The organism is Niastella populi, from assembly GCF_002078015.1.
Lineage (GTDB): Bacteria > Bacteroidota > Bacteroidia > Chitinophagales > Chitinophagaceae > Niastella > Niastella populi.
Window position 1 is genome coordinate 346,029 of record NZ_LWBP01000199.1, and the last position, 57,671, is coordinate 403,699.

The window sequence follows — 57,671 nt, forward strand, 5'->3', positions numbered from 1 at the left end:
GCGACACACTGATGAAGAAAATTGAACCGGGCGATGCGCGCCGTTTATGGATCAGGACGGTGACCGTCGGCGGAAACCAATACAACTCACCCTATAAATATAAATTGAACACCAGTGTTCCGCGGGAGGAATACAACATAGTGCTGCGCCTGGCAGAACTATATTGTATTCGCGCGGAGGCGCTGACGATGCTCGATCAATTGACTGATGCGCTCAGCGACCTGAATAAGATCAGGAAAAGAGCGGGGTTGCCAGACCTGACCACTATCACTACACAAAGCCAGGCGCTTGCTGCCATTGAACAGGAGCGGCGCGTGGAATTCTTTGCAGAATGGGGTCATCGCTGGTTCGATCTTAAACGTTTACCGGCTCACACTGCTACTCACCCTGGCGAAAAAAGGATCGATGAGGTAATGAGCTACTGCCGGCCACTGACCTGGACACCTGCAGCAGCTTTATGGCCCGTTCCCAGGGATGAGATAATCCGTAACCCGGCTTTGACCCAAAACGACGGTTACAACTAACGCTTACCATGTTAATATAAATCACTGTATATCGTTGCAAAATAAAGCGGTGCACTGAAGCCAAACTCAAATTCATTCAATCCTACATATGGAATATGTGAAAATGAATAACCGGGATATGAACTTCGTAACCTTGCCATTTCATCCCAAATGCTGCAATAAGATCCGGCCGGGTCGGTGAGGTCAATGTCGGTAAACCAGAGATAGTAGTTAGAAAGTGCATACGACTGATCAAAGGGTTGAACGAACGCAGTAGTTTTTGCAGTAAAGTTCGCATTGGCAATAGTAAACGTACATGCGAAAACGAAAAGTGCGATCATCTTTTTCATAACTGACTCGGTTTTTATGTTGTAAAAAAATAAAAAAGACATAGTTATCCCAAACGGCATTGCATCAACGCAGCATGGACAATTTTGTTTTTTCAACAATCCAATAAAAGGGCAATAGGAACGCCTTTTCAGCCGGCACGAGGGCGAAAGGCTGACACTTACATATGGCAACGCGATTATATTTTACTTCAACAGCAGGGGAATATACATGAGTGAAAGTGTAATATCGCTACAAAAAAACAGGCACATGGTACAAATACGAAGAGGTTAGCGCATCATTTACGTGTAGCAGATAAACACATATTCACAGTCAGACAGAATCCCCCTATTATATTAAACAACGCACTAATTGATTTGACAAAAGAAATTTCAAATTAGTGTCTCCACATGAAAAGAACCTGTTACATAAAACATGCTGACTGATAATTTCTAACAATAAGATTGAAATGCATAATCTTCTTTATCATATGTTACTGTAATGTATTTACACTTGTAATTGATTATTTATATTTGAAATTCATAATAACTACCATGCAACACATCATTTTATTACATGGCGCATTAGGCAGTAAGGACCAACTGCAACCGTTGGCAAAAGCATTGACTGATTCATTCCAGGTTCATAGTTTTAATTTCAGCGGTCATGGCGGTCGACCGTTTCCTGATATAGCATTTTCCATACCATTATTTGCAGAAGAGATTTTGGAATACATGAAGGAGACAAATATAGAACAGGCCGATATTTTCGGTTATAGCATGGGGGGATATGCGGCCCTGTACCTGGCAAAACATTATCCGCACAAGATCAATAGACTGGTTACCCTGGCAACCAAGTTCCATTGGGACGACAAAACCGCCGCCCGTGAAGTGAAAATGCTCGATGCGAAAACCATTCAGGAGAAAGTGCCGGCTTTTGCCGCCCAGTTGCAACAACGGCATGCACCCAACGACTGGCTGGTTCTGCTCGACAAAACCAGGGAGCTGCTTACCGGTCTGGGACAAAAAAACGCATTACAGCCAGATGATTACACTTACATAACAACCCCCTCATTGATATTACTCGGCGACCGCGATAAAATGGTTACCCTTGAAGAAACAACGGCGGTTTACAAACAATTGCCCAACGCCCAATTCGGCGTTCTGCCCGGAACGCCCCACGCCTTTGAACAGGTGAATGTGTCGCTTTTGGCGGAAATGATAACAAGGTTTAAGTAAAATGTGCCCCCCTTAAATGTGCCACACCTCAAAGGTGTGGCACATTTTAATCGGGCAACCTGACAAAAAAACCATTTGCCCGTCACCGAACAAATGGTTCATATTAATTTAAACCTAAAATCCATAAATCCCAAAATCGGAAACCCTACGCCACCTCCTTACTCATCTTCGGCACATGCACCTTTATAGTACATCCATGCCCCTTGGAAGAGATCACTTCCAGTTTGCCGTCGAAGAGCTCTATGCGACTGAGGATATTGCTCAGTCCCACTCCTTTCCGGCGCTCCCGGGGATCAAAACCTTTACCATCGTCCTCGATGTTCAGGTCAATAAAATCGTTCTTTTCAATTAATTCGATCTTCACATTGTGCGCCTGCGCATGTTTTATGATATTATTGAACTGTTCCTGTACAATACGGTAGAGGGCCAGCTGTTGTTGCGGACTGATATTCCTTAGCTGTTCCCTTTCGTAACTGAAATTGATAGCGAAGGGGTTTACCAGGCGAATGTTCTCAATAAGGTCCTGCACCGAATCTATGAGGCCGTTCTTGTCCATCACCGGCGGCACCAGCGATTTCGAGATCTTCCTGATCTCATTGATGGCCAGCTGCAGGTTGTTGATGCTGCGTTCCAGCAGTTCATCGCGCATATCTTCTTCCTGCATCGAAGCCTCGATATAGGCCTTTGTAACCGCCAGTATCTGGTTGATGTTGTCATGCAGCTCCCGCCCTATCTCCAGCCTTTCGCGCTCCTGGCTTTCGATGGAAGCCCGTACCAGTTTGCGCTGGTGCTCTTCACGCTCCCTGGCTATCTGGGCTGAATATCTGGCCAGCTGCGTTTCAACTGTTACTTTCTCCGTTATATCCTGGCAGGTGCCAATATAACTGATCACACCGTCTTTCCGTTTTACCGATCCCCGCCCTTCTATATTTTTTTCAACCCCGTGTTTGCTTACGATACGGAACTGTACCGGGGTAGCCGTTCCCTTTTCCAATGCCTCTTCCTGCGCTTTCATAACGATGTGTTTGTCATCGGTATGTACAAGCTGCATGAAAATCTCAAACGACAAAGGGGCATTGATCTCAAGGTCGAGGATCCGGAATAACTCTTCCGAACAGGCGATCATTTCGCCCGACTCGCCTATTTCCCAGCTTCCGATCTTCGAGATCTTTTGCGCTTCGGCCAGCTGGCCTTCGCTTTTGCGCAGCTTCTGTTCTGCCTGGATCTTCTCCCGCCGTTCATTGGCTTCTTTAATGGCCCTTTTTATCTTGGGTATCACCGTAAACAGTTTATCCTTTATAGCGTAATCGGTAACCCCGTTCTTGATCAGTTCCACCGCGTTTTCTTCGCCGATGGTGCCTGAAACAATTATGAACGGTACATCCGGACAAATTTCCTGTTTAATATTGAATGCCGATACGCCGTCGAATCCCGGCAACGAGTAGTCACTCAATATAACATCGGGTTTACAATCGAGCAATGCACTCCTGAATTGTTCTTTTGTTTCCACTATGGTTGGAACAAAATCCAGGGCGCCTTTCTTTAATTGGTACAACAACAGCTCGAGGTCGCTGTCGTCATGTTCGAGGATCAGTAGATTAATACCTGGCACAGTTATCATAACTTACGATTGATAGGGTTGATTTAATATTAACCAGTAAAGGCCCATACAACTTACAGCCTTTATATAACTTTCAAATTCTACGGGTTTAACTATGTAACTGTTTACCCCAAGCATATAGCTTTCCATAATATCCTTTTCTTCTTTTGACGAGGTAAGCAGCACAACGGGTATCATTCTGGTACGTTTGTCCGATTTCAGCTTTCTTATCACTTCCAGCCCGTCTACTTTGGGCATTTTAAGGTCAAGGATGATCAGTCTTGGCAGGTCGGCTGCATTACGCCGGGCATACGCACCGGTGCAAAATACATAGTGCAGCAGTTGCTCGCCATCCTTTACATGGATCAGCGAACCGGCCAGCCCTTCTTTTGCAAGGGCGCGAATCGTTAGCTCGGCATCGTCGGCATTGTCTTCACAGAGTACTATGTCTACTTTACCGGGGTTTGCATTTTCAATCATATAGGAGGGTTATTGGTTTTTGGTAATGAGAAGTAAAAAACAGCGCCGTCACCGGGCTTTCCTTCAGCCCACACTTTTCCGCCATGTTTTACGATGATCCGTTGTACAATGGCCAGTCCTACGCCTGTTCCTTCAAATTCATCATTACTATGTAACCGTTGAAATACGCCGAATAACTTATGCGCATACTGCATATCGAACCCGGCGCCATTATCTTTTATATAATACACAATTTCATCGTCTTTTTCTTCAGCGCCTATCTCAACTTCCGGGTTGTCTTTTTTAGCGGAATACTTTACCGCATTGGTGATAAGGTTGATGAACACCTGCGACAGCAATGCCGGATCGCCCTGTGTTCCGGGCAGCGAATGGAGCGTTATTTTCGTTTTTTCCGATGCCGTATGCCGTATGTCTGCGACGATCGGTTCTACCAGTTTTTTAAAATCGATGGCTACACGCGTAATGTCCTTGCGGCCCATACGCGAGAACTCGAGAAGGTCGTCAATAAGCGTGCCCATCTTCCGCGCATTGTTCCTGATCACATTCAACATGCGTTTGGCCTCGTCGTTGAAATCCTGCGCATGATCTTCCTGTATCATTTGTGCATAGCCATTAATACTGCGCAGCGGCGCCCGCAGGTCATGCGATACGGAATAGGAGAACGCTTCCAGTTCTTTATTGGTCAACTGCAGTTGGGCAACATTTCTTTCCAGGTTCTTATTCAACTGGTTTATTTCAAAGTCGGCCTTTTTCTGGCGGGTGATGTCACGGCCATTGGCAAACCAGCTTTTGTTCTTATGCACCACGTTCCAGCTGAAATACCGCGGCTCATTGCTTTTGGTATACATCAACGCCTCAAATGAAAATGTGGGCGGGCATTGTTTTGCCAGTTGCTGCACCTTCCACTGACCGTCTTCCGACAAATAAGTGAGCAATGAAGATCCCTTTATTTCCTGCGCGCTATACCCGAGGCGGTCGTACACTGCATCGTTCATTTCTTCTATGTGAAATGTTTTGCTGTTGATGATGCAAATAAGGTCGGCCGAATTGTTGATCAATAACGCATAATTCTCCAGCGCCTGGTTCTTCTCCATCAACTCGCGTTGCTGGCGGTGCAATTGCAGCAACACATTTACCTTGGCCTCGGTGATCTCGGGGTTAAGCGGTTTCGCCAGGTAATCGATAGCCCCTTCTTCAAATCCTTTCAATACGAATTTCTGGTCTTTCAGTTCGGCCGTTACAAAAATGATAGGCGTTTCGCTGGTACGTTTGTTCGATTTCAGGATCTGCGCCACTTCAAACCCATCCATACCCGGCATTTGCACATCGAGTATGATGAGGTCTATTTCCTGGTTCAGCGCAATTTTCAAAGCCTCATTACCGCTGGTAACGCTGATCAAATTACGGCCCGGCTGGTTCAGGATCTGTTCCAGCGCATAAATGTTATTAACCTTATCGTCAACGATCAGAATATTATCTTCAGCCTGTTTTACCATCCTGATTATTTTTTTATAAGCGCCAATAAATACCGGCTTATCTCATCGGGCGTCATAATATGGCGCACATAACCCGTATTGATAGCCGCTTTCGGCATATCGGCATAATCGGCAGTTTCGGGCGACTGTGCAATGGTAACGCCGCCCCGCATACTGATCTTCCTGATACCCGCGGCGCCATCATTGTTTGCGCCGGTTAAAATGATACCCAGCAGCCGTTCTTCGAATACATCCGCCGCCGTTTCGAACAATACATCTATCGACGGACGGCTGAAATTTACCGGCGCGTCAAAACTTAGGGAAAAGGTGCGGTCATTTTCGATCAGCAAATGATAATCGGGCGGTGCAAAATACACGACGCCGTTTTCAATTGCCTCTTTTTCATCGGCCTGTTTTATCCGTACCTTACATTTTTGTTGCAGCACTTCTTCAAGCAGGTTCCGCTCATCCTTTGCGCGGTGCTGCACCACCATTATCGGCAAAGGAAAGGCAGCCGGCAATGGTTGCAAAATTCGGGTCATCGCATACAAACCGCCGGCAGAAGCCCCGATCACAATTGCATGGTACTCATTTTTATCCTCCATGTGACAGTTACCCGTTCTATTTTATTTTCATAAATATTTTTTCTTTTTTATCGATCTCTTCAAAACACTTTTGCTTATCGGCAAACAATAACGACTCCTTATTGCCCAGCCCCAGAAAACCAAAAGGGCATAAACTTTCGTAGAACAGGTCGATCACTTTGTTTTGGAGGCTCTGGTTGAAATAAATGAGCACATTGCGGCAAAGGATCAGTTGAAACTCGTTGAACGATTTATCCATGGCCAGGTTATGTACGGAGAAAACAATATTCTGCCGTAATGATTTATCCCAAAGCACCGAATTGTATTTAGCCTTGTAATAATCGGAAAATGAATTTTTGCCGCCTGCCTTTATGTAATTCTCAGTATAATTTTTCATATTACTGATGGTTGAAAGCCCGTCTTTGGCCTTTTGAAGGGCATCCTGGTTGATGTCGGTGGCATAGATCACCGTTCTCTCCAGCAACCCTTCCTCACGCAGCAAAATGGCCATGCTGTATACTTCTTCGCCGGTACTGCAACCGGCTATCCATACTTTTATGAACGGGTACGTAGCCAGCCGGTTCACCACATTTTTACGCAGGCTTTTGTAAAACTGCGGATCACGGAACATTTCGGTAACGTTTACCGTGATCTCCTGTATAAAATGCTCAAATGCCGCCTCGTCTTTCATCACCAATCTGCCCAGCTCTTTCAAGCCGCCGATCCTGTTCGTTTCCATGAACGAACGTATGCGGCGAATCACCGACGCCTCTGCATATTCCGTAAAATCGTACCCGTATACGAACCGTACCGATTCAAGGAATTGTCTGTATTCTTCATTGGCAATCATTAGTAAAATGCTTGTTACAGGTTTCAGGTACCAGGTTACAGGGAAAATACCCGTAATAAAATCCTATTATACACCCTGCAGCCTGTAACATATAACCTGAAACTGATAGTTTGTTTATTTTTAAAAACTATTTTTCGAAATGGTTTACCCATACAACCATACCCGCATCAGCGACAGCAACTGCTCAATATTCACCGGTTTTGAAATATAATCGCTCATACCGGCTTCGAGGCATTTTTCACGGTCGCCTTTCATCGCTTTTGCCGTTAGCGCAATGATAGGCAGCCTGTCGAACTGCTCCATTTTACGAATGGCCATGGTTGCTTCATAACCATCCATTTCGGGCATCATAACATCCATCAAAACGATCTCTATACCGCTGTGTTTGTTCAGCATCTCGATGGCTACCCTGCCGTTCTCGGCCACATAACACTTCATACCTTCCTCTTCGAGCACATTGGTAAGCGAATAAATATTGCGCATATCGTCATCGACGATCAGTACTTTTTTGCCTTTCAGGACCTCTTCGGCACGATGCAGTTTGCGAATGATCTGTTGCTTTTCCCGGGGCAGCTTCGATTCAACCCGGTGCAGGAACAGCGCCGTTTCATCGAGCAGTCTTTCTTTCGAATTGGATGTTTTCAGAACAACCGTATTGGCCAGCTTTTCGAGTTTCCGCGCTTCTTCCCTGCTCATGTCGCGGCCGGTATATACGATGATGGGAATACGGTTCAGTTCATCGCTCTCTTTTATTTTTTCCATCAGCTCGAAACCGCTCATATCGGGCAGCCCGAGGTCGATGATGATACAATCGAACTTTTCATCCTGCAACATATTATAGGCTTCATGCCCCGTGTAAGCGGCAAAGGATTTTATATCGCCATTGCCGATCAGTTCGCGAATGGCTTTGTTGTGCTGCGGGTTATCTTCCACCACCAGCAGTTTTTTCAGCTTGCGGTTCATGAAATCTTCTATGCGGTCGAATGCGCCCTGCACGGCCTCATGCGTTAACGGTTTCCTGATGAAATCAAATGCGCCCAGTTCAAGCCCTTCCTTGCGCCGGTCGTACCCCGATATGATCTGTACCGGTATATGCCGCAGATCCGGATCGTTCTTCATCAACCGTAATACTTCGGAACCATCCAGCACCGGCAGCTTCATATCGAGTATAATGGCGTCGGGCCGGTAGTACCGCGCCAGGCTAAGCCCTGTATTGCCCTGGTGGGCCATAATGCCCTTGTATCCTTTTTGCCGGGCAATATCAAGCAGGATCCGCGCAAACGATTCATCATCTTCTATGATGAGAATGGTTTTATCCGTTTCCCTGATCTGATAACGGTCATCCTCCGCCTCTTTCTGCGGTGATGGCACATGTTCAGGTATCACAGCTTCCGCCTCTTTTACTATGGGTTTCCTGATCTCGATATTTTTTTCACCGCTGATAACCCCGGCCGCATCAAACTGCAGCGGCAGGTACAGGGTGAACGTACTGCCTTTCCCCTCGGCACTGGCCAAATGAATTTCACCGCCCAGGGCGCCGGCCAGTTCGCGGCTTATCGATAAGCCCAAACCCGTACCGCCGAATTTGCGTTTGGTAGAACCGTCGGCCTGCTGGAACGCTTCAAAAATGATACCCTGCTTGCTTTCGGGGATACCGATACCCGTGTCGGAAACCGAGAACACCGCTACCTGTGGCAGCCGGCGTAATTTTTCATTTCGAATAGATACATCAGGCGTTTGTACATCTATGGTAACTGTAATATTGCCATCGCGGTCGGTGAACTTGAACGCGTTCGACAACAGGTTGCGCAGGATCTGCTCGAGCCGCTGCCGGTCGGTAAAGATGGGTGAAGGAAAATGTTCGTCATTGCAGTTTATCTGAAACCCGATATTCTTGCTGCGCGCTAATTCGGTAAATGTCTGGCTGAGGCCCTGGCAGATCTCATTTACCGGAACCGGCTCGATCTCGATCTCTATTTTACCGGCTTCCACTTTCGACAGGTCGAGTATTTCGTTGATGAGGTTCAACAGGTCGGTACCCGAGTTATGGATATTCGAAGCGAACTCTATATCTTTTTGCGTTAACGTCTGATTTTTGTTTTCAGTAAGCAACTGTGACAATATCAGGATACTGTTCAGCGGCGTGCGCAGTTCGTGGCTCATATTGGCCAGAAATTCCGATTTGTACTTGCTGGTAGCTTCCAGTTCTTTTGCCTTGCTCTCCACTTCTACTTTGGCCAGTTCCAGCTTCTCCTTTTGTTCTTCCAGCAGGTTCGCCTTTTCTTCCAGCTCTTCGTTGGTTTGCTGCAGTTCTTCCTGCTGCGCCCGCAACTCGGCCTCCGACTTTTCAAGCATCACCGTCTTTTCTGATAACTCTTCGTTGGTTTGTTTCAGTTCTTCCTGCTGCGCTTCCAGCTCCTCCGACTGGCGCTGGGTCTCTTCCAGCAATTCTTTCAGCCTGGCCCTTGACTGTGACGAATTAAAAGCTATACCAATACTTTCCGAAACGATCTTCATAAGTTGAAGATCGAGGTCGGTAATTTCCCGTACCGACCCTACTTCAATTATACCTTTCACAGAACCATCATACATGAAAGGGTATATAAGAATATTTTTTGGGGTCGACTGGCCAAGGCCCGAGTTGACTTTTACATAATCTTCGGGAACGTTGGTAAATACGATCGGCTTTTTTTCGAGAGCGGCCTGCCCTACCAGTCCTTCACCCAGTTGAATAATACTGTTATTTATGCTCCGGTGTGAAAATGCATAACTGCTTATCAATTCAAGATGCTCGTTTTCGGCCAGGTAAATGGCGCCCACCTGTGCCTTCAGGTAAGGCGTAAGCATATTGACCACCTGCTGACCCAGTTCACGCACCGGTTTTTCGCCCCGCAAAATATCGTTCAGTTCACTGGCGCCTACCAGCATCCAGGTACGCTCGGCGTTTTCATTCGATAACTTTAGCAGGCTGTCTTTCATATTGGTAAGGGCTTTGCCCAATACGTCGGCTTCACTGCGAATAATGACAGCGGGAGTATAGTCGCCTTTTGCAATCGTTTCGGCCACACCGGTATATTCTTCAGAGGCGGCTATAAGTTTGTTGAAAGCATCAGCCAGATCGCCAATTTCATCTTTGGAGAATATCGGAACGGTTAGTTCTGTTTCACCACGTGTTATGCGTTCGGCAGCCGTTTGTATCACCCGCAGCGGATCAACAATGGAACGGATAACAAGGAATAACAACACCGAAATAAAAACGATCACCAGTACTACGCTGATCACCGCCCAGCTCAACGCTTCACTGATAGCCGCCTGTTTATTCAACGCCAGCTGGCGGGTTTCGAAGGTTGACTGGTTCTCCAGTTTCTTCAACCCGTTCAGGTATTCGGTAACGTTCATTCGCCAGGTGTCTTTAGGCATGGTAGCTACCAAACCAGGATCTTTAAAAACCGAATCGATCAGCTTTTTGGTCAATGCAACAGCCGGGTTGTTAAGCAGGGTATTGAAAGCAGCCAGTTGCGCAGGCGGTGCATTTTTATAATAGCGGTCGATATTGTTTTCGAACTTTCCGCGCAGCCTCGCAAATTCGGCATGTTCCATATTACGAAATCCCTTATCTACCAGTGCAAGATGCAGGTGCATCCTGATCTGGCCTAAATATCCTTTTGCGGTTAACAGGTACAGGTGCGTTTCTATCAGGTTCCTGATCTCGGGGTCACGTACATTACGATAAGTTATATTCGCATCATCCAGTAACATTATGCTCATGATGGCATATCTCCTGGCCAGCGTGTCAGTGTTCAATGTCAATTGATTGATGCCGTTGCGTACATCGGGCAAAATGCCCAGTGAGGAGAGGTCTTTATTCTTTTTTTGTTCTGTCAGCAACTGTTTGAAGGCGGAAATGGCTTTATCGGTTTCAACCCGCTGCATCAGCATTTCGGCTTTTTCATCCTTACCGCCACTGCCGGCATAAGAGATTGAAAAGCCACGTTCTTCCATCAGGTTGTGAATGACATCAGATATGCGTTCAATTTCAAACACATCATTATATACGCGGTGAATATTCCTTTTTTTGGCAAGTTTGTCCATTACATCTACGGCCAGAAAATACACCAGGGCGGCCAGCGGGATGAGGGAGACAAGCAGTAATTTGTTCCTGATCGACAGGTTTCGGATATATTTCATAGCAATAAGCGATTATGCAGTATTACACCCGTAATTACTGCAAGTATATAAATTTGCTACTACAGACCTTTAACCTGTTCAATTTTAAGCCGGTAATTCCTTGCTCTACCAGCCTGGCCCTTTTTCTATCAGGAATCTTAAAAACCGGTTGTATTTTATCAGAAGCTTCAAACGAATTTGTCCTGTAACATGTTGGACTGGTTGAAATTACGAAAATTATATGAACTTAATGAATTATTAATTAACTGATTGGCATCAGTTTAGGCTCAACGCCAACCCTTTAACGCAGCAGGCCGGTCTGCCTTGCATAAAACTTTCCGGTTTTTTGGCTATGCCGATCCGGTTTTTGAAATACCTGGTCAGGTTTTCACTATGCTTACCCGGTTTTTGAAAGGGCTGGCCGGGTATTCGACTTTACCGGTTAGTTTTTGACCTCACCAACTCAAATTCTGACCTTTCCTGCTCATTCTGTCATCGCTTCAATCGGTTTTCTGCCTGCAACCATTTGTTTTTTGACTTCACCAACTCAGTTTAACCCGCCCCTCATCAGGGTGAGGTGAAAAATTGGTCACTGGCTCCCAAGCCCCTGGCGAATAAACCCTTTTCCTCCATCAGTTGCTACATTGTACCGGCCGGTTGCGCCCTTTACCCGGTTGGAGATGGCTTATACTTTTTTGGAAATGTCAAAAACCGGCCCGTTGCTTCAATAAACCGGTTGGGTATCGCCTCAACCCGGTTGAAGAAGGCTTGTCACTGACCGGTAAAGGCTGTTAACTGATTTTTATACTTCTGTCACCTGTGAGGTAAAGCCTCCATTTTTTTTGGGAATGCATGTTACTTATTGGTGTCGGGTAACAACCTTACGGGGGGAGGCATTGAATCGATTGGCGGAAGCATTAAAACCGACAGGCGGAAGCTTTCACCCCATTGGAAACAGCTTCTCTTTATTGGCGATGTCAAAAATTTACTTAGCCGTGTGAAAACCCGGCCGGTGATACCCAACACCCGGTTGGCGCGCACCACCATCTTACCGGCGAAGGATTCTACATGCCGGGAAACAGCTTCTTTTTTTTGAGTAATATTATCAGGTATAAAATACCGTTAGTAAAGATCACAAGCCGTGGATGTACGCAACGAATTATAGGAATTGTTACAACAGGGGATTACGAACAGCGATAAGGTAATAGTACCGGCCGCCCGCAGTCGAAGGTACCACCATAAAGAAAAAGGCACCCCGCGGTTGCGGGATGCCTCTCTTTTTCAACATAATCCTAAAATCTAAATCTGTTCTATGATTCGTCTTCCAACATATTAACGTTAATTCTATTACTGGTCGTATTTAAATTATTATCATTTTTTTTTCAACCCTGAAAGAAAAGCGAACGGCCCGGTAAAAAGTGCAGTAATGGTGGTAAAAAAAGTCTGAAAACAAAACCGCCCCCGTATTTACCCCAACGGTTTGCAACCAGGCGGTTTGTTTTCAGAACAATGTGATCCTTAGTTTTCCTGTTCCTCCCAATAAAACGTATGGGACTACCCGTATACAATTTTGCCAGGTTGCCGGCGGGCCTCATACATCAATGAAGAGCCAACACCTGAATTATTTAACACTCGTGTATTTCTCTGTTGTTTCTACGAATATTACCTGCAGGCATAAACCGGCAGCTATCTTATGGATGGTGAAATTAACAGTCAAATTTTATACGGGGGGTATGTGAACGTATAATTGAGGGTATCAAAATGTTTCCCGGTGCAACTAATTTGTCTACTGAAACAGTATATTTTGTCAACTGACACCCTTTTTGATCTCAGACTGGTAGGCAGATGGTAATTTTCCGTATTCGGTTTTGAAATACCTCGAGAAATATTTTGGATTATTGAAGCCGGTTTCATACGCAACTTCCGCCACGGTCATATTCGTTTTTTCCAACAATTGCGCCGCCCGTTGTAAACGCAGCGTTCGTATAAATTCGATGGGGGTTTTTCCGGTAAGTACAAACAGGCGTTTGTAAACAGCCGCACGGCTTAACAGTAAAGCGCGGCTTAATTCCTCTACCGAAAAATCGGAATTGCCTATATTTTTCTCAACGATCGCCAATGCATCCTGTACAAATTTCTCATTGGGGTTCTCCACCGGCACATCGGTTGTTTTTACCGCTACCTGTTTTGTGAAGGCCTGTTTAAATGATTGTTGCTGGCGCAACAGGTTTTTTATTTTGCTTACGAGGATCTCAAAATTGAATGGTTTGGTCATGTAATCTGCCGCGCCGGTTTCCAGTCCCTGCAATTGTTGTTCTTCACAGGTAAGGGCGGTCAACAAAATCACGGGAATGTGTTTGGTGCGGGGGTCCTGTTTTATCTTCCCGCACAATTCAATACCATTCATTGCCGGCATACTGATATCGCTTACGATAATGTCAGGATGTACCGACAGGGTTTTCTGCCAGCCTTCCCGCCCATTCACAGCTTCGGCAATATTGAAATACTCCCGCAGGTTATCTTTCAGGTAAAACAAAAAGTCTTCATTGTCTTCAACCAGCAGCACGGTATGTTCTTTTTTACCCGAAGCTGCCTGAATAGTCATATCGGTAACGTTTTCAGCTGTTGTTGCGATAGCGCCGTTTACGGCAGGTGCAACAACAACCGTTTTCACTTCTTTAACCGGCAATACAACGGTAAAAACCGATCCCTTAAATTCTTCGCTCTCCACGCTGATAGCGCCGCCCATAAGGTTTACAAACTCCCTGGTAATGGCAAGGCCGATGCCGCTTCCCTGGTTTACCATGGTGCCCGGCACATCATGTTGAAAGAAGCGCTCAAATATTTTCTCATGCCGGCTGGCCGGTATACCAATGCCGGAGTCTTTTATGGTTATTGCAAGCGAAGCAGTTTCACCATTGCCAACCATATTTACCTCAACCGACACAGTGCCGTTTTCCGGCGTAAATTTAAATGCATTGGAAAGCAGGTTGAAAATTATGCGCTCGAGTTTATCATGGTCGAAATGCGTATACAGGTTTTTCAATGAAGCGGAATAGGAAAACCTGATCTGTTTTTTCTCTGCTATATCGGTAAACGAACCGGCTGTTTCTTCAATGAATTGCGCCATATCGCCGGCTGTCGTATGCAGTTTCAGTTCATGCACTTCCATACGGCGAAAATCGAGCAGTTGATTTACCAGGTTCAATAACCGCCGCGCATTGCGATGAATGAGTTGGTATTGCGCATGACGGGCGGGTTCCCCGTCCGTTCTTATCATTCGCTCAAGCGGTGTCAGGATCAATGAAAGCGGCGTACGAAACTCATGGCTCACATTGGTAAAGAACCGGGTCTTCATCTGGTCCAGTTCGCGTATACGGCTGGCTTCCTTTCGCTCCTGCTCCAATGCAAAACGCATTTTTGTCTGCTGTATCACTACCCGCCGGGCAAAGAAAAGGACAGCGACTGCCGCCAGTATATATAACAGGTATGCGAGGGGCGTTTGCCAGAACGGGGCCAGCACAACAATATTCACTGCTACCGCCTGCTCATTCCAAACTCCCTGATCGTTCGAGGCCTTTACATACAAAGTGTATTTGCCCGGATCGAGATTGGTGTACGTCGCTTTGCGTTCACGGCCATCGGTATACAACCAGTTATTGTTAAAGCCCTGCAACCGGTAAGCGTATTTGTTCTTTTGCGTATTGATATAACCCAGGGCGGCAAACTCGATGGAAAAAATGTTTTCATCATAGCGCAGGTTGATGGTTTCGGTTTCTGCAATAGCTTTTTGCAGAATGACCTGGCTCCTAATTTTATCGCCCGGCGCTATATGCCGGTTAAATACCTGTAACCCGGTAAATACCACCTTCGGCGCCCGGGTGCTATATTTTAAATTCGCGGGGTTGAACAGGTTAAACCCGTTGGGCCCGCCAAATACCAGTTCGCCGTTCCTGGTTTTTAAAGCGGCGTTTTCATTGAACTCTTTTCCCTGCAGGCCATCGGCGCGGTCGTAGTTGATGCAGCTTATACCCGGCTGCGAACGGTCGCCGATACAGCTTATGCGGCTGATGCCATTGGGAGTGCTCACCCACAGATCATGTGCATTGTCCTCTACGATATTCAGGATGGTATTATCGGGCAAACCGTCCTCTTTCCTGAATACCCTGAAGGTATTTTTTTGCGGGTTGTACAGGTTCAGTCCATCGCGCGTGCCCACCCACATGCGGCCGCCGCTGTCTTTGAATATACTGATAATATTGTCGTTGCTCAGTTTTGTTTCGCGGCCCAGCATTTGGGTAAAAACACCGGTTTTCCTGTTTAGCACATCGATACCATAACTGGTGCCCACCCATAAATTTCCCTGGCTGTCCTCTGCAATGTCAGAAACATACCCCATATGCACCGAACCGGGCGCCATTGGTTTATAATGAATAAAGCGGTTGTTGGCCCGGTCGTATTTCTCGAGGCCCGACTCCAGCGTTCCGATCCAGAGATCATTGTTATGGTCTTCATAAATTTCCCAAATGCGGTTATCAGATACGCTGTTGCTGTCTTTGTCGTTATGGCGATGATGGGTAAACGTTTTTCCGTCGTAACTATCGAGCCCGCCAAAAAAAGTGCCTATCCATAATACATTGGCATGGTCGATGAGCAGGCTTACGATTACATCATTGGAAAGACTGTTGTCGTTGGCGGCATTATGCCGGTATTGTTTGAAGGTATTGTTCCGGCGGTCGAAATAAATAAGCCCGCCCCCGTTGGTGCCGATCCACAGGTTGCCTTTGGCATCTTCTACAAAGCGGTTCACATCGTTGTAGGGCAAACTGGCGCCGGCGGTTGCATCGTGCCGGTATAAAGGGAATTGAATAATACTTTCGTGATAATAGTTAATGCCCTGTTTAAATGTTCCTATCCAAAGGATCCCCAGGTCATCTTTATACAGGTCGGTGAGGCTGTTCATGGAAAGGCTGCCGCTATTACCGGGTTCATTCAACAGCACCTGTACGCTCATGTTCCTTTTATTGAGAATATTGAGCCCGCCATGATCGGTTGCTATCCATAAAAGCCCTTTGTTGCCCTCAGCCACATCTAAAATGATATTGCTGCTGAGAACGGCGGTGCCTTCATTGCTGGCAACCTGCTGTATCGTATTGCCGGCGGGGTTATGCCGGTAAATTCCATTTACAATACCGCTGCCAAAGATCCATTGATCGTTCTGCGAATCGATAAACAACCGGTAATTGAATTTACCGCTGCCCTGTTTTTGCTGCAGCAGTTTACTTTGGCCGATCGCTTTTTTGGTTCCGCCGTCATATTGCTCAATAAGCCCATTGCAATAAACAACCCAGATGTTATTTTTAGAATCGGTTCTTACATCGGCAATTACATTTACCTCGCGGGTAGTGTTGTTGATAATGGATAGTACCGGTCTGTTCTCTTCGAAATAGTAAATACCCAGATCGCGGTAAACGAATAAATACCCTTTGTGAAAAGGAACGATATCGGTTAACCCGTAGCCGGGCAATCCATGTCTTTGCAAATATTTGTCAACGGCCCGGTCAAATTTCTCCGTTGCGGGATCGTAGATATTAAAACCAACTCTCGTTTCAATCCACAAATTGTTATAGGGGCCGGCTATGATCTTTGAAATAAAATCATCGATAAGAGAGGTAGTATCCTGAATGGAGTGCCGGAAAGACTTAAAAGTGTAGCCATCGAAACGATTCAATCCGCTCATGGTGCCAAACCACATGAACCCTTTTGAGTCTTTGTAAATGCAATTTATCTGGTTATTGGAAAGTCCCTGGTTGAAATCGAGGTGAGCAAAATGATAGGGAGTTGGCTGTTGGGCCTGCAACAAAACGGCAAAAACGATACATACAGGCAGTACAACCAATTTTCTGGCAACAGATTTAAGGAACAGCAGCATAGGAATGGCAAGTATAATAAAAGAACCCCGGCATTAAAAACTTTTATAAAGTTAAGTTTTTATTCACCATCACAATAAAAAACAAAACGTCATCCGCATAGGGGTGAAAGCCGTTGCCAACTCCCTTAAATAAAGGTTTATAATACATTTTTGACTGCTGCGGGCCGTTTCAGGCTTTTTATATGATACGTAAACTCGACCTGAGCGCGCTTGCCATGAAAGCATCGATGGCAAACCCTGAAGCCGGCGAAATGAATGGCATCGCATACGACTCCACAACGGATCTTATTTATGTTACCGGCAAACACTGGCCGCATATTTACCAGTTACAACTTAAGCAGGAATGATCACTTTTTCGCCGAGGAACCTGGGTTTTGTGCCGAACAGATAATCGACAAACACTTTTACGCGGGCGAGCTTTTCGCGCAGCTGCACCCGGAAACCATATCTGGCGCTTACATCTGCAGCATTGAAGGCTATGGCATCGATCCCTTCCTTACGGGCCATATACAATGCCCGCTCATTATGGAATTTCTGTGAAATGATGGTCACCGAATCCTGGCTGAAGATCTCCTTTAACCGCACAACGGAATCAAAAGTTCTGAAACCGGCATAGTCGAGAAATATGACCGAAGAATCGATACCAGCCGCCATGAGGTCGGCGCGCATGTCTTCCGGTTCGCTGTATTCCCTGCGGCCATTATCGCCACTGATTACAAGATATTTTATTTTCCCTTCCTTCAACAGCCGGGCGGCTGCATCGATGCGATAGGTATAATACAGGTTGGGATAACCATTGCCCAGTTTTTTGGAAGTTCCGAGCAATAGCCCCACTTTATTATAAGGGATGGCTTTTGTATCGGTAAACAACTTTCCTTTTGCGGTTTTATGAATGATGTAATTACAGGAGAAAACAGTGATCAAACAAACGGGTATCAGCGCCAGGATGGCATACCACATCATTTTTCTTTTACGCATAAATTTTGTCAAAAGGCGGTTAAAGGTTGAAAAGGCCAATAAGACCGTTAAAATAGCAATTAGTAAACACAAAGGCGAATAGAACCGGGTATCGTTACAGGCAAATGCCGTTTTTGTGTTTTTTTTAAAGGACCGGCTCCCGGCGCGGCATCATATTAAAATATGGCTTTAAGTGTTTGTAACACAATAACCGGTCGCAGATTAATATGCATTTAAAAACAACCGCAATTTGAAGTAAACAACCGGGAAAATCCTTTCTTTTGTGGATTTTTTTACCCTTGATTGTGTGGAATGTGGATTGCAACTTATATCAGCTATAGCTGTCACAGCCATACGAGTTAGTCATTACACAGGCTAATAGACATTTGTAGAGGGATCCGAGGTACAAATAATTAAATATTTTAATAACAACAGGAATTGTTCATATGACTCACCCCCGTAGTTTTTTACTCGTCGATGATGACATCGACGATATTCTTATTTTCCAGGAAACGCTGAAGAAGGTAGATGAAAAAATTCAACTCTTCTACGTTCATGACGGAAAAGACGCGCTTGATTTTCTTGCAGAAAATAACGGGCATTTGCCAAGCCTTATTTTCCTCGACATCAACATGCCCCGGATGGACGGCAAGGAGTGCCTGAAACACCTGAAGCATGATGAAAAATTAAAAAACATTCCTGTGCTTATGTACACCACTTCTTCTCAGTCGACAGACATTGAAGAAACCATGATGACGGGCGCTATGTGTTTTATAACAAAACCATGGGGAGTTAATGAGCTGAATACCCTGTTGTCGGCCATTGCCCATACACCTGTTCAAAAACTACCGGCCACCTTACAAACGCTTCAAAAGAACATAAGCTGCTTTATTGTTTGTTAGCATATTTCTGATTTGTTATGATCCTCATCGTTGATGATAAATACGAAAATCTGTTCTCATTAAAAACATTACTGCAACTCTACGCTTATGACACCGATACGGCCGCTTCCGGCGAGGAAGCCCTGAAAAAAATACTGAAGAACGAATATTCCGTAATCATCCTCGATGTGCAGATGCCCGACATGGATGGCTATGAAGTAGCGGAAGCCATTTCGGGCCTTAACAAAACCAGGGACATTCCCATCATCTTCCTGTCGGCGGTAAATATCGATAAACGCTTTATTGCAAAAGGGTACGATTCCGGCGGGGTCGATTATATTACCAAACCCTTCGATAACGATCTTTTATTGATGAAAGTAAAAACCTTTCACCGGCTGTATACACAACGCCAGGAACTGAAGCAGGTGGAAGAGGCGCTGCGCCGGGAAATAGAGATCAGGAAAAAATCGCAGCAGGAAGTAGAGCAGATCAACTCCCTGCTTGAATTCAAGGTAGAAGAAAGGACCAGGGACCTGTTGCAGTTAAATAAAGATCTCGAGAACCGGAATGCCGAACTGGCGCAATATGCGTACCTGGCCTCACACGACCTGCAGGAGCCCTTGCGCAAGATCATTACCTTTATAAAGATCATAGAAGAAAAATACCTGAAAAATATTCCGGAAGCAAAAACCGAAATGTCGAAGGTGATCACCTCCTCGGAAAGAATGAGGAACCTGATCAACGCCCTTCTGAGCTATTCGAAATTATCGGCTGTTTCCCTGTTTACCCCGGTAAATGTAAATGAAGTGGTAAAAGACGCACTGGCCGACCTGGAACTGACCATAAAAGAAAAACAGGCCCTCATCGATGTAACTCATTTGCCCGAAATAGAAGCCATTCCCGGACAAATGCGTCAAATGTTTCAGAACCTGCTGAGCAATGCGTTGAAGTTCTCGAAAACCGGGGTTCGTCCGCAAATAAACATCTGCCACGAAGCGGTAAATGAATTGTCACTTGAAGCTGCACCCGATAAGAACGGAAAGTTTATCCGTATTCATATCACCGATAATGGCATTGGCCTCGATGAGTCGTATATCGACAAGATCTTCGTGATCTTCCAGCGACTGCATGGCAAAGCACAATACGAGGGCACCGGCATCGGGCTGGCCATTGTAAAAAAGATCGTTGAAAAACACAACGGCATCATTGGCGTAAAAAGCAGGGAAGGCGAAGGATCCACGTTTACGATCGTACTTCCGGTAAAACAAAGCAACAGTACAAACTAGCGTTTCAATCAACAATAATATTTCTAAAAAGATGAATGCTTTCAAGCGTAATCTCATCATTGGTTATGGTATCTCGCTGTTACTGCTTATCATCAGCGCTGTAGCGTCGTACATCAGTATCAACAAACTGTTGAGCAGTGCCAAATGGGTAAACCATACCAATGAAGTACAGAAAAAGGTGGAAAAGGTAATAGCCGGCCTGGTTGATGCCGAAACCGGCCAGCGGGGTTACCTGCTTACCGGAAAACCGCAGTTCCTCGATCCCTATAGCGGCGCCGTTGACCGTACAACCGTCCTGTTAAACGAAGTAAAGAATCTTACCAAAGACAATATATTGCAACAACAGGATTGCGATCTTTTGAAGGAACAGGCAGTTACCCGCCTGAATTTCCTTGGGGAACTGGTGCAGAAAAAAAAGAACGATGAGCCCATTTCAGATAGCCTGATGGTGCTTGGAAAGAGGTATATGGATAGCGTACGCGTAATTGTAAAACGCATCCAGGGCCGCGAAGTAGCATTGTTGAAGATCAGGACCCAGAACATGAACCGGTTCGCTGCCAGTACCCCAACGCTCATTATTATTGCCATGCTGCTGGGAATCGTAGTAACCATTATTTCATTTGTACGGGTATTGAACGATTATGAAAAAAGAGCGGCGCTGCAGGTGGAATTACAGGAGAAGGATGAACAGATCTCGAGGCGGATCACCCTTATCAATGAGGTGGCAACCGAGATCTCGGGCGGTAATTACGAGGTAAAAGTTGAAGACACAGGCGCTGACGCCCTTGGGGGCATTGCCGGTTCGTTAAACAGGATGACCGAAGCGCTGAATTTCTCCTTCACGAACCTGAAAGACCAGCAATGGCTGCAAACCGGCGTGGCCCAGTTGAACGAAAGCATGATCGGGAAAAAGGAACTGGAAATACTCACCTACGACGTCATAGAATTTATTACCGGTTATACCAGTTCAATACAGGGCGCTTTTTACTTACGGGTAGATGAAGATGAATTGCAACTGGCCGCCGGTATTGGTTTCAGTAAAAAGGAACGCCCCAAAATTCATTTTGGGGAAGGTGTGGCCGGACAATGCGCCCAATCGGGCCGGCAGATCCATCTTGAAAATATACCCGATGCCCAGGTAGTGCTCGATTACACGGGCGGTTCAATTAAACCGGTAGCAATAGTGGCATTGCCTGTATTCTACGAAAGCCGGCTGAAGGGCGTTATCGAGATCGCTTCCATGCAACCCTATTCTTCCGTGGCACTCGACTTTTTACGGGTGGCAGGTTTCAATATCGGCATGGCCATCCACAGCGCCCGCGACCATCAGCGTTTACAGGAACTGCTGGCAGAAACCCAGGCGCAATCGGAAGAACTGCAGGCACAACATACCGAACTAGAAAATATAAATGCCGAACTGGAAGCCCAGGCGGAACGTTTACAAACCAGCGAAGAAGAACTGCGGGTGCAACAGGAAGAACTGCAGCATGCCAACCAGGAACTGGAAGAAAGAAGCCGTTTGCTGGAAGAGAAAAATGAATTGATCCTCGAGCGCAATCTCGAGATCCAGGCGCGCGCCGAAGAACTTACGCAAAGCACCAGGTATAAATCGGAATTCCTGGCCAATATGAGCCATGAACTGCGCACCCCGCTGAATTCAATTTTGTTATTGTCGCGCCTGCTCACCGAAAACCATCCCAACAATTTAACCAGCGACCAGGTTGAATATGCGACTGTAATTCAAAGCTCGGGCAAGGGACTATTAACGCTTATCGATGAAATACTTGACCTCTCAAAAATAGAGGCCGGCAAAATGGAACTGGAGTATACCGATATCCGTATTAATGAACTTACGAATGAACTGCAATCGTTATTCGCACCGCTCGCTACTGAAAAAGGCATTGAATTTACCATTGAACAGGAAGACGATCTGCCGCTTTCCATCGAAACCGACCGTTTGCGGCTCAACCAGATCTTACGCAACCTGCTTTCAAACGCACTGAAGTTCACCAAAAAAGGTTCCGTAAAACTGAGCATTCAAAAGAAAGGCGCCGACTTCTGGTTCACCGTCAGGGATACCGGTATTGGTATTGCACCTGAGAAACAGGCCATTATTTTTGAAGCGTTTCAACAGGCAGATGGCAGCACCCGCAGGCAGTATGGAGGCACCGGTCTCGGCCTTTCCATCAGCCGCAAACTGGCTCAATTGCTCAATGGTGAGATCACCATTACGAGTGAAGTGAATAAAGGCAGTGAATTTACGCTGATCTTACCGGCGCTGAAGATCGATACAATTCAACAACCTGCCGTTACCGGTGAAGTGCCGGTTCAAAAAGAGCCGGCTGAAAAAACAAGTATTCCATTACCCTTGCGCGATAGCGAATTCTTATCACCCGTTATCCCCTCTCCTGTTGATGACGACCGCAGCGCCATCGCCGCCGGGGATAAGGTAATACTGATCATCGATGACGACACGGCGTTTGCCAAATCCCTGCTCAACTATACCCGGGCAAAAGGATATAAGGGTATTGTAGCCGTACGCGGCGATGAAGGTATAGCCCTCGCCAAACAATACCTGCCGCTGGGTATTTTGCTCGATCTGCAATTACCTGTTGTCAGTGGCTGGCAGGTAATGGATGAATTGAAATCAGATGTGAATACCCGGCCAATACCGGTGCATATCATGTCGGCCTACCAGGCAAAAACAAAGAGCCTTTCAAAAGGCGCCGTTGATTTCATCAATAAACCGGTGGCATTTGAAAAGCTGGGCGAAATGTTCTCGAAGATCGAAAGCGCATTGAACCGCCATCCGAAAAAAGTGCTGATCGTTGAAGAGAACACGCAACATGCCCGGGCGCTTGCCTACTTCCTCGAAAATTACAATGTGGCTTCCGAAATAAGAGATTCGGTAGAAGAAGGTATTAAATCGCTCAACAAACAGGAAGTGGATTGTGTGATCCTCGATATGGGTATACCCGCACAACGCTCGTATGATACACTGGATGAAGTGAAAAAAACACCCGGGCTGGAAGAAGTGCCTATCATTATTTTTACGGGCAAGAACCTGTCGCAGAACGAGGAAGTAAAAATAAAACAGTATGCCGATTCGATAGTGGTGAAAACCGCTCACTCGTATCAGCGCATACTCGATGAAGTGTCATTGTTCCTGCACCTTGTTGAAGAGAACCGGAACGAGGGCCGTGGGTACAGGCGTACCCGCAAGACGGAAGCGGGCGAAGTGCTGAAAGGGAAAACAGTGCTGGTAGTAGATGATGATGTGCGCAATATTTTCTCCCTGAGCAAATCGCTGGAGAGTTATGGAATGAATGTCATATCGGCCATCGACGGCAAAGAAGCATTGCGGCAGTTGGAAACGCATACCAGGGTAGATATGGTGCTGATGGATATGATGATGCCTGAAATGGATGGATATGAAACAACAAAACAATTGCGGAAAATGCCTAAATACCGGAGCCTGCCGGTGATAGCGGTAACCGCCAAAGCCATGACGGGCGACCGCGAAAAATGTATTGCGGCAGGCGCATCAGATTACATAACCAAACCGGTTGATGTAGACCAGCTCATTTCCCTGTTACGCGTTTGGCTTTATCAATAAAAAACACCTATGATCAAAGAGGAAGAGCTGAATATGCTGATCGCTACCCTGTTCGAACAATATGGTTATGATTTTGGCAACTATGCAAAAGCCTCGCTCAAACGAAGAGTGAGCCGGGTAATGGTCGTAGACCGCATCCCCAGTTTTGCCGAGCTGTTATATAAAGTAAAGACCGAAGAGGGGTATTTCAATCATATTGTGCAGGAGCTAACGGTGAATGTAACGGAAATGTTCCGCGACCCGATGGTGTTTAAAGCCATCAGGGAACACATACTGCCTGTACTGGCCACTCACCCGTTCATCAGGATCTGGCATGCGGGGTGTTCAACCGGCGAGGAGGTTTATTCAATGGCCATTATGCTCGAGGAAGCCAACCTGTTGCATAAATCGCTGCTTTATGCAACCGATCTGAACCCTACCGTAATTGAGAATATAAACCGGGGCATTTTTCCGTTGTCGCAAATGAAACAGTATTCAGAAAACTACATAGCCTCGGGCGGCAAGAAAGATTTTTCGCATTATTATACCGCTAAATACGACTGGGCAAAATTCCACGACCGCTTCCGCACAAAAATGGTGGTGGCCACGCATAACCTCGCCTCTGACCGGTCGTTCAATGAATTTCAGATCATCATTTGCCGCAACGTACTTATTTACTTTGACAAGGTGTTGCAGGATAAAGTGCTTACCCTGTTCGATAACAGCCTCGAAAAACTGGGTTACCTGGTGCTCGGCTCAAAGGAAAGCCTGCGGTTCTCAGCCGTTGCCGGTAAATACACGCAGGTAACACAAAAAGAAAAGATCTGGCGAAAAATGGACCGCTGAGCTCAGCGCCCGCTTTTTTCAAGCGTTTCCGTTCTGAAATTCGGCATGGGAGAATATTTTTTTATCACCGCATGGATCTCCTCCAGCCGGAAAGGTTTTGATATATAATCGTTCATGCCCGATTCAAGACAACGGTCTTTATCCTCCTGCATGGCATCGGCTGTTAAAGCAACAATCGTTATGTTACGGTGATGCGTGTCGAGTTTTCTGATAAGCTCAGTGGCCATGAACCCATCCATTTCCGGCATATTGATATCCATAAAGATCATGGCAGGATCATGCTGCAGCAACATAGCTACCGCCTCGCTGCCATTGCCCGCCGTTATCACCTCTAGCGCCATTTTTCGCAACACCTCCGATATCAGCAACAGGTTCAGCGGATCATCTTCCACAACCAGCACTTTGTTAACATGCGTGAATGGCTGAATAAAAGGTATCGCTTCCCTATTGTCGCCGGCCCTGGCCTTATTAAAAATAACCGCCAGTAAATTGTTGAGCTCATGCATTTTTACCGGTTTCGACAGGAACTTGTTGATGCCGATATTTTCCGCTTCGTGCTGCACCAATGTTTTCTCAAGCGATGAAAGCATCAGTATAAAAGGTTCAGTGTGCCCCTGCAGCAGTGATTTTATTTCTTTCACCAGGCTGATGCCATCCATCACCGGCATCTGGTGATCGGTAATGATCAGGTCGAACAATTCGTTTTTTTGAACCGATTCCGCGATCAGCAGCAATGCTTCAGGCCCGCTGGTACATACTTTACAGGGAATATGCAGGTATTCGAAAATGCCGCGCATCAGTTTACAGTTGGTTTCGTTGTCGTCGATGATCAATACTTCCCTTAATTGGGGTTTTAAATCGAACAATACCGGCGGCGCCGCATTCATAACCTGTAACGATAAATTGAATGCAAACGAACTGCCGCTGCCCGGTATACTTTCTACCTCCAACCGGCCACCCATCAGGTCCACCAGGCTTTTGGAAATGGTAAGTCCCAACCCGGTACCGCCATATTTACGGGTAGTTGAGTTATCGACCTGGGTAAAGCTTTCAAAAATAGCATTGAGTTTATCTTTAGGAATACCGATGCCGGTATCCTTTACCGTAATATTGACGTCAGTAAATGATGTATTGTCCTTTGTATATTTCTTACCAGGCTGTAAATGCACCAATACTTCCCCCTTGTTGGTGAATTTAACGGCATTGCCCATCAGGTTCATCAACACCTGTTTTATGCGAATGGGATCGCCCAGCAATTGAGAAGGCAGTGCCGGATCGATGGAGCAAATTAACTCCAGGCCTTTTTCTTCGGCTTTTATGGAAATAAGGTCAACGGTATCCTCAACCAGTTCGGCCAGGTTAAAGGGCACTTCATCAATCAATAACTTACCGGCTTCGATCTTTGAAAAGTCAAGGATGTCATTGATGATGTTCAGCAGGCTGTAAGCCGATTTGCTCACGTTCTTCAAATAATCGCGTTGCACCTTTTGCAGTTCGGTGGTAAGCACCAGGTCGGTAAACCCGATAATACCGTTCATGGGCGTACGCAGCTCATGGCTCATATTGGCCATAAATTCACTTTTGGCCCGGCTGGCCGCTTCGGCATTGTCTCTAGCCACTACCAGCTGCTGCTCCATTTTAATACGCTCTATAGCTGTGCCCAGGGTAACGGCAAACGATTTGAGAATGGAAAATTCGGTTTCCGTCCACACGCGTTCATACTCATTGCTTAAAGCGATAAAGCCCCAGAACTGGTTCATCACAAAAACAGGCAGGGTAGCAACTGATTTAATCCTTCGTCTTTCAAACATTGCCCGCAGATCATTGTCTTCCACATCTTTGGTAAGGCGGGAGAAAACTTCATTGTTGCTCAAAGCGGCTATGGCGTTCGGCATAAGCCTGGCATCGTAATAAACCGGTGATTTGAAATTTATCTCGTCCGTACTTTGCAACCAGCGCATATATGAATCGGCATACAATTTATTTTCGGCCGCTTCGAACCGCATGGTGTATATATTGATACCATCGGCATTGATACCTTTCCCCAATGAGCGCATCGCTTCCTCGATGGCCTTGTTCAGGTCATTGTTACTGATAAGCCCATGGGTGGCTTTCGCTACCGCCTGCAACAACTGGTCTTTTTTCTGCAAATGCCAGGTGGCAGCCAGCAGATCCCGCTGGCTCGACTTCAGGTTGTCGCGCATGGCTATTAGCGCCTTGCCCAACGTATCTTCCTCACTTAGCGGATGAAAGGGCATATCGAAATTCCGTTTCCCGATCTCATGGGCAAATAAACTGGTCACCTGTAGTTTTTCCGACAGGTTGTTTACGGCAACTACCATTTCTCCTATTTCGTCGCGCGTGGTGTGATGGTCTACCTTACAGGTAATACCCTTTCCCAGATCGTTCACTATATTCCTGATGCGGGCAATGGGCGTTAGGATCTTTTTGGTAAAATACAGGGAAAGCAAAAAACCCACCAGCACAAACAACAGCGATAATACTATTATAAATACCCGCAGGTTGTACCGCGACTGCGCCAGCCTGGTATTCTCCTGCTCAAGGAACTGACTGCCTAATTTATGAATATTATCAAGGGAATGAACGATGGCAGCGGTTCGCGGCAGCACCTCCTCTTCAATTTTTCGCTCCGCCTCCATTTTTGTTACCGGGTCATCATAGTCCTGAAACTTTTGCAGTGAGGCCATGATCTCCTTTTCAACAACAAGCAGTTGTTCAAAATGGTTAAACACGAGTTGCAGACTGTCGGTAATTCTTTTTTGCCGCCAGGTGCTGGTATTGGCAGTTATATTTTGCTTTGTAGCAACATACTCCGAATCATGTATCTTCCTCAACAGTTCTTTATCCCCCTCATTAGAACGCAGAAACACCCAGTTGGTGGTATACATTTTCGATTGCAGCAATATGGCGTTAAGTTCATCGATACCCTGCAATGAAGGCAATATGACATCAGATATTTTTTCCGAATGCCTGTGGTTTCCGATGAGGGTAACGATCGTAATAAACCCGTTTACCAGGAACACGCCCCCTAAAAACCAGAAACTGAATGCTATCCGTTGTTTTATACTAAACTTCATAGGAATATTGCCTGACACTTTTTTTCTTTAGGGAATCGGATCAAAGACTATTATCGACCGCGGGTTATTCTATCCGGCTGGCCTGCGCACTTCAAATGTGTTGTAATAACGCTTAAAAACTCCTAAGTGATTGAGTTGGAATGAAATTACCTGGAATTATAAATAAATAATATATCAATAATTTAATGTAAACCCTTAGGTAGACGTGGAGAAAAAGATCGATGTTTATGAAACGGGTTTTTTAAATTAGCATATTATGTACCGACTCATTGCGATACTTCTAGTGTTTGTAAGCGCATCATCTTTTGCCCAGACTACCGGAAACTGGAATTCGTTCAAACTGGTTATCATTAAGGCAGATACCGCCATTTTAGACACTTCATTGTACAGCGGCCGGGATACTATGGTTGCAGAACAGCAAAGACAATATTACCAGGCGGTGAAAGGCATCGAGGATCAGGTAAATTGTACCGATTGCCCCCGGGATACCAATTTTATAAAAGAGCTCAAAAACCAGTTATCGTATCTGAGATCGATGGAGAACGATGTAAAACAGTTCAAATGCCATCATATACTTTCCTCCTATTCGCAGGCAGTTTATACATTCTACTTTAACGAATACAAACCCTACTCAAAAATAGCCGAGTCGCCGGCACAAAACACCGACCTGGCCAGCCTGGCCCGGTTGGCAGATACCTCCCAATCTGACTACGTGGTATTTTTCAGCAACGTTCATTCAGCAATTAAAAACGGCCAACCGGTTTTAAAACTTACCACCTCGCTTTACTCAAAAAAAGACAATAAGATCATTTTTAGCAAACAAACCGAAGGCGGCACAGACAGCAAAGGGGAAATGTGGACCTGTACCAACGCGGTCACCTGTATGTTTATAAATGGAGTTAAATCCTCAACAGACGAAGTTTTTTCGGTTGTAGGAAAAAGACAGGCCCGGAAAAAAACACCGGCTGGCGCCCGCTGACAACATATTTCACAAGGGACTTTATGGAATAAGGAGAAAACGGCATCCTACGCAAGTATGACCGTGCCGGTAAATAAAAAGAATTTCGTACAATAGCAATATGCAAAACACAACCATGCTGTACCGCCCCGTAGGTCCTAAAGAACTGGAATTGATTGAACAATCAGGCTGGAAACAATTTCCTCCCCGGCTTCCCGAGCAACCTATCTTTTACCCTGTAATGAATGAAGAATATGCCATTCAAATTTCAAGGGACTGGAATGTGCCCGCCTATGGATCGGGCTATGTAACAAAGTTTGCCGTCGATAGCGACTATGTAAGCAAATTTGAGATCCGGAATGTGGGTGGTGAAATACACAACGAACTATGGGTACCTGCTGAAGAAATGGATGAGTTCAATAACAATATTGTGGGATTGATAGAGGTGACCAGGGAGTTTAAATAACTGTCTCCAATGAATATTAAAGCATTGCTTCTATCTTTCGTGCTGGCAGCAGGAAGTCTCCATAACAGTGTTGCCCAGGAGAAGAACGGGGACATATTTATTTCCTATATAATTGACCCGAAGAAAAGCGATCTGAAACTATACTGGAAGAACGACAAAAACGAAAAATTCAACAGTATCGGCAATTTGAAGCGCTGGCTCGAAAGTCAAAAAAAGACGCTGGTCTTTGCCATGAATGGCGGCATGTATATGGAAGACCGTACACCCCTGGGACTATATATAGAAAACAGGAAACAATTCAGGCCATTGAACAAAGCCCGTGGCAGCGGCAACTTCTACCTGCAGCCCAATGGGGTATTTTATATTACTACCGACAATAAAGCGGTTGTTTGTCAAACGAAAGATTTCACGAACAACGGCAAAATAACATACGCCACCCAATCAGGGCCACTACTGGTGATCGATGGTGAAATCAACCCGGTATTCACAAAAGGCTCTTCCAATACGAACATCAGGAATGGTGTAGGCGTTTTATCAAATGGCCAGGTGGTATTTGCCATGTCGAAAGGCCTTGTGAATTTTTATGATTTCGCCAAATACTTCCAGGAAACAGGCTGCAAATATGCCCTCTACCTCGATGGTTTTGTATCACGCACCTATTTACCCGAGAAAAACTGGGTACAAACCGATGGCGATTTTGGGGTGATTATTGGGGTGACGAAATGATAATATGCGCCCTATCTTCTACCCCTTCTTCCCCTTCAACCTCACAATCTCCTTTATCAACTCTACAGGCAGTGGTTTGTTGTGGGGGAAATGCAACGAGTCTTTGGTGCCCTTTGCCCTGAATGGCGTAAGCTGTTCTTCCATTTCCGTTAACCCATACACAGGATAAAAGCCAATATGCTTTTTGTACGCAGCAAAATACAAATGTTCCTTTCCTACCGTAAACGCCGGCATCTTGTACCGGATGCTTTCCTCCGTACCAGGTACAACATCAAAAAACAATTGCCGTAAAACAATTAACCGCTCTTTGATCTCCGGTTCAAATTGTGCAATGTATTTTTCTACTTCATTCATTGCAGCAATATAACACCCAATGCCAGCAATGCCGGCAGGGCCTGAATAAAAAAGATCTTTTTACTTGCTGTAATGGCCCCATAAATACCGGCCACAATTACACAACAAAGAAAAAATACAGCCACATTGGTACTCCAGGCCCTGTCGGTTATAAAATACGACCAGATGAGCCCCGCAGCCAGGAATCCATTGTACAAACCCTGGTTGGCTGCCAGCACTTTGGTGGGCGCAAACAGCTCGGGACGTAATGAGCCTTTAAATGCTTTTCTGCCTTTCGTTTCCCAGGCAAACATTTCGAGGTACAAAATGTAAAGATGCTCCAGGGCAACCAGTCCCACCAAAATATTGGCTAATATTTCCATCTTTAAAAAGTTTCGTCAACCAGGTCTTTATTGATCATTGCGCCGGCGAAATTACCACTATAAGTTGCCATCGCAACCGATCGCATCATAAACGTAGCATCACCTGCCGCATATATACCAGGCACTGTTGTTTTGTAAAACTGATCCACAACCAACAATCCTTGTTCGCTCAACGCACAACCCAGTTGTACCGGAATATCGCAATGCAGCACAAACGGCAGCTTCGAATATACAGCTTTCATCGATAGCGTACTGCCATCTTTGAAGCGCACCTGGCTCAAATGGCCGTTCGTGTGCTCAAAAGCGGTGATCTCCTTTTCAACGATTGGAATATGATGTTTTGCCAGTTTTTCGGCCTGTTCAGGAGTTAAAGTTGATTTACCATTCGTGAACAGGGTAAGATCCTTCGTCCAGTTACTAATGAGTTTGCAGAACTCATATCCCATTTCGCCATTGGCCATCACACCTGTTCTTTCATGCCGCACTTCATACCCATGGCAGTATGGACAATGAATGGCAGTAATGCCCCAGCAGGCGGCAAAACCGTCAATTGCGGGCATTTGATCTTTGATCCCTGTGGCAAATAGTAGCTTTCGGGCTGAAAATGACTCGCCGGCTGCCGTGTTAACCTCAAAACCCCCTTCCGTTTTGCCGGCCGTAACTACTGTTCCCTCCAGGAAGGCAACCGTTTCATATTTCAGCACCTGTTCTTTGGCCAGCATCGCGATCTCCTTTGGCGTTTTGCCATCGTGCGTAATGAAATTATGCGAATGCGGCGTTTGCCGGTTACAGGGTTCTCCCCCATCTATTATTAAAACCTTTCGTAAACTCCTGCCCAATGCCATAGCAGCCGATAAGCCAGCATAGCTTCCGCCTACAATGATCACATCATATTGTTTCTCGTATGCCATAAAATAATTTTTAATCTGAGGAATTGGGCAAATGTAGGGAAAGTTTTACATTTGCAACACAGTTGCATATAGTTTTCGGGCAATTTCCTCTCCTTTTCCGGAATAATAAGATCCTTTTGGGCTTTTTTTGCTCAATAATATTCCCTTTTCGCATGTGCGTTATGTTTCCCAATTCGTAAATCATTTTCCTGATTGCGTAACCGGGTTTTTGCGGCCATCACTTTTCTTTGCACCACGATTTTATTCTCCTTCCATGTAACAATTAATAATTGACGCTCAATTGTTACACAAAATTTATGTTATCACTACACTTACCCCGTAGAAAATGATCTGTGATGAATAAAGTAAGTGACAAAAGCTGTTAAAAAAACCTTTTCCAACTAATTACCTGTTTATCGTACCTGCACTGTAACGGAAGGAGAACCAGACACAGTGTAGTTGCCTAAACAGGTTCTTTTTATTGGCACCAACAATTCCCTGCCAGAACAACCGGTGACCTGATAAAAAATCAACATACCATAGCAATTTGTATTAATAAATGAAAAACAATGAAAATTAAGCTTCGTCTTTTTTTGTTCTTATTCCTGATTACCGGTTCACAAACCGTTCTGCTGGCGCAGCAAAATGGCGTTCTGCAGGGACAAGTAACCACGGCCGATGGTAAACCGGCTGAAAGCATTACGGTTTCGTTGGCCAATTTTAAAAAAACAACAGCCACAAACCAAAAGGGCGAGTATAAACTCACCGGGATAAAACCAGGTACCTATACCATTCGGGTAACCGGTGTTGGGTTAACAACCGTTGAAAAAACAATAACCATAAATGCAGGTGAAATACTGGTGACCGATTTTTCGCTGAATGAAAATCACGCCACTTTGCAGGAAGTAGTGATAGCAACCAGTAAGAGCAAGCCATCGTTCAGTGAAACTGCAGCCAAAATGCCGCTGAGCCGTTTGGAAAATCCGCAGGTGTATACTTCCATCTCCAAAGAACTGATCAATCAGCAAATGACCGTTGATTTCAGTAACGCATTAAAAAATACACCCGGTCTTTTCAAGATCCAGGGCAACCGCGGTATCAATACCGATGGCGCTACTTTTTATTCACTTCGTGGTTTCCGTACCGAGGTATCGATGGTGGATGGCCTTCCCAGCCAGTCGAACGGCGAATGGGACCCCATAACCGTAGAACATCTTGAAGTATTGAAAGGCCCCTCTGCTACCCTGTACGGCAGCGCCGTTACTTCATTTGGCGGTTTGATCAACCTCGTTACCAAAAAACCGGTGGATACTTTTGGCGGCCAGGTATCTTTTTACACCGGCAGTTATAACCTTACCCGGTTTAGTGCCGATGTATATGGCCCGGCCAATAAAGAAGGCAACCTGTTCTTTCGCCTGAATGCGGCCTATCAGAACCAGCAGAGTTTCCAGGATGCAGGATTTAGAAAATCGATCGTCATAGCGCCCGCCTTTGAAATAAGGGCCAGTGACAGGCTGAAGATCAACCTGAATGCAGAGTTCAATAATTCAGAAATGACCAGCCCTTCCACTATTTTTCTGAACCGCACCCGTCAGTTCGTGGCCCGCACCCCCGATGAACTTGGTTTTAACTGGAAGCGTTCCTATACTACCAACGACATCACCATGAAAATGCCCACTACCAATATCAGGGCCATTGCCACCTATAAGCTCAATAGCGACTGGACCTCACAAACCATCATTTCGAGCAATACGCGTAAATCGGACGGTTATTACCAGTACCAGTTCATTCGCAAGGCCACAGATGATACCCTCGAGCGCAACGTAAGCCTGCAGAACACGATCAATACGGCGCTGAACATTCAGCAGAACTTTACCGGTAAATTCAATACCGGCAGCATAAAACATCGTGCTTTGGTTGGGCTCGACTATGTTCACTTCAAAGTAAATAATGACAACTCGCCCTATATCGTATTCGATTTTGTAAATGGTGAATATTACGATGACAGGAACTATGCAAAAATATCACGGTATGCTTTGGACCAGCGTATTGCGGCCAGCACCGCCAGTGCTACCCGTAACCATACCGTTTCAGAAGTATACAGCGCCTATGCATCTGACGTAGTTAACATTACCAGCCAGTTAATGGCCATGCTGAGCCTTCGGGTAGACCGTTTCAGCAGTCAGGGTACCCGCAACCACCTTGCCGATACCCTGCAGGCCAACACCCGGTATCAGCAAACTTCTTTTTCACCCAAATTCGGTCTCGTATACCAGGTAGTTAAAAACCAGGTTTCGGTATTTGCCAACTATATGAATGGCTTCAGTAACCTGGCCCCCGTTACCCAGCCGGTGCCTGAAGTATCAGGCGTGTTGAAGCCACAGCAGGCCAACCAGGTCGAGGCCGGTGTTAAAGTGGAACTGTTCAACAGCAAATTGAATGTTACAGCCAGCTATTACGACATACAGGTTGATAACATGACCCGTACTGATGTATATGTAAAGGATGGACTCAATTATAATATAACCGTTCAGGATGGCACGCAACGCAGCAAAGGATTTGAAGTTGAATTGCAGGCCAACCCCGTTACCGGTTTACATATGCTTGCCGGTTACAGCTACAATGACAGCCGCCTCACAAAAGGCGCTCCTGCGCTGCAGGACAGACGCCCTGCTTCTGCCGGTCCGCGTAACCTCGGAAATGCCTGGATAAGCTATACGCTTTCAAATGGAAAGGCAAAAGGGCTGGGCATTGGTTTTGGCGGCAACTATGTTGATGAGCACATGACCGCTAATTCAGCAACAACCGGTGTATTCACCCTGCCTGCATATACCTTATTGAATGGAACGGTGTTTTACGATGCCCGCTGGTATCGCCTCGGAGTAAAGCTCGATAACATCACCAATGAATTATATTTTGTTGGCCAGGGCACATTGACACCGCAAATGCCGCGCAGTTTTATTGCCAACGTAACGATCAAGTTCTAGCCTCTTTTTCCATGTAATAATAAAGCAGCATTTTCATTGTAACGGTCTGGGGTAGTACCCAGACCGTTTTTTTTGTGTGCCGCGTTTCTAAGTGTGCCACGTTTTAAAAACGTGGCACACTTACATTATATATTACCATTGTGTAAACGTGATAAAACTTTTCCTTATCGCGTAACCACCTAATTGATTTAGTATTTAAATTGCGTACGCATTACTTCTCCTTCCAATCTACCAATGTTTGCATACGCAGAACGCTTATGGCTCAACGCAAAGCGGCTCACTGCGTAATAATTATCACACTGTTAAAGGCCCGATCTTGAATCGCGTGTAACCTAACGCAATTCACTTTTTACGCTGAACGCGGAACGCAAATTCACCAAATGCGTGCAGTCATACCTGTGCAATTTCAAACCGTTGCACAGGATGAAAACATGCCGAACCGGCGTAGAGGAATTGTATTGCCCAAACGGAAAGCAAATTGAAAAAACGCCTGTAGTAGCGTATGGGGATACCCATGCCTATACCCAATGCGACATACGCAGCGGATTGAACTGTATTGAATATAGGAGAAAGAAGAAAGTAAGAATAATTAAGAGACTCAAAATCATCAAAACAAAAAAGACTATTAATAACAAAAAGTATCAATTAATCATTAAACAGAAATTTAAAACCATGGAAGCCATTACCGCATCTGCCCGCCAGGTTGCCCCCGACAAACCGGGGCAGGCTATCAACGGCCCCGGCGTACTGCCACCGCCCATGAAACCAATGATCATTGACGCTACACCTAAGGAACGAACAGCGTTATCGAATGTGGCCAATATCCTTATCAAAGCATTTGGCCATTATGAACACCCCGATTATATTTCATCACTGCACCTGAATGCGTTCCAGTTATTACCTGAACGTATTGCAGGTATCCTAAGCCGTTTTGGCGCCGATTTCTCGGGAAATCAATACGGCGCACTTGTATTCAGAGGCCTTACCGATGTCGATCAGGATGCACTCGGTGCTACCCCGCCCTCATGGAAAGAGACCGATTACAGCAAGCTGATCAAATACGGGTTCATCTGCTCCCTGCTGCATGGCGCTATTCCCTCGAAGCCGGTTCAGTATTATGCCCAACGGAAAGGCGGCGGTTTGTTACATGCCGTAATTCCCGACGAAAAAATGAGCTTTACCCAAACGGGTTCCGGCTCCCGCACCGATCTGTTTGTTCATACTGAGGATGCATTTCTATTTAACCAGGCCGATTACCTGAGCTTCCTTTTCCTGCGTAATGAAGAACAGGTTCCCTCCACACTGTATTCCATTCGCTCGCATGGCGACACGAATGAAGTAATGGAAGCATTGTTCAAACCCATTTACAAATGCCCGAAAGACGCCAATTACGACAAAGAGGAGAACGCCGGCGATGACGTAACCACATCTATATTATATGGCAATCGCAAAAGGCCATTCATTCGCTTCGATGCAGCCGAACAGATCTATAATGAAAAAGCCGGTCAGAGTACCGAAGCCATGAGCAACCTCGTTCGCTTTTGGGAAGAAGCCCGCCAGCTCATTTACAACGAATTCATACCCGAATCGGGCGACCTCATTTTCGTAAACAATCACCTGTGCGCCCATGGAAGAAATTCTTTCATAGCCGGTTACCGCAACGAGAACGGGCAAATGGTAAAATGCGAGCGCAGGCTTATGCTGCGAATGATGAGCAAAACAAGCCTTATCAATATCAGCTCGGTAACGCACACCGACGATCCCTACTTCATCATGGAAGAACATTATGGGAAGCTTTTTCAAAAAGATCCTTCACAACAATAACCAGGTACACCAATGGAAAAACAAACCTTGATCTCCATATACGCAACGGAGTTACCCGAAAATGAAACGGACGATACCCTGTACAACGACATCTTTCATGAAGGAACGGAAACCGGATATCGCCTTGCCATCAGGGCTGCGGCCGAACAGATCTCCGGATTTTTAAAGCACACAAAAAAACCCTTCAGTGGTATAAAACCGGCCACACTCCTGGCTGAATTTGAGAATATCAGTCTCGATACCCCTTTGCCCGATTATAAAAGCCTGTATGACGAGGTAAATGCGTTGTACATAAAACATGCAACCGCTTTTCATTTGCCGCAGTATATAGCGCATCTAAACTGCCCGGTAGTAATTCCCGCCCTGGCCGCCGAAGTGATCATCAGCGCCATCAATTCATCGCAGGACACCTACGATCAAAGCGCGGGCGGCACATTTATCGAACGCCGGCTTATCGACTGGACCGGCAAACAGATAGGCTATAATACCCAATGCGATGGCGTATTTACAGGGGGCGGCTCACAAAGCAATTTGATGGGGTTACTGCTGGCCCGTGATTACTATGCGCTCGCATACCTAAACCACAATATCAAGTTACAGGGACATCCCGCCAATGCACATAAGTTCAGAATTTTTGTGTCGGAAAAAGCGCATTTCAGCAATCAGAAAAATGCTTCGCTGATGGGGCTGGGCGAACAGGCCATCATAAAGGTTGGAACCGATGAGCGCTTCCGCCTCGATGCAGCGCAACTGGAGAAAGCGGTTCAGGAGGAAATAGAAAAAGGCAATATTCCCATTGCCATCGTAGCTACTGCCGGCACTACCGATTTCGGGAATATCGATCCGCTGGAAGATATCTCCCGCATTGCCAGGCAGCACAACATGTGGATGCATGTAGATGCCGCCTACGGTTGCGGGTTACTACTGTCAGATAAGTACCGGCATTTGATAAATGGTATCGAACTGGCCGATTCGGTAACGGTCGATTATCACAAATCATTCTTTCAACCGATCAGCAGCAGCGCCTTTCTCGTCAGGAATAAACTGCACCTCAATATCATTAAACATCACGCCGATTACCTGAACCCCAAAGAACAGGATTATGATGAGCTGCCGGCGCAGATCAACAAATCTATTACCCAAAGTACGCGCCGTTTCGATGCATTGAAACTATGGTTCACGCTGCGTTTAATGGGCAAACAAAAGCTGGGCCGATATACCGATACGATCATCGAAACAACCGAACAGGCCGCCTGTCTAATCGACAACTCGCATCATTTCGAACTGTTGAGCCATTCAGACCTCGGCGTGCTGGTATTCCGGTATATACCACAGCACACAGGCGGCATCGACATTTGCGCCATGAACCTGCACATTAAACAAACCATGTTCTTCAATGGCGAAGTACTGGTAGCCAGTACCAGGGTGAACGGACAGTTCTACCTGAAGTTCACCATCCTGAACCCCCTTACGACCATTCAACACATTCAACACATTCTAACAATCATAAAGAAGCATGGAAAAGATTTTGAGCAACGCAGCCACGCAACGGCAAACAGCTGAGCACATAAATTACACGGCGCTGATCAACAGTTACTGCCGCGAGTTCGGTAACTGGAGCCGGTATGAGGGCATTCCGAAATATGATGAGGTGCTGGCCGACTGGTTTCAACATACCGGGTACGCCAGGCATATTCGCATCGATCTTTCTACCATAGGTGCTGAAGTATATATCCCATTGCAGTATTATTCTGAAACCGGCATGCATGGTTTTTATTTCCCGGTGGCGGAAAGAGACCTGTCGGCCAATTGTATCACCGCCATCGATGCCACCCGTTTCCTCGGGCTGGTGACCCGATATGCAACAAGCATTTATCCCGATGCGGAAGCCGGCCGTACGGCTTACCTGATGCAGAACAGCATACATAACCTTGGCGTTTTCCTCGACAGGTTCGAAACAAACAAGCCTGGTATTTTCAACCCGCAACAAACATTCATTGAAGCAGAGCAATCCCTGCTACTGGGCCATAGCTTACACCCGCTAACCAAAACAAGAGAAGGTTTCAATACCGATGACCTGTTGCGTTACTCCCCAGAAACGCAGGCCCGGTTTCCATTACATTACTTTTTGATCCATCCTGAGTATGTAACGGAGAAAAACACGGAAGCCATCCTTCCCTGCGACAAACTGAAACAGGAATTGCTGGCAGGCGATGCCAGCCCTGCCATAAGATCGATGCTCAGGGAATACTATGATTATAAAGTAGTGCCGGCACATCCCTGGGAAGCACAATACCTGCTACAGCAAACCGCGGTACAGGAAATGATGGCGAAGGGTTTATTGCATAGCCTTGGAGAAACCGGCGTGCTATACGCCGCCACCTCCTCTGTTCGCACCGTGTACAATGAAGAAAGCGACTGGATGTACAAACTCTCTCTTCACGTAAAGATCACCAATTCATACCGGGTGAACTATCCGCATGAACTATATCGCGGTAACGAAGCAGCGCAACTGATGCAAACCGGCTGGGGCAAAGCATTGCAGCAACGGTTTCCCGGTGTGGAGTTCATTACCGATCCTGCTTATATTATGGTAAACTGGAACGGTGAAGTGATAGACGGGTTCACTACCAGCATTCGTAAGAATGTATTTAAGGGAAACAATGCACAAAAAAATGTATCGTTGATAGCTGCCCTGTGCCAGGACAGTATTGCCGGGCAAACTCCCCGCATTGTAAATATCATACATGAGGCGGCAAAATACCGGAACAGGCCGGTGACCGAAACTGCGCTCAACTGGTTTGCGCAATACCTGCAGGTTTGTGTAAAACCGCTGATCGGAATATTCAATGAATTTGGATTGGGCAGCGAATACCATCAGCAGAATTTGTTGCTTGAAATGGATAACCACCTGTTCCCCGCAAAAATATATTTCCGCGATAACCAGGGTTTCTTTTTCCGTGAAGGGAAAGTAGATGAATTGCTAAAGGCCATTCCCGGTTTCGGCAGTAACAGCCGTTCATTTATTCCCGAAGAACGTATGTACCGGTATTGGGACCACTATCTCATTTCAAATAATTTATTCGGCCTGGTAGGCGCAATGGGTAAATACCAGTTGGCCGATGAAGTGACGCTGTTGCGAATGGTGTATGAAGCACTGGCATCGTTGAAGGATACAGATACCACAGGTTTGGTAAACCATTTTATGACAAGCCATAAACTGAACACCAAAGGCAATTTGCTTACCAGTATCAATAACATGGATGAAGCCAGTGCGCCGCGCACCAACCCTGCGGTGTACCGGACTTTTTACAATCCATTGCACAAATATTTCTTTAGCAATACCCTCATCGATCCGGCTTCAAAGGAAATTTTCTATAACCGCCATTTCGAAAAAGAAAATGTAACGATCAGCCTGCGCCCGATCGACCTGGAACGTGATCTTGAAATGTTGCACGAGTGGTTCCATCGGGAGCATGCTATTAAGATCTGGCAAATGAACTGGCCCATTGGCAAACTCGAAACCTATTACCGCACATTACTTGCCGGTGATATGTTGTATGCCTATATCGGTGAAGCCAATGGCGAGCCCACCTGTTATTTCGAAGTATACTGGGCGGTTCGTGATCTGGTGGGTGAATACTACGATGTATTGCCCACCGATTATGGCACACACCAGTACATTGCCCCGGTTGATCCCAAAAAGAAATACGTATCGCCTTTCACCCAGTGTATAGTGGATTATGTATTTGCACAACCGCAGGTAGGTAAAATGGTGGGCGAAGGTTCGGTCGATTCGATGGCATCGCTTATGAATAAACTCCATGTGGGTTTCAAGGTAGAAAAGATCATTGAAATGCCACACAAAAAAGCCAACCTGAACTTTTGCTACCGCGAATGGTTCTGGGCCAAATTTCCCCAATACAGGCTGAACGCTTAAGGCTTAATGCTGAAGACTGCCTTCCGAACCGGTGTTCCTCGTGATAACGCTAAAAGCCGAAGGCATAACGCTACAGTCTATACCGGCGCTCCTTTCTTCTTTTCTGCACCTTCGCGAAGGTTCGGAATGAAAGACAGCTAAAAAGCTTTGCATTTAGCGTTCAGCCTTCAGGGTTTAGCAGTTATTTAAAAGAAAAAACATACTTGTAAAAGAAAAGGATAATTAAATGAAAACATATTCGCTAATTGGTATCGGTATCGGTCCGTTCAACCTCGGGCTTGCGGCATTGACAGAACCGCTGACAGATATGAGCACCCTGTTCTTCGATCAATCGGAATCGTTCGACTGGCACCCGGGGCTCATGTTGCCCAATGCCACGCTGCAGGTGCCCTTTATGGCCGACCTGGTTACCCTGGCCGACCCTACCAACAAATACACCTTCCTTAATTTTTGTAAACTAACGGAACGGATCTACCCGTTTTACATCAGGGAGAATTTCAATGTACTGCGGAAAGAATATAACTGCTATTGCCAGTGGGTGGCCACCCAACTGACCAATGTGCGCTTTGGCCATGAAGTTACCGGCATTGAATACGATAACAATTTGTATGCAGTAACCGTTCGCAGGGCGAAAAACAGCAAACCCGAAATTTATTATGCAGAACGGCTTGCGCTTGGCACCGGTACGCAACCTTATATGCCGGCCTTCATCGACCGCAGTCAAACGCCGAATGTGATCCATACTTCACAATACCTGACGCACAAAAAGAAACTGCTTGAAAGCAGTTCCGTGGCGGTCATCGGTTCCGGCCAAAGTGCGGCTGAAATATTCCAGGACCTGCTGCCATTTACCCAACAGGGCATGCAGGTAAACTGGTTTACCCGTTCGCCCCGTTTCTACCCCATGGAATATTCAAAACTCACGCTCGAGCTCACCTCTCCTGAGTATGTTGACTATTTCTACAACCTGCCGGAAGAAAAGAGAAAGAAATTGCTCATGAAACAAAACGCCTTGTACAAAGGCATCAACTACGACCTGATCAACGACATCTTTGATCAGTTGTATGAAATGAGTGTCGACAATGTACCGCTGCCGGTGAACATAAGATCGAACATGCGGCTGGAAAATATTACACCGGCAGAAGAAGGCGGAACAAATGAGCTGTTGTTCACCGAAACCGAACAGCAGGAGCCGTATAGGTGTAAGGCCGGTTTTGTTGTACTGGCAACCGGTTACAAATACAGGGAGCCGGCATTCTTAGCGGGAATTGCCAACCGCATCAACCGCCAGCCCGATGGATTGTTCAGGGTACAACGCGATTACACCATCGATGTGAACGGCGACGAGATCTTTGTACAGAACGCAGAACTGCACACCCATGGCTTTGTAACGCCCGACCTCGGTATGGGCGCGTACCGCAACGCACACATCATTAATAAGGTAAGCGGCCGCGAAGTATACCAGATCGAAAAACGGATCGCGTTTCAAACCTTTGGCGCCGAAAAAACAGAACAACTGGCGCCGGTATACAGCAACATCATTTAAACCAACCAGCAAACCATAAAAAATGAATGCACAATTACCAGCAGGCACCCGGCCGCTTGATAAAACCATATGGCAAAAAGTGAACAACCGGTTGCTGGCAAAAAGCATTGCTGAATTAATGCATGAACAGGTGGCGCAACCCGACATTGTTTCGGAAGATGATGACGGCAGAACGCATTTCCTGTTATCTACCGGCCAGTTGAATATTTATTACACCTTTGCCGGTTATAAACGCCAGCTCGATTACTGGCATATAGAAGCCAACAGCATCCTGCGGCACAACAATGGCAATACGGAAACTGCAGCAGATGCGCCGCTGTTTTTTGTAGACCTGCAAACCACATTCGGGATAAGTTCATTTACGCTGGCGCATTATGTAGAAGAGTTATTGCACACATTGTATGCAGACGCTTTTATACATACGCGCACCCGGTTAAAAGCCTGCGAACTGGCGGCTGCAGACTACCAAACGGTAGAACGCCAGATGGATGGCCATCCCTGGGTGATCGTAAATAAAAGCCGGTTGGGTTTCGATCATGAAGATTACAGCCATTATGCACCCGAAGCCGGTCAGCCGGTACAGTTGCAATGGATCGCCGCGCATAAAAGCCGCGCCGCCTTCCGCAGCCTCGACCATATTGAAGAATCAGCATTCTTTAAGCAGGAACTAGGTACAGTAATGATCGAAGCGTTTGAAAAAAAACTTACAGATCGTGGCGTGAATGCGGCCGATTATACCTTCATACCGGTACATCCCTGGCAATGGAACAATAAGCTGCTGGTGCAATACGCCGGCGACATTGCCAACAACCTACTGATCCCGATGGGCGCCGGGGACGATATGTATTCACCCCAGCAAAGTATCCGTACCTTTTACAATACCAGTAACCCCAACAGACATTATGTAAAAACAGCCATTTCCATTTTAAGCACGGGTAATATCCGGGGGCTTTCACCCAAACAAATGGCAATAGCGCCGCGCGTAACAACGTGGGTGATGAATATACTGCAACAGGATGTTTACCTGCAAAGCCTTGGCCTGGTATTATTGGGCGAAGTGGCAACCGTAAGTTATATACATCCATATTACCACTCCATTGTTGATCCGCCATATCAATACAGGGAATTCCTTGGGGTACTGTGGCGGGAAAGTGCCGGAAAATATCTTCAACCGGGCGAACGCATTATTACTATGGCCTCCCTGTTATATGTAGATAATGAAGGCAACTCCCTGGTGGGCGAACTGGCAAAACGATCAGGCCTTACCGTAAAAGTCTGGTTACAGGCCTACCTGAACGTTTACCTGAAACCGTTGCTGCAGATCTATTACCAGCATTCCCTTTGCGTAACACCGCACGGCGAGAACATCATTCTTGTTTTAAAGAACGATGTACCGGTGCGTATTATCATCAAAGATTTCGTTGATGACATTGTGCTCACTGAAGAAGCCAAAGAAAAACTGCCCATAGACCTTGCAGAGGGCATGATCGCGTCTTCCAACAGGGAGAATATTCCGCTGTTTATCCTGCTGGGCGTTTTTGACGCATTTTTCAGGTACCTGAGCAATGTACTGCACACGTACGACAAATATGATGAAAGCAGTTTCTGGCAACAGGTGTATGATGTTATTGTCGACTACCAGTTGGCCCACCCGGCATTGAGGCATAAGTTCGACAAATACAACCTGTTCACGCCCGAATTCAAACGCTTTTACATCAATAGCGTACGGCTGCTGGGGAATGCGTATGAAGAAAAGACCAGCTTTGCCATTCCGCGCAAAGGCGGCACCTTACAAAATCCGCTGGCGCCTATCAGGCAACAGGCGCTAAGCGAATCAATAAACGCACAGGCAGCTTTATGAAATTATACAAACAAAAAATAAAAGCGGCGCTCTCGTACAGTACTTACCTGTTCGAGCTGCTGAAACTGGCCGTTGCGGGCAAGGAGAAAAAGTTCACTACAGGAAGCATTAACCGCGCCATTGTATTACTGGCCGTGCCAATGGTGCTGGAACTGGTGATGGAATCATTATTCGTATGCGCCAACCTGTTTTTTGTAAGCAGGTTGGGCGCCAGCGCCATCTCGATTGCCGGCACCACCGAATCGATCGTCACGTTTTCATATTCGGTTGCCATCGGGTTAAGCGTTTCCGCTTCTTCCATCATTTCGCGAAGGGTTGGGGAGAAAAAACCCAAAACAGCAGGGCTTACCGCCATGCAGGTGATCTATACCGGTTTGGCCGTTTCATTGCTCATCAGTACTATCACCAGCGTATTCTATCGCGAAATTTTGCAATGGATGGGTTTATCATCCGCCCTTATTAATGAAGGCGCCCTGTTTTGCCGGCTCATGTTTGGCAGCACGTTATTCCTGCTGCTGCGTATTGCGATCAACGGTATCTTCAGGGGATCGGGTGATGCAGCCCTCGCTATGCGAACACTCTGGTTATCGAACGGTATCAATATTGTGCTATGCCCCATTCTCATTTTTGGCTGGGGCCCCGTGCCTGCGATGGGTTTAACCGGTGCAGCACTGGCAACAGCTGGCGCCCGCATAGCAGGCGTAGTGTATCAATCGTGGTACCTGTTGCGCGGCAAAACCATTATTACCATTGGCAAAGCGCAGTTACTTTTTGTTCCGGCTATCATTGGCAAAATTGTAAAACAGGCAGCCGGCGGCACCTTACAATATATGATCCCCGCCTCCAGCTGGATGTTTATGATAAAGATCGTTTCGCACTTTGGCCCCAATGCGCTGGCGGGGTATATTATTGCACAGCGGGTTGCCTCGGTAGCAACCATGCCTGCCTGGGGCATTGGCAATGCAGCCGGGGTATTGACCGGACAAAACCTCGGGGCAAAACAACCTGAACGTGCCGTGCAAACCGTTTGGAAAGCAGGTACTGTAAACATGTGTTTTCTGATACTGGTAGCCGGGTTCTGGTTCTTTGCCGCAAAACCGGTCGTAAGCCTTTTTTCCGATGTACCCGAAGTGATCAGCTACAGCATCATGTACATTCAGTTTATTTCAATGGCATACATACTGCTCGGTTATACCATGGTGATCTCAAGATCGCTGAATGCAGCCGGCGATATAAAACAGGTTTCACTACTGTATATCCTGATGTTTTACATTACGCAACTGCCATTGGCCTGGCTGCTGGGCGTTGTGTTTAACTGGGGACCAAAAGGTATTTTCATTGCCATTCTTGTTTCAGAACTGGTACTGGCCATAGCCTGCATTACCGTTTTCAAAAAAGGAAAATGGAAAACGATCAAAGTATGAAGGTTACCGGGTACCAGTTACCGGGTAAAAAATGCTGAGTTCCCGTTTACTTTTAAAACGACCGGAATTCAAGACCTGGCAACCGGAAAACCGGCAACTATAAAATTCGATTAAAGGGAAGAAATACAATTAACAACAAACCAATAACAATAACAATGCACACACAACAAAATTTACAGGAAGTGATAGCCAAAGCATTTGGCATTGCCCCAACCGACATTACCGACGAACTGGAATACCAGGGCATCCCTGAATGGGATTCCGTATCGCACCTGGTACTGGTTACCGAACTGGAAACTGCTTACGGCATCACCATCGAAATGGAAGATGTACTGACCATGGGCAGTGTGGCCAAAGTGAAGGAACTGCTGAAAAAGTACAATGTGATAATGTGATAATGAAAGGCAATAATCATTTACCAATACCATTCACCATGTCATTATACGATCTTATTAATAAGAATCAGGATCTTTTCTTTATAGATGCGCAAACGGGTCATGCCGTTTCTGTAAAAACAATGCACCAATCCCTGCAAATCGACAATACGCAGGGACTGGTGTTTATTTACAACGATAACCTGATCGGTTCCATTGAAGTGCTGCTGAATTTCCTGAACAGCAAATTCACCGTTGTGCTGCTCGGCGCGCAGTTGCATCCTTCTTTCAAACAAAACCTGGAAGAACTGTACACGCCCTATTACATTTACGACCCGGGGCGTAAAACCATTGAAGGATATAAAAGTACCCAGGTTTCGGCTTCCATTCGTTTATTAAAAAGAAAGGAAACGCCGGCTTACTCTATTCACTCCAACATAAAAATGCTGTTGAGCACCTCAGGAACTACAGGCTCACCGAAGTTTGTCAAGTTATCGGACGGGAACTTAGTGCATAATGCCTATTCCATTCTCGACTATATGCCTGTCAAAAAAGATGATGTAGTGCCGTTGAATGTGCCCATTATTTTTGTATACGGCCTGTCGATCTTCACCACCAATTGTATGGCGGCAGGCAGTATTGTATGCACCAATAACGACATACTGCAACCTGCCTTCTGGACCGACTTTTCGAAATACAATTGCAGCACCATCGGCGGTGTACCATACGTGTATGAAATGTTGCACCGCATCGGGTTCTTTAAAAAGGATCATCCCTCTTTGCGCTACATGACCCAAACCGGCGGCATCCTCAACCAGGCATTACGCACCGAGATCGCCCGGTATATTTCCACTTACGGTAAACAATTTTTTGCGCAATACGGACAAACAGAAGCCGCGGGCCGTATGGCATATCTTCCGCAACAGGATCTTTTGGAGAAAGCAGCTTCTATTGGCAGGCCCATTAAAAACGGCCGGTTCGAGATCGACGATGAAACCAGCGAGCTTATTTATTATGGTCCCAATGTGTTTGGCGGTTATGCCAATGGCCCCGGCGATCTCGGCACCTGGCATGAAACCAACAAACTTTACACCGGTGATGTAGCGCGGGTAGATGACGACGGTTATTATTATATAACCGGAAGAATCAAACGCATTATAAAATTGTTTGGCACCCGCCTGAACCTCGATGAAGTAGAACTGATCCTGAAGAACGCGCTGGGCGGACAAACAGTTGTATGCACCGGCATCAATGACAAATACCTGCGGGTATCTCACGTAAACGATCAGTTGGAAGAAAGCGTGATCAAACTGGTATTGAAAGAAAAGCTGCAGATCCATCCGGCATCTGTACAGGTAAAATACATACCCTGTATGCCGCTTACGCCCAATGGAAAGATCGATTATCCGGCTGTTATGAGCGTTGCCTGATTATATTAATCAACAATAAATACACCCATCTGATTGTGAACTCAATCAGATGGGTTTTATACTTTTAGAAATATTTTTTAAACTGATATAAAATCGCAAATTAGTATTCCCAACCCTGTTCAGCATGCGATCTTTAAATCAATTCTTATCGGCATTAATCGCCAATTATTACCAAAGTTGCTGGTGTATTTTCTCCACAAAACCCGTTGATCAAAAAAAACACTCCCGATCATATCAGCACTTTAATTAAGAATGCAGATGACTGCGACAAACGTGACCGTGAGGAACGGCAGAATGAACGGAATTATAATTTCAAGATCATGGCAACCGTTTTATTCACCTCGGTACGGTTTACCGAAACCATTTCACCTGTTGTGTTACAGAAGATCGCGAACTGGTTGAAAACGATTGAATAGTTGCTTAACGCGGAACGCCTGACGCAAAAACCATGTTATCTGGTTACGCATCAGGCATTCCGCGTTTGGCGTCAGGCGTTTGGCATACTGCGTTTAGTGCCGCACCATAAACCGGATGGTTTGTTTTTTCCCGTCATCTCCTATTCCATGCAACGTATACACGCCATTTGCCATTCCGGCCAGCGAAACATCGATATCATTCACACCCGATATTAAAGAAGTGGTGAACTGTTTAACCTTTTTACCGACTGCATCCAACACGGTCCAGCTTATTTTCATTGTTCGCGGCGTGCTTATCCGCAGTTTGGCGCTGCTTCCGGTAACCAGTGTCGGCATCAGTTTCACATTGAACTCAACTACGGCTGCTTTCAGCATACCCTGGTTGGTTAGTACGATATTGCCCAACCCGGTTGTTGATAAAGTTACCAGTCTGGCAGCCGGTGTACCGGCAGGTGTTACACCGCCTTGTGGTGATATCAGCGCCCAGGTGGCTCCATTGTAAACGCCTGCATCCATAACAGCTGTTGGCACACATGCAGGATTTGCATCGGCATCTGCATATTGCAGCGTAATATCCACAGGCGCTGCGGGAATAACGGTTGTCGTTACGTTCCAGGTACGGTTGATGGCTTTGTTGTCATCGATCACGCTGGCGATCAGCCCGGCTTTTACCCTTACTACATAGGTCATTCCCTGGCCGTTGCCAATGATAACCGGGTTATAGTTGCCGGCTGCATGTGCCACCGGAACAGTAACCGTATTGTCAACATACACAGCAATGGCAGAGCCGTTTCCATTTGTAATGATATGGCTGCCCAAACTTCCACCGGTAACTTTTCGCAACGAGAGATCGTAAGCGCCAAGTGTAATATTACCGTTTGTTAAAGTAAGCATATTACCTGCATACATGTTACCATCCAGTGTAACGCCGCCCGCACCGTCCATGATCACCTCACCTACCGTCATGGCTGCTACCTGCTGGCTGGTTGCGCCCCGGAAGGCTATGGTACCTGCATTGGCAATGAATGTACCGTTGTTTGCAAAATTGCCATACAGGTTCAATGTGCCGTTTGGATCTATATTCAACGTAGCTCCGGCGCCGATAGTAACGTTATTGGCACTGGCTGCAGCGCTGATCACCGGACTAAATGGCGTTCCGGCATTGATGGTCACATTTGTGGTTGATACCGGTACACCACCACACCAGTTGGCTGCCGTGTTCCAGTCACTGCTCACCTGCCCCACCCAGCTATTGGATGATTGAACAGATAAAGTAGCCACACCGGATACTACAATACCGCAGGGATTGGTGATCACCACATCGTACTGGCCGGCATCTGTTACTACAGCATTTGAAATAGAATAAGTATCGTTGGTAGCGTTGGTGATGTTCACGCCATTTTTTCTCCATTGATAAGTAAGCCCCGAACCGGTTGCACCAATGCTGAATGCAACCGGGCTGCCCATACATACACCCTGGTTTTGCGGCTGGGTAACAATGGCAATTCTGTCATTTACCCTGGCCTCAACCGGCGTACGCGCAGTTGAACAGGTACCCGCGGCAGCCATTACATAATACGTGGTGGTATCTGTGATCACAGGCGTGGTAAAGGATGAACCAACTCCTACGGGAGTAGTTGAAGTTGCATCGGCATACCAGTACAGCGTTGAACCTGCCGAACCTGTTGCCTGCAGATTTACCATACCCGGGTTACAACGGGCGCCTGGTGTTGTGCCGGTGACGGCCGGACTGTTTATGATCACTTTAACGGCCGGTGTGTACAAAGTATCGGCTACACAGGCAGCCGCAAGGCGATAATACAAAGTTTGCGTTGCTGCAGGTGTCGTAAATGGCGTTGTGGTCGCGTTGGCGATATTCGAATACGTAGCGGAGTCGGTACTTTGCTGCCATTGAATATCAGAGAACCCATTGCCACCGGTCATGGTCAGTACAGGCGCCCCGTTAAAGCAATAGCTGGTTTGTGATGCGCTGATGGCGCCCAACACCAGTGCAACACGGGTACGGGTAACTGTTGACATAGCGTCGTTCGAGACTTTCACATCGCCGGTTACGGTTGTTTTAGCGTCGAAAATATAAGTACCTGCGGCGCTCATATTCACCGAGTCGGTAGTACCGTTCAGTTCAACATCCATCGTAGCGCCTCCTGCCAGCGTACCTGTATTTATGGTGGTATTGACAGTTGCGGTAGTTGCGCCAGTAACGTTTACGGTAAGGGTAACCGGGTTGGCGGCAAAGTCGATGGCCACAGAACTGTTATTTCTCACTTTGATCGTCACGGCTTCTTTTCCATAACATCCTTTGCCGGTTATAGGAGACTCCAATGAAACCGCCTGCATATCGATGCCATTCGATTGCGTGAACTCATCGGCGCCCACATCAGGCGTCAGCGGGTCCCTTATTTCGCCCTCGATATCATCTGTTACCAGTATAACCGGGTCTCCGGCGCCATTCGCCGGTGAGAAAACCGAAGTGGTGATATGCAGATCTACCGTAGCGGAAGGGCCGGTTGCATCTACGAACAATGGGTCGGCTGCCTGGCTGGTGGTATCACCCCCGATATTCCAGCCGCTGGTGTAAGCGGTAGCAAACACGATACCTGCTGTATTGGTGGAAACGAAATTACCCCCGGTTCCGCCATAGCCATAAATATTATGTTCGAAGGAGAAGCCGGCCAAACCATTTACCCAAATGGCATTGTGCACACCACCCGTTGTAGCGTTCGACCGGTCATTGATAAAGATGTTATTCCGTACATTATCGCTTCCTGTCACGGTTTCTTTACGAATGGCAGAAGTGTTCCTTGCCGTGGTTCCCACACCGGTTCCGCCAATGTAAACACTATTGTAAAGAATATTGCTGTTAAGCCCGGAGCCTTTCATGATACCATCGATGCGTATTGCATTGGTAAATGAAGTACCGTCGGGGCGTATCCCCAGGCGCACCATATTATTATAAATGTCAGCTTTACCCTGGTTAAGTTCTATACCCCGCATGTTGGCATTGGTATTGGCTGTAGTAACATCAAAGCTGTGCACCGTATTTTTTGAAATGGTATTGGTAATGGCATCTGAATTATTACCCCAGAAAAAGATACCTTCAATATATACCCCGGCAGTGGCCGCACCTGAAACCAGGCTGTGAACGGTATTGCCCGACACCGTTACCGGGTTGGCGGTAGTAGACCCCATATAAATACCCAGCACTGCCGAACTGCCGCTGCCAAACGCATAACCGGAAGCGCTATACAGATTGCGCACGGTATTACCCGAAACGGTTGAAACAATAGATGCCGCCGATCCGATATTGATACCGGCTGTTTGACAACCATTGAGCGTTGAAGTAGAATTATTGGTGAGGTTGGCAATGGTATTGTTCGTAATGGCGAACGTACCTGCGCCTGAAGGAATATTGATACCTCTTACATATATGCTGTTAGTTGTGCTTACTGCATTTATGCTGTTGGCAGTGGTTAAACTACCTATCAGGTTGCCATCGATATTCACCGTTCCCGGCTGGTTATCGTAGATACCCGAGAAATTATTACCGGCATTGGAAAGTGTGATACCGCCGGCTACGTTCTGCCGCAGGTTGATCACCGAATTGGCGCCGCCCCCGTTCGAGATAAAATAGGGAATGGTATGAGAACCGCTTCCGGCCGCGATAGTGATGGCGCCGGTTCCGGTAGCCGAACCAACGATATTTCCGGTAACCGTTCCGATGTTCACGTTACCGTTTGAACCGGTAACCGCTACCCCATGGAAAACATCATTTGCCGTGGTAACCGTACTGGTTATAGCGATATTGGTTATAGTATTTCCCTGTATTGAACTTGGCATTACGGGGAAGCCATCGGCCACCTCGAGGCGAATACCATCGAAATAGTTGGCAAACGAGGTTAAAGTATATGGCGTACCGGCGCAGGCTGGTTCAGAACCGCCAATGTAATTATCAGTAATGGTAAATCCATTGCCTGTGCTGCCGGCGTTGCGGTTAGATGAAATCCAGATAGCGCGGTTAAATCCTGCTGTTGTATAGGTACGCGTTGCGGTCTGGAAGAAACTGTTACCGATGATCGCCCAGCCACTCACCCCCTGAGTCAGTTCTATACCGGCTGAATTATTATTTGCCAGGAAGAAATCATAGATATTACAATTGGAGATCGTGTCATTGTCATTGAAGTTGCTGTTCGCCCCGGTATTATTGGCGCCCAGTGCATATACTCCTATCGATGGAATGGAAACACCGGTACCGCTCGAGTGAATATTACAATGATCGATCGTATTATTATCGTTACCGTTTGCACCATTGTTCCCGAAGAAAACAACCCCGGCCATAGTAGCGGGTTGCGTACCGCCGATAGCGTTCATCCCCTGCAGATCGCAATATTTTACATTATTGCGGGCGGCCTGGTTATCAAAACGGATCGCCGATCCGATAGCGCTGGTATTTACGATGTTCAGATTGGTTGTATTCAAACTGCCGGCAGCTGTAACGGTGATGCCTGCTCCAACCCCACCCGGTCTGCCATCGATGGTAACATAGGTACCACCGCTGAAATCGATCGTTGGCACAGGCAGTGAGGTAGTGATCACCAGGCCATTTGCGTTGGCAGCCGGCCTGATAAGCACGGTATTGGCCGGACTAAAACATGCATTGGAGCCAATAGTGATCGGGAACGTTTCACCGGTGCTTACATAATTGCTTTGCAGCTCCAGCGTAACCGAACCGCTGATACCGCCATTTAAGGAAGCCAGGGCTGCAGTCAGCGTGGGATAATCAGCGCCGGGCCCAACAGTGATCAGGCCGCCTGGTCCGCTACAACCATTGGTGGTTTTTGAAGCGGTGATGCCGGTGCTGTATTTCATTGCACTTACACAGGCATTATTATACGCGTATACATAATAATCATACGTTGTGCTGGCCAGCAAACCGGTATTGGCAAAACTCAAAGAAGCGCCGGAAGCAACTACGGTTCCGGTTCCCAGTAAACTTCCTACAGGATAGGCAATGCCATCTACAGGAGTTACCGGTGTGGCGCCGGCCGGGTAACGTACAATTAAATATCCGTTGGCGCCACCGGCAGAAGCGGTGAACGCACCATCTATCTGGGTAGCAGAAATAGTGGTGAGCACCAGTGCAGAGGGCGCATTGGGCGTTGTACAGGTTGCAGCGGCTGCCACAAAAACACCGGCATCGGCACCGATATCTACCGGTGTTAACCCGCTGCGGGTGTCGTTGTCGTAATCGTCAGTTATTGACGCTATGGCCGTACCCGTACCCTCGGCCACTGAAGCGCCGCTGGTATTGATATGCAGATTTACGGCCTGCAGGTTGCCATTGGGGTCAATGAAATTCGGATCACCGGTCACACTGTTCACATCGCCGCTGATCCAGCCGCCAATGGGTCCGCCGCCATTGATGTAATTACTGATCTCCACAGTTCCGCCATACGCGAACTTACCGCCTGTACCGCTGTACTGGTAAACGTTATAATCAACGGTTGCCCCTGTATTGGCGCCGGCGAAATAAATGCTGTAATGTTTGCCGCCGCCGGTTGCGTTCGAACGGTTATTGGCAAAGATATTGTCGCGGATGTCATAGGTGCCTGAAGAAGTATTGCGGGTAAACGCGTATGAGTTCGACGCGTTGGAACCCACACCGGCGCCGCCAATATACACGCTGTTATGGTAAAAACTATTGGCCGCTGTTGTATTGGCAGCGATCCCATTTATTGTGAGCGCCGTGGTGAGTGAAGTACCGTCAGGTTTTACCCCCAGGCGGATCATATTGTTGCTGTAAACACCCGTGCCGCTATTGATATGGATACCCGTGAATATAGCGCTGGTATTCGTGGCGCCCGCATCAAAACTATGAATGAAGTTTTTAGCGATCGTATTGGTTACAGCGGTTGTACCGCTTACATACAAACCGGTTACATTCACCGCAACCACTGCAGCCGTCGTAGACACCAGCGAATCGACAACGTTGCCGGTTATCACACTGCCTGCCGCATTCGTACTGGCGCAGTGAATACCAATTATGGCGCTTCCGGTGCCCGTAGCCGTGCTTTGTGTGGCATTGGCCAGCCTGGCAACGATATTATTGGTTATACCGCCGCTTATGTTGGCTGTTGTAGAAGCGATATTGATACCGATCACCTGCGAAGCGGCAGTGCCTGTAGTGGCATAGTTGCTGGTAAGGTTCCTGATGGTATTACCCGCTATGGTGAGCACCGATGCACCGGATGGTACATGAATACCATTTATGTACCTGCCGGTAGTGGTACCGGTATTGGATGCCGTAATATTGGTGATGGTATTATTGCTGAAATTCGCCGTTATAGCGGTATTGGTGTAAATACCGGAAAAGTAATTACCAACCGCGGTCAGTAATACGTTGCCAATGGTATTATTCCTGATGTTTGCATTGTACGTACCGGTTACATAGATCATATGACTGGCAATGGAACCGGTAGCGTTGATGGTTATACCGCCATCGGCATGCCCGTTTACGCCGGTAGCAGACCCGATGGTATTTCCGGTGAAATTGCCCACCTCTACGTTACCTCTGCCGTTTACGAGGGCAATCGCATGCATGGCATCGGTGCTGGTGGTAGCGGTACTGGTTGAAAGATTGATATTCGTTATAAGGTTGCCCTGTATGGAAGTGGACGCCTGCGGTGTGGCCGCATCAGCTACTTCTACCCGTATACCTTCAAAATAACCGGTTGTTCCGCCGGCCAGCGTATAAGGCGTACCACCGCAACCAGGCGCACTGCCGCCAATAAAGTTTGAAATAACGATAAACCCGTTACCTATTTCTCCCGCCGAAGAGGTGCGGAAAGGCACCAGCCACATGGCGCGGTGAAATGAATTGGCTGTAGTAACAGTTATAGCTTCGGTCTGGAAAAAACTGTTGGCAGCGATCGTCCAGCTGGTATTCCCCAGGTTCAACTCCAAGCCAACCGAGTTGGCGGCGTTGAAATAATCGTAAATATTACAACCGATCACGGCATTGTAATCATTGAACTGTGGTGCGTAAGCGGCAATGGCGCTCGAATTGTCGTACCCCAGCGAATAAATACCGATAGAAGGTTTTACAGCGCCGGTACCGGTGGAGTGAATATTACAATGATCGAATGTATTGTTATCGTTTCCACCGGCGCCCATGTTCCCTAAATAAACCACGCCCGATAATGCACTCGGCTGGTTGGCGCCATTTGTGTTCTGCCCCTGCAGATCGCAATATTTTATTGTATTGTTGGAAGCACCATTGTCGAGCCTGATAGCAGTGCCCGTTGCACTGGTGTTGGTGATATTCAAATTAATGGTATTGAGATTACCGGCAGCTGTAACCGCTATCGTTGTGCCAACGCCGCCGGGACGGCCGTCGATGGTCACATACTTTGCGCCGTTAAGATCAATGGTTGGCCCCGTATTGGAGCCGGCAATTACCAGTCCGTTTGCGCCTGCTTCGGGACGAATGGTTAGCGTACGCGACGCATTGAAACAGGCATTGGAGGCAATTACGATGGGAAATGTTTCACCGCTGCTGGTATAGGTGCTTTGCAGTTCAAGCGTCACAGAGCCGCTTACGCCACCTGACAATGCTGCCAGTGCTGCGGTCAATGTAGGATAGGTGCCTGTTGGCCCTACAGGTATTACACCAGCGGGACCGGTACAGGTATTGGTTGATTGAGTTCCCGTAAGCGGCGCAGCCGTATTGTAAACCGGGCCGATACAGTTGGTATTATTATAACCATATACATAAAAATCATAGGCTGTGCCGCCGGTTAAACCGCCGGCAGTAAAAGTAGTGGCCGTTCCTGTTTGCACTACCATACCTGTTCCTAAAGCGGTTCCTGCGGTATAAGTAGTACCATGAACGGGATCAACCGGCGTAGCGCCGGCCGGATAGCGTACAACAATATACGCATCGGAAGCAGGAGCTGCGGCGGTGAATGAGCCTGTTATCTGACTGGTGGACGAAGCATTCAGGACAAGTGCTGTAGGCTGTGCAGCAGGGGCCACACAGGCATTCATCATACTTACCGCCATCAAATGCGTGATACCGCGGAAACTGGTACGGGTAAATGTCAATGAAGTAATATTCTTTGCATAGTTAGCGCCGCTGACTGCCAGCGCCACCTGATAGATGCGTGGATTGCTGGCGCCGCCGGCATTGTCGAGCACCTGACCGGTGCCGTTAACCCGGCCTATCCCCTGAATGGCAAAACCGGCGCCATTGTACCAGTCGGGCACATTCAACCCTGTAATGGTTTGGGTAGAACCGTCGGAGAAATTAAGCGTAGCGTTTATCGTGGCATTGGAGCCACCCGATGTAACCAGCAAATAAACAATACCGGCAGTACGGGGCGATGCGAGGGTCAGGGTTCCGGTTTCGTTGATGGTATCCAAACGCAGCGAGTTATTGCCTGTAGCGTCTGCCATTTGAAAGGTCACCAATGCCGAAGCCGCACTGGTTATAAAACCGGAACTGGGCAGGTACCTCGTGGGCGTTCCGAAAGCGGTAAAACTCTGGTTAAGGAAATAATAACCGCCACTGTCGACATCGGCGGTAACCGAACCGGCAAACGCAGGGCCATCGGCTATTACATCGGCGTTGAAGCCGCTCACAGTAACCGGTGTAACCGTTTGCGCCGAACCGGCAAATGATAACAGCATCAACAGGATGCCGGCAAAAAAAGTTTGTAACCCCGCATGAACCTTCCGGATCACTGACGCAGAATTTCTCATATTACAGTATTGTGAAATGGTAAATCAATAAGCAATAGGCAGTAGACAAGAGACAAGAGGAATTCGCGATTAAAAGGAAGCATGCATATTGGCAATCCTTGCCAATTGCAATTTGCCAATTGTCAATTGTTTAAAGAAGGGGCCGCCCCAAAAGAGGCAACCCGATTTACATTTTATGAAACAATCGGGAAGTTATTCCCGATTGTTACAGTTCGGGGAAAGACTAGTCTTTCAACCCGAGATATTCTTTCACCTGGGCGTAATCGTTCCAGTTTACACCAGAACGGGCAGCCATACCACCAGGAATGATGACATAACGGTATTGCCATACCGGAATATTGGGATCATTGGTTGAAGGACGGGTACCTACATTATAGGTAGACTCGATATAAATATTACCGGCCTGAATAACCGGAAATACAAACAGGTCCTTCGCCCCGAAGATCAAACCATTATCTGCATATGGCAATGCCACAATAGAAGGGGCGGTAGAAGTGTTTATGTTCCAGTAAACTTTAACCTCGCCTTTTTCTATAATACTGTCAACGATCTTCGGCGCATCGATAGCCGCTTCAAAAAATGTATCCACGGCATTGAAAGTAACGTTAAGCCATTCAGAATAAATAACATTGGCGCTTCCTGGTTTTCCGGTTGAACCGGTAGCTCCGGTTGCACCGGTATCACCTTTATCGCCTTTTTCACCGGCCGGCCCGGCATCGCCTTTTTTACAGGCCGTGAATAATAATGCAGCAGATACCACTAAAACAGAAGCGCTCCTCAGGAACATGTGTTTCATAATTGAGTTTTTAATATTAAAACAGTTTATGGTTTAGGTTTATCGTTTACGTCTTTTTATTCTGCCTTCTGTATTTCCATTGTATTCAACTTCAACATTCTACATTGGAAATTCATTATTCGATATTTGTATTCTTTTTTCCTCGTCAACAAGTCAACCCGTCAACTCTTCGCTCCCTTTCCTTTGTATTCAACTTCAACATTCTACATTGGAAATTCATTATTCGATATTTTGTACTTCTACCGAATCACCGCAACCCAGCCGCTGTAATTCCGGCTCACGGTTTTAATTACATAGTAGAAGGTACCTACCGGAACCTGTTTCCCTTTCCAGGAGCCATCCCATGGATTGCTGTACCCATGGCTGTTATACACCTGCTGGCCATAACGGTTAAAGATCTCTACCGAACAGTTGGCAACATTGCGCAAACCGGCTATTTCCCACGTATCGTTGGTACCATCGCCGTTTGGACTAAACACATTTGGAATGATCAACACTTTATCGGGCAGTACCATCATGAACTGACGCACCGCCGTGTCCTCACAGCCGATATCATTATAGGCATGCAGGGTAACCGTGTAATTGCCGGGATACTGGTACTGGTGCGATGCGTTCGTGATCGTTGAATTGCCGCCATCGCCAAAGTCCCATTTATAGGTAACTGCGCCGGTTGAGCTGTTAGAGAAACTAAAATTCGCTTCATGAAGTTCCAGTGGCACA

Annotated in this window: 36 protein-coding genes (2 of these 36 cut by a window edge); 20 read left to right on the forward strand and 16 right to left on the reverse strand. The window is 46.7% G+C overall.

All coding sequences use genetic code 11. The features are described 5' to 3' along the window. Positions 1-524: the 3' end of a RagB/SusD family nutrient uptake outer membrane protein gene (locus tag A4R26_RS22940; RefSeq protein ID WP_081168862.1), read on the forward strand. 901 nt of this gene lie to the left of the window's left edge; only the last 524 of its 1,425 coding nucleotides appear in the window; its start codon lies beyond the left edge, outside the window; the stop codon is at positions 522-524. An 11-nt stretch (positions 525-535) separates the two neighbouring features. Here the strand turns inward: A4R26_RS22940 and A4R26_RS22945 are convergent, their stop codons facing one another. After that, positions 536-853, reverse strand: coding sequence for a hypothetical protein (locus A4R26_RS22945; RefSeq protein WP_133054759.1), 318 nt, complete (start codon positions 851-853; stop codon positions 536-538). A gap of 531 nt (positions 854-1,384) precedes the next feature. Between A4R26_RS22945 and A4R26_RS22950 the strand changes: the two genes are divergently transcribed. Then, positions 1,385-2,068, forward strand: coding sequence for an alpha/beta fold hydrolase (locus A4R26_RS22950; protein ID WP_081168864.1), 684 nt, complete (start codon positions 1,385-1,387; stop codon positions 2,066-2,068). 145 nt (positions 2,069-2,213) lie between these two features. Here A4R26_RS22950 and A4R26_RS22955 read toward each other — a convergent pair whose 3' ends face one another. From A4R26_RS22955 to A4R26_RS22995, 7 genes are all read right to left on the reverse strand, one after another. After that, positions 2,214-3,689: a hybrid sensor histidine kinase/response regulator gene (locus A4R26_RS22955; protein WP_081168865.1), complete on the reverse strand. Its 1,476-nt coding sequence runs from the start codon at positions 3,687-3,689 to the stop codon at positions 2,214-2,216. 3 nt (positions 3,690-3,692) lie between these two features. Beyond that, a complete protein-coding gene (locus tag A4R26_RS22960) occupies positions 3,693-4,148 on the reverse strand; it encodes a response regulator (protein ID WP_081168866.1) in 456 nt (151 codons plus the stop codon). Beyond that, complete coding sequence (locus A4R26_RS22965; protein WP_081168867.1) at positions 4,145-5,644, reverse strand: ATP-binding protein; 1,500 nt, start codon at positions 5,642-5,644, stop codon at positions 4,145-4,147. The genes A4R26_RS22960 and A4R26_RS22965 overlap by 4 nt, the downstream gene beginning before the upstream one ends. A gap of 5 nt (positions 5,645-5,649) precedes the next feature. Next, complete coding sequence (locus tag A4R26_RS22970) at positions 5,650-6,228, reverse strand: chemotaxis protein CheB (RefSeq protein ID WP_081168868.1); 579 nt, start codon at positions 6,226-6,228, stop codon at positions 5,650-5,652. 16 nt (positions 6,229-6,244) lie between these two features. Then, positions 6,245-7,057: a CheR family methyltransferase gene (locus tag A4R26_RS22975; protein WP_107685885.1), complete on the reverse strand. Its 813-nt coding sequence runs from the start codon at positions 7,055-7,057 to the stop codon at positions 6,245-6,247. Positions 7,058-7,201: 144 nt separating this feature from the next. Next, the gene (locus A4R26_RS22980; protein WP_081168870.1) at positions 7,202-11,245 is read right to left on the reverse strand and encodes a response regulator; all 4,044 of its coding nucleotides are present in this window, start codon (positions 11,243-11,245) and stop codon (positions 7,202-7,204) included. Positions 11,246-13,031: 1,786 nt separating this feature from the next. After that, on the reverse strand, positions 13,032-17,156 hold the full coding sequence (locus A4R26_RS22995; protein ID WP_081168873.1) for a hybrid sensor histidine kinase/response regulator transcription factor: 4,125 nt from the start codon (positions 17,154-17,156) through the stop codon (positions 13,032-13,034). A 182-nt stretch (positions 17,157-17,338) separates the two neighbouring features. On the opposite strand from A4R26_RS22995, the gene A4R26_RS23000 reads away from it, so the two are divergent. Beyond that, positions 17,339-17,503, forward strand: coding sequence for a glutaminyl-peptide cyclotransferase (locus A4R26_RS23000; protein WP_081168874.1), 165 nt, complete (start codon positions 17,339-17,341; stop codon positions 17,501-17,503). On the opposite strand, the gene A4R26_RS23005 is transcribed toward A4R26_RS23000, so the two are convergent. Further along, positions 17,490-18,134 (reverse strand): SanA/YdcF family protein, encoded by a 645-nt coding sequence (locus A4R26_RS23005; protein WP_107685886.1) that lies wholly within the window; start codon positions 18,132-18,134, stop codon positions 17,490-17,492. The two genes, A4R26_RS23000 and A4R26_RS23005, sit on opposite strands and share 14 nt — an antisense overlap. Before the next feature lie 425 nt (positions 18,135-18,559). On the opposite strand from A4R26_RS23005, the gene A4R26_RS23010 reads away from it, so the two are divergent. The 4 genes from A4R26_RS23010 to A4R26_RS23025 are packed head-to-tail and all read left to right on the forward strand — an operon-like array spanning position 18,560 to position 24,721. After that, positions 18,560-19,015 (forward strand): response regulator, encoded by a 456-nt coding sequence (locus A4R26_RS23010; protein ID WP_081168876.1) that lies wholly within the window; start codon positions 18,560-18,562, stop codon positions 19,013-19,015. A gap of 17 nt (positions 19,016-19,032) precedes the next feature. Beyond that, the gene (locus A4R26_RS23015; RefSeq protein WP_081168877.1) at positions 19,033-20,280 is read left to right on the forward strand and encodes a sensor histidine kinase; all 1,248 of its coding nucleotides are present in this window, start codon (positions 19,033-19,035) and stop codon (positions 20,278-20,280) included. 31 nt (positions 20,281-20,311) lie between these two features. Further along, on the forward strand, positions 20,312-23,896 hold the full coding sequence (locus A4R26_RS23020; RefSeq protein WP_081168878.1) for a response regulator: 3,585 nt from the start codon (positions 20,312-20,314) through the stop codon (positions 23,894-23,896). A gap of 9 nt (positions 23,897-23,905) precedes the next feature. Then, entirely contained in the window at positions 23,906-24,721 is an 816-nt protein-coding gene (locus A4R26_RS23025) for a CheR family methyltransferase (protein ID WP_081168879.1), read from the forward strand. A gap of 2 nt (positions 24,722-24,723) precedes the next feature. Here A4R26_RS23025 and A4R26_RS23030 read toward each other — a convergent pair whose 3' ends face one another. Further along, the gene (locus A4R26_RS23030; protein ID WP_081168880.1) at positions 24,724-27,819 is read right to left on the reverse strand and encodes a response regulator; all 3,096 of its coding nucleotides are present in this window, start codon (positions 27,817-27,819) and stop codon (positions 24,724-24,726) included. A 256-nt stretch (positions 27,820-28,075) separates the two neighbouring features. Between A4R26_RS23030 and A4R26_RS23035 the strand changes: the two genes are divergently transcribed. The 3 genes from A4R26_RS23035 to A4R26_RS23045 all read left to right on the forward strand — a co-directional run bounded on the left by A4R26_RS23035 (position 28,076) and on the right by A4R26_RS23045 (position 29,969). Then, positions 28,076-28,798 carry a hypothetical protein gene (locus A4R26_RS23035; RefSeq protein ID WP_081168881.1) on the forward strand — a complete coding sequence of 241 codons (723 nt, stop codon included), beginning with the start codon at positions 28,076-28,078 and terminating at the stop codon, positions 28,796-28,798. Positions 28,799-28,898: 100 nt separating this feature from the next. Further along, positions 28,899-29,243, forward strand: coding sequence for a hypothetical protein (locus A4R26_RS23040; protein ID WP_081168882.1), 345 nt, complete (start codon positions 28,899-28,901; stop codon positions 29,241-29,243). A 9-nt stretch (positions 29,244-29,252) separates the two neighbouring features. Beyond that, positions 29,253-29,969, forward strand: coding sequence for a phosphodiester glycosidase family protein (locus A4R26_RS23045; protein ID WP_081168883.1), 717 nt, complete (start codon positions 29,253-29,255; stop codon positions 29,967-29,969). Positions 29,970-29,987: 18 nt separating this feature from the next. On the opposite strand, the gene A4R26_RS23050 is transcribed toward A4R26_RS23045, so the two are convergent. Genes A4R26_RS23050 through A4R26_RS23060 form a run of 3 tightly spaced genes read right to left on the reverse strand, consistent with a single transcriptional unit; the run spans position 29,988 to position 31,596 of the window. Then, entirely contained in the window at positions 29,988-30,323 is a 336-nt protein-coding gene (locus A4R26_RS23050; protein WP_081168884.1) for an iron chaperone, read from the reverse strand. Next, the gene (locus A4R26_RS23055; RefSeq protein WP_081168885.1) at positions 30,320-30,685 is read right to left on the reverse strand and encodes a DUF1304 domain-containing protein; all 366 of its coding nucleotides are present in this window, start codon (positions 30,683-30,685) and stop codon (positions 30,320-30,322) included. The genes A4R26_RS23050 and A4R26_RS23055 overlap by 4 nt, the downstream gene beginning before the upstream one ends. Before the next feature lie 2 nt (positions 30,686-30,687). Then, entirely contained in the window at positions 30,688-31,596 is a 909-nt protein-coding gene (locus tag A4R26_RS23060) for an NAD(P)/FAD-dependent oxidoreductase (RefSeq protein WP_081168886.1), read from the reverse strand. 548 nt (positions 31,597-32,144) lie between these two features. Here A4R26_RS23060 and A4R26_RS23065 point away from each other — a divergent pair. From A4R26_RS23065 to A4R26_RS23110, 10 genes are all read left to right on the forward strand, one after another. Continuing rightward, positions 32,145-34,562, forward strand: coding sequence for a TonB-dependent receptor (locus tag A4R26_RS23065; RefSeq protein WP_081168887.1), 2,418 nt, complete (start codon positions 32,145-32,147; stop codon positions 34,560-34,562). A gap of 423 nt (positions 34,563-34,985) precedes the next feature. Continuing rightward, positions 34,986-36,386, forward strand: coding sequence for a Fe(II)-2OG oxygenase family protein (locus A4R26_RS23070; RefSeq protein ID WP_242674994.1), 1,401 nt, complete (start codon positions 34,986-34,988; stop codon positions 36,384-36,386). 12 nt (positions 36,387-36,398) lie between these two features. Further along, a complete protein-coding gene (locus A4R26_RS23075) occupies positions 36,399-37,949 on the forward strand; it encodes a pyridoxal phosphate-dependent decarboxylase family protein (RefSeq protein ID WP_081168888.1) in 1,551 nt (516 codons plus the stop codon). Continuing rightward, positions 37,903-40,326: a GNAT family N-acetyltransferase gene (locus A4R26_RS23080; protein ID WP_081168889.1), complete on the forward strand. Its 2,424-nt coding sequence runs from the start codon at positions 37,903-37,905 to the stop codon at positions 40,324-40,326. Before A4R26_RS23075 ends, A4R26_RS23080 begins: the two co-directional genes overlap by 47 nt. Positions 40,327-40,552: 226 nt before the next feature. Next, positions 40,553-41,872 carry a lysine N(6)-hydroxylase/L-ornithine N(5)-oxygenase family protein gene (locus A4R26_RS23085; RefSeq protein ID WP_081168890.1) on the forward strand — a complete coding sequence of 440 codons (1,320 nt, stop codon included), beginning with the start codon at positions 40,553-40,555 and terminating at the stop codon, positions 41,870-41,872. A 22-nt stretch (positions 41,873-41,894) separates the two neighbouring features. Beyond that, on the forward strand, positions 41,895-43,733 hold the full coding sequence (locus tag A4R26_RS23090) for an IucA/IucC family protein (RefSeq protein ID WP_081168891.1): 1,839 nt from the start codon (positions 41,895-41,897) through the stop codon (positions 43,731-43,733). After that, positions 43,730-45,157 (forward strand): MATE family efflux transporter, encoded by a 1,428-nt coding sequence (locus A4R26_RS23095; RefSeq protein WP_081168892.1) that lies wholly within the window; start codon positions 43,730-43,732, stop codon positions 45,155-45,157. The genes A4R26_RS23090 and A4R26_RS23095 overlap by 4 nt, the downstream gene beginning before the upstream one ends. A gap of 155 nt (positions 45,158-45,312) precedes the next feature. After that, the gene (locus tag A4R26_RS23100) at positions 45,313-45,552 is read left to right on the forward strand and encodes an acyl carrier protein (RefSeq protein ID WP_081168893.1); all 240 of its coding nucleotides are present in this window, start codon (positions 45,313-45,315) and stop codon (positions 45,550-45,552) included. Positions 45,553-45,590: 38 nt separating this feature from the next. Next, the gene (locus A4R26_RS23105; protein WP_081168913.1) at positions 45,591-46,961 is read left to right on the forward strand and encodes an AMP-binding protein; all 1,371 of its coding nucleotides are present in this window, start codon (positions 45,591-45,593) and stop codon (positions 46,959-46,961) included. A 206-nt stretch (positions 46,962-47,167) separates the two neighbouring features. Next, positions 47,168-47,377 carry a hypothetical protein gene (locus A4R26_RS23110; RefSeq protein WP_081168894.1) on the forward strand — a complete coding sequence of 70 codons (210 nt, stop codon included), beginning with the start codon at positions 47,168-47,170 and terminating at the stop codon, positions 47,375-47,377. 93 nt (positions 47,378-47,470) lie between these two features. Here A4R26_RS23110 and A4R26_RS23115 read toward each other — a convergent pair whose 3' ends face one another. The 3 genes from A4R26_RS23115 to A4R26_RS23125 form a co-directional block, all read right to left on the reverse strand. Continuing rightward, entirely contained in the window at positions 47,471-56,155 is an 8,685-nt protein-coding gene (locus A4R26_RS23115; RefSeq protein WP_081168895.1) for a beta strand repeat-containing protein, read from the reverse strand. 223 nt (positions 56,156-56,378) lie between these two features. After that, positions 56,379-56,951, reverse strand: a complete 573-nt coding sequence (locus A4R26_RS35480) for a collagen-like triple helix repeat-containing protein (RefSeq protein WP_081168896.1) — start codon at positions 56,949-56,951, stop codon at positions 56,379-56,381. 239 nt (positions 56,952-57,190) lie between these two features. After that, a protein-coding gene (locus A4R26_RS23125) for a T9SS type B sorting domain-containing protein (RefSeq protein ID WP_081168897.1) crosses the window boundary here: on the reverse strand, positions 57,191-57,671 show its end. 1,979 nt of this gene lie beyond the right edge of the window; only the last 481 of its 2,460 coding nucleotides appear in the window; the start codon falls outside the window, past its right edge; its stop codon occupies positions 57,191-57,193.

Coding starts and splice junctions, on each gene's coding strand:
- A4R26_RS22945 (WP_133054759.1), bottom strand. CDS start 853: ATGAAAAAGATGATCGCACTTTTCGTTTTCGCATGTACGTTTACTATT.
- A4R26_RS22950 (WP_081168864.1), top strand. CDS start 1,385: ATGCAACACATCATTTTATTACATGGCGCATTAGGCAGTAAGGACCAA.
- A4R26_RS22955 (WP_081168865.1), bottom strand. CDS start 3,689: ATGATAACTGTGCCAGGTATTAATCTACTGATCCTCGAACATGACGAC.
- A4R26_RS22960 (WP_081168866.1), bottom strand. CDS start 4,148: ATGATTGAAAATGCAAACCCCGGTAAAGTAGACATAGTACTCTGTGAA.
- A4R26_RS22965 (WP_081168867.1), bottom strand. CDS start 5,644: ATGGTAAAACAGGCTGAAGATAATATTCTGATCGTTGACGATAAGGTT.
- A4R26_RS22970 (WP_081168868.1), bottom strand. CDS start 6,228: ATGGAGGATAAAAATGAGTACCATGCAATTGTGATCGGGGCTTCTGCC.
- A4R26_RS22975 (WP_107685885.1), bottom strand. CDS start 7,057: ATGATTGCCAATGAAGAATACAGACAATTCCTTGAATCGGTACGGTTC.
- A4R26_RS22980 (WP_081168870.1), bottom strand. CDS start 11,245: ATGAAATATATCCGAAACCTGTCGATCAGGAACAAATTACTGCTTGTC.
- A4R26_RS22995 (WP_081168873.1), bottom strand. CDS start 17,156: ATGCTGCTGTTCCTTAAATCTGTTGCCAGAAAATTGGTTGTACTGCCT.
- A4R26_RS23000 (WP_081168874.1), top strand. CDS start 17,339: ATGATACGTAAACTCGACCTGAGCGCGCTTGCCATGAAAGCATCGATG.
- A4R26_RS23005 (WP_107685886.1), bottom strand. CDS start 18,134: ATGCGTAAAAGAAAAATGATGTGGTATGCCATCCTGGCGCTGATACCC.
- A4R26_RS23010 (WP_081168876.1), top strand. CDS start 18,560: ATGACTCACCCCCGTAGTTTTTTACTCGTCGATGATGACATCGACGAT.
- A4R26_RS23015 (WP_081168877.1), top strand. CDS start 19,033: ATGATCCTCATCGTTGATGATAAATACGAAAATCTGTTCTCATTAAAA.
- A4R26_RS23020 (WP_081168878.1), top strand. CDS start 20,312: ATGAATGCTTTCAAGCGTAATCTCATCATTGGTTATGGTATCTCGCTG.
- A4R26_RS23025 (WP_081168879.1), top strand. CDS start 23,906: ATGATCAAAGAGGAAGAGCTGAATATGCTGATCGCTACCCTGTTCGAA.
- A4R26_RS23030 (WP_081168880.1), bottom strand. CDS start 27,819: ATGAAGTTTAGTATAAAACAACGGATAGCATTCAGTTTCTGGTTTTTA.
- A4R26_RS23035 (WP_081168881.1), top strand. CDS start 28,076: ATGTACCGACTCATTGCGATACTTCTAGTGTTTGTAAGCGCATCATCT.
- A4R26_RS23040 (WP_081168882.1), top strand. CDS start 28,899: ATGCAAAACACAACCATGCTGTACCGCCCCGTAGGTCCTAAAGAACTG.
- A4R26_RS23045 (WP_081168883.1), top strand. CDS start 29,253: ATGAATATTAAAGCATTGCTTCTATCTTTCGTGCTGGCAGCAGGAAGT.
- A4R26_RS23050 (WP_081168884.1), bottom strand. CDS start 30,323: ATGAATGAAGTAGAAAAATACATTGCACAATTTGAACCGGAGATCAAA.
- A4R26_RS23055 (WP_081168885.1), bottom strand. CDS start 30,685: ATGGAAATATTAGCCAATATTTTGGTGGGACTGGTTGCCCTGGAGCAT.
- A4R26_RS23060 (WP_081168886.1), bottom strand. CDS start 31,596: ATGGCATACGAGAAACAATATGATGTGATCATTGTAGGCGGAAGCTAT.
- A4R26_RS23065 (WP_081168887.1), top strand. CDS start 32,145: ATGAAAATTAAGCTTCGTCTTTTTTTGTTCTTATTCCTGATTACCGGT.
- A4R26_RS23070 (WP_242674994.1), top strand. CDS start 34,986: ATGAAAACATGCCGAACCGGCGTAGAGGAATTGTATTGCCCAAACGGA.
- A4R26_RS23075 (WP_081168888.1), top strand. CDS start 36,399: ATGGAAAAACAAACCTTGATCTCCATATACGCAACGGAGTTACCCGAA.
- A4R26_RS23080 (WP_081168889.1), top strand. CDS start 37,903: ATGGAAAAGATTTTGAGCAACGCAGCCACGCAACGGCAAACAGCTGAG.
- A4R26_RS23085 (WP_081168890.1), top strand. CDS start 40,553: ATGAAAACATATTCGCTAATTGGTATCGGTATCGGTCCGTTCAACCTC.
- A4R26_RS23090 (WP_081168891.1), top strand. CDS start 41,895: ATGAATGCACAATTACCAGCAGGCACCCGGCCGCTTGATAAAACCATA.
- A4R26_RS23095 (WP_081168892.1), top strand. CDS start 43,730: ATGAAATTATACAAACAAAAAATAAAAGCGGCGCTCTCGTACAGTACT.
- A4R26_RS23100 (WP_081168893.1), top strand. CDS start 45,313: ATGCACACACAACAAAATTTACAGGAAGTGATAGCCAAAGCATTTGGC.
- A4R26_RS23105 (WP_081168913.1), top strand. CDS start 45,591: ATGTCATTATACGATCTTATTAATAAGAATCAGGATCTTTTCTTTATA.
- A4R26_RS23115 (WP_081168895.1), bottom strand. CDS start 56,155: ATGAGAAATTCTGCGTCAGTGATCCGGAAGGTTCATGCGGGGTTACAA.
- A4R26_RS35480 (WP_081168896.1), bottom strand. CDS start 56,951: ATGAAACACATGTTCCTGAGGAGCGCTTCTGTTTTAGTGGTATCTGCT.